General features: G+C 38.6%; 56 protein-coding genes and 1 tRNA gene (1 of these 57 running past the window's edge). 26 read left to right on the forward strand and 31 right to left on the reverse strand.

What is annotated here, in order from left to right; translation table 11 throughout:
- The first annotated feature begins 12 nt into the window (after positions 1-12).
- The 8 genes from mdtG (at position 13) to PR767_RS17150 (ending at position 8,492) form a co-directional block, all read left to right on the forward strand.
- Positions 13-1,239, forward strand: coding sequence for a multidrug efflux MFS transporter MdtG (gene mdtG / locus PR767_RS17115; protein ID WP_004909760.1), 1,227 nt, complete (start codon positions 13-15; stop codon positions 1,237-1,239).
- Between the two features lie 383 nt (positions 1,240-1,622).
- Positions 1,623-3,152, forward strand: coding sequence for a peptide MFS transporter (locus PR767_RS17120; protein ID WP_004909757.1), 1,530 nt, complete (start codon positions 1,623-1,625; stop codon positions 3,150-3,152).
- A gap of 157 nt (positions 3,153-3,309) precedes the next feature.
- A complete protein-coding gene (locus PR767_RS17125) occupies positions 3,310-4,098 on the forward strand; it encodes a PhzF family phenazine biosynthesis protein (protein ID WP_272520661.1) in 789 nt (262 codons plus the stop codon).
- A 272-nt stretch (positions 4,099-4,370) separates the two neighbouring features.
- Positions 4,371-5,789, forward strand: a complete 1,419-nt coding sequence (locus PR767_RS17130) for an NAD(P)/FAD-dependent oxidoreductase (protein WP_004909751.1) — start codon at positions 4,371-4,373, stop codon at positions 5,787-5,789.
- A gap of 111 nt (positions 5,790-5,900) precedes the next feature.
- Positions 5,901-6,089, forward strand: coding sequence for a hypothetical protein (locus PR767_RS17135; protein ID WP_004909749.1), 189 nt, complete (start codon positions 5,901-5,903; stop codon positions 6,087-6,089).
- Between the two features lie 224 nt (positions 6,090-6,313).
- The gene (locus tag PR767_RS17140; RefSeq protein ID WP_272520662.1) at positions 6,314-6,721 is read left to right on the forward strand and encodes an acyl-CoA thioesterase; all 408 of its coding nucleotides are present in this window, start codon (positions 6,314-6,316) and stop codon (positions 6,719-6,721) included.
- A gap of 564 nt (positions 6,722-7,285) precedes the next feature.
- Positions 7,286-7,855, forward strand: a complete 570-nt coding sequence (locus tag PR767_RS17145) for a tetratricopeptide repeat protein (protein WP_004255883.1) — start codon at positions 7,286-7,288, stop codon at positions 7,853-7,855.
- 199 nt (positions 7,856-8,054) lie between these two features.
- Entirely contained in the window at positions 8,055-8,492 is a 438-nt protein-coding gene (locus PR767_RS17150) for a universal stress protein (protein WP_004909739.1), read from the forward strand.
- A gap of 195 nt (positions 8,493-8,687) precedes the next feature.
- Here PR767_RS17150 and PR767_RS17155 read toward each other — a convergent pair whose 3' ends face one another.
- On the reverse strand, positions 8,688-9,164 hold the full coding sequence (locus tag PR767_RS17155) for a GNAT family N-acetyltransferase (protein ID WP_109911082.1): 477 nt from the start codon (positions 9,162-9,164) through the stop codon (positions 8,688-8,690).
- A gap of 108 nt (positions 9,165-9,272) precedes the next feature.
- Positions 9,273-10,526: a bifunctional glucose-1-phosphatase/inositol phosphatase gene (gene agp / locus PR767_RS17160; protein WP_272520663.1), complete on the reverse strand. Its 1,254-nt coding sequence runs from the start codon at positions 10,524-10,526 to the stop codon at positions 9,273-9,275.
- Between the two features lie 220 nt (positions 10,527-10,746).
- Here agp and PR767_RS17165 point away from each other — a divergent pair, with 220 nt between their 5' ends.
- Positions 10,747-11,187, forward strand: a complete 441-nt coding sequence (locus PR767_RS17165) for a GNAT family N-acetyltransferase (protein ID WP_272520664.1) — start codon at positions 10,747-10,749, stop codon at positions 11,185-11,187.
- 2 nt (positions 11,188-11,189) lie between these two features.
- Positions 11,190-11,756 carry a GNAT family N-acetyltransferase gene (locus PR767_RS17170; RefSeq protein ID WP_272520665.1) on the forward strand — a complete coding sequence of 189 codons (567 nt, stop codon included), beginning with the start codon at positions 11,190-11,192 and terminating at the stop codon, positions 11,754-11,756.
- An 80-nt stretch (positions 11,757-11,836) separates the two neighbouring features.
- Here PR767_RS17170 and fdnI read toward each other — a convergent pair whose 3' ends face one another.
- From fdnI to PR767_RS17190, 4 genes are all read right to left on the reverse strand, one after another.
- On the reverse strand, positions 11,837-12,493 hold the full coding sequence (gene fdnI / locus PR767_RS17175; RefSeq protein ID WP_110732274.1) for a formate dehydrogenase-N subunit gamma: 657 nt from the start codon (positions 12,491-12,493) through the stop codon (positions 11,837-11,839).
- Positions 12,486-13,373, reverse strand: a complete 888-nt coding sequence (fdxH, locus tag PR767_RS17180; RefSeq protein ID WP_272520666.1) for a formate dehydrogenase subunit beta — start codon at positions 13,371-13,373, stop codon at positions 12,486-12,488. The genes fdnI and fdxH overlap by 8 nt, the downstream gene beginning before the upstream one ends.
- Positions 13,374-13,383: 10 nt before the next feature.
- Positions 13,384-16,431, reverse strand: a complete 3,048-nt coding sequence (fdnG, locus tag PR767_RS17185) for a formate dehydrogenase-N subunit alpha (protein ID WP_117162065.1) — start codon at positions 16,429-16,431, stop codon at positions 13,384-13,386.
- Between the two features lie 405 nt (positions 16,432-16,836).
- On the reverse strand, positions 16,837-17,160 hold the full coding sequence (locus tag PR767_RS17190; RefSeq protein ID WP_004909715.1) for a YnfA family protein: 324 nt from the start codon (positions 17,158-17,160) through the stop codon (positions 16,837-16,839).
- 420 nt (positions 17,161-17,580) lie between these two features.
- Here PR767_RS17190 and yafC point away from each other — a divergent pair, with 420 nt between their 5' ends.
- Positions 17,581-18,480 (forward strand): DNA-binding transcriptional regulator YafC, encoded by a 900-nt coding sequence (gene yafC, locus PR767_RS17195; RefSeq protein WP_004909711.1) that lies wholly within the window; start codon positions 17,581-17,583, stop codon positions 18,478-18,480.
- A gap of 34 nt (positions 18,481-18,514) precedes the next feature.
- Here the strand turns inward: yafC and dkgB are convergent, their stop codons facing one another.
- On the reverse strand, positions 18,515-19,318 hold the full coding sequence (gene dkgB, locus PR767_RS17200; protein WP_109911079.1) for a 2,5-didehydrogluconate reductase DkgB: 804 nt from the start codon (positions 19,316-19,318) through the stop codon (positions 18,515-18,517).
- 378 nt (positions 19,319-19,696) lie between these two features.
- Between dkgB and PR767_RS17205 the strand changes: the two genes are divergently transcribed.
- The gene (locus tag PR767_RS17205; protein WP_272520667.1) at positions 19,697-20,275 is read left to right on the forward strand and encodes an NAD(P)H-dependent oxidoreductase; all 579 of its coding nucleotides are present in this window, start codon (positions 19,697-19,699) and stop codon (positions 20,273-20,275) included.
- A 60-nt stretch (positions 20,276-20,335) separates the two neighbouring features.
- Here the strand turns inward: PR767_RS17205 and PR767_RS17210 are convergent, their stop codons facing one another.
- Positions 20,336-20,626 carry a putative quinol monooxygenase gene (locus PR767_RS17210; protein ID WP_004909705.1) on the reverse strand — a complete coding sequence of 97 codons (291 nt, stop codon included), beginning with the start codon at positions 20,624-20,626 and terminating at the stop codon, positions 20,336-20,338.
- A 364-nt stretch (positions 20,627-20,990) separates the two neighbouring features.
- Between PR767_RS17210 and PR767_RS17215 the strand changes: the two genes are divergently transcribed.
- Positions 20,991-21,434: a hypothetical protein gene (locus PR767_RS17215; protein WP_123382100.1), complete on the forward strand. Its 444-nt coding sequence runs from the start codon at positions 20,991-20,993 to the stop codon at positions 21,432-21,434.
- A 50-nt stretch (positions 21,435-21,484) separates the two neighbouring features.
- Here PR767_RS17215 and add read toward each other — a convergent pair whose 3' ends face one another.
- Entirely contained in the window at positions 21,485-22,510 is a 1,026-nt protein-coding gene (gene add, locus PR767_RS17220; protein WP_196719717.1) for an adenosine deaminase, read from the reverse strand.
- 133 nt (positions 22,511-22,643) lie between these two features.
- Between add and PR767_RS17225 the strand changes: the two genes are divergently transcribed.
- A complete protein-coding gene (locus tag PR767_RS17225) occupies positions 22,644-23,324 on the forward strand; it encodes a helix-turn-helix domain-containing protein (RefSeq protein ID WP_272520668.1) in 681 nt (226 codons plus the stop codon).
- A gap of 53 nt (positions 23,325-23,377) precedes the next feature.
- Here PR767_RS17225 and PR767_RS17230 read toward each other — a convergent pair whose 3' ends face one another.
- The 7 genes from PR767_RS17230 to PR767_RS17260 all read right to left on the reverse strand — a co-directional run bounded on the left by PR767_RS17230 (position 23,378) and on the right by PR767_RS17260 (position 28,110).
- The gene (locus PR767_RS17230; protein ID WP_109911076.1) at positions 23,378-23,806 is read right to left on the reverse strand and encodes a TOBE domain-containing protein; all 429 of its coding nucleotides are present in this window, start codon (positions 23,804-23,806) and stop codon (positions 23,378-23,380) included.
- 16 nt (positions 23,807-23,822) lie between these two features.
- Complete coding sequence (locus PR767_RS17235) at positions 23,823-24,353, reverse strand: hypothetical protein (protein WP_272520669.1); 531 nt, start codon at positions 24,351-24,353, stop codon at positions 23,823-23,825.
- A gap of 9 nt (positions 24,354-24,362) precedes the next feature.
- A complete protein-coding gene (locus tag PR767_RS17240) occupies positions 24,363-24,581 on the reverse strand; it encodes a hypothetical protein (protein WP_272520671.1) in 219 nt (72 codons plus the stop codon).
- Between the two features lie 246 nt (positions 24,582-24,827).
- The gene (locus PR767_RS17245; RefSeq protein WP_272520672.1) at positions 24,828-25,721 is read right to left on the reverse strand and encodes a pirin family protein; all 894 of its coding nucleotides are present in this window, start codon (positions 25,719-25,721) and stop codon (positions 24,828-24,830) included.
- A 27-nt stretch (positions 25,722-25,748) separates the two neighbouring features.
- Positions 25,749-26,024, reverse strand: coding sequence for a GNAT family N-acetyltransferase (locus PR767_RS17250; RefSeq protein WP_272520687.1), 276 nt, complete (start codon positions 26,022-26,024; stop codon positions 25,749-25,751).
- Positions 26,025-26,231: 207 nt separating this feature from the next.
- Positions 26,232-26,915, reverse strand: a complete 684-nt coding sequence (locus PR767_RS17255) for a hypothetical protein (protein ID WP_272520673.1) — start codon at positions 26,913-26,915, stop codon at positions 26,232-26,234.
- Between the two features lie 412 nt (positions 26,916-27,327).
- Positions 27,328-28,110, reverse strand: coding sequence for an SDR family NAD(P)-dependent oxidoreductase (locus tag PR767_RS17260; protein WP_272520674.1), 783 nt, complete (start codon positions 28,108-28,110; stop codon positions 27,328-27,330).
- A gap of 78 nt (positions 28,111-28,188) precedes the next feature.
- Here PR767_RS17260 and PR767_RS17265 point away from each other — a divergent pair, with 78 nt between their 5' ends.
- Entirely contained in the window at positions 28,189-28,557 is a 369-nt protein-coding gene (locus PR767_RS17265; RefSeq protein ID WP_004909678.1) for a MerR family transcriptional regulator, read from the forward strand.
- A 336-nt stretch (positions 28,558-28,893) separates the two neighbouring features.
- On the opposite strand, the gene PR767_RS17270 is transcribed toward PR767_RS17265, so the two are convergent.
- Positions 28,894-28,981 (reverse strand) — tRNA-Ser (locus PR767_RS17270).
- Positions 28,982-29,164: 183 nt separating this feature from the next.
- On the opposite strand from PR767_RS17270, the gene PR767_RS17275 reads away from it, so the two are divergent.
- Positions 29,165-29,494, forward strand: a complete 330-nt coding sequence (locus PR767_RS17275) for a TusE/DsrC/DsvC family sulfur relay protein (RefSeq protein ID WP_004256090.1) — start codon at positions 29,165-29,167, stop codon at positions 29,492-29,494.
- Between the two features lie 7 nt (positions 29,495-29,501).
- On the opposite strand, the gene PR767_RS17280 is transcribed toward PR767_RS17275, so the two are convergent.
- Positions 29,502-29,780: an acylphosphatase gene (locus PR767_RS17280; RefSeq protein WP_228367069.1), complete on the reverse strand. Its 279-nt coding sequence runs from the start codon at positions 29,778-29,780 to the stop codon at positions 29,502-29,504.
- Between the two features lie 219 nt (positions 29,781-29,999).
- Here PR767_RS17280 and hspQ point away from each other — a divergent pair, with 219 nt between their 5' ends.
- Positions 30,000-30,320: a heat shock protein HspQ gene (gene hspQ, locus PR767_RS17285; RefSeq protein ID WP_181937016.1), complete on the forward strand. Its 321-nt coding sequence runs from the start codon at positions 30,000-30,002 to the stop codon at positions 30,318-30,320.
- A gap of 84 nt (positions 30,321-30,404) precedes the next feature.
- On the opposite strand, the gene PR767_RS17290 is transcribed toward hspQ, so the two are convergent.
- Positions 30,405-30,818 carry a CoA-binding protein gene (locus PR767_RS17290; RefSeq protein WP_109911070.1) on the reverse strand — a complete coding sequence of 138 codons (414 nt, stop codon included), beginning with the start codon at positions 30,816-30,818 and terminating at the stop codon, positions 30,405-30,407.
- A 114-nt stretch (positions 30,819-30,932) separates the two neighbouring features.
- Between PR767_RS17290 and PR767_RS17295 the strand changes: the two genes are divergently transcribed.
- A complete protein-coding gene (locus PR767_RS17295) occupies positions 30,933-31,391 on the forward strand; it encodes a methylglyoxal synthase (RefSeq protein ID WP_004909663.1) in 459 nt (152 codons plus the stop codon).
- Between the two features lie 55 nt (positions 31,392-31,446).
- Here the strand turns inward: PR767_RS17295 and helD are convergent, their stop codons facing one another.
- Positions 31,447-33,498 carry a DNA helicase IV gene (helD, locus tag PR767_RS17300; protein WP_272520675.1) on the reverse strand — a complete coding sequence of 684 codons (2,052 nt, stop codon included), beginning with the start codon at positions 33,496-33,498 and terminating at the stop codon, positions 31,447-31,449.
- Between the two features lie 123 nt (positions 33,499-33,621).
- On the opposite strand from helD, the gene yccS reads away from it, so the two are divergent.
- Positions 33,622-35,772, forward strand: a complete 2,151-nt coding sequence (gene yccS / locus PR767_RS17305) for a YccS family putative transporter (protein WP_004909659.1) — start codon at positions 33,622-33,624, stop codon at positions 35,770-35,772.
- A 102-nt stretch (positions 35,773-35,874) separates the two neighbouring features.
- Here the strand turns inward: yccS and PR767_RS17310 are convergent, their stop codons facing one another.
- Complete coding sequence (locus PR767_RS17310; RefSeq protein ID WP_272520676.1) at positions 35,875-36,489, reverse strand: TfoX/Sxy family DNA transformation protein; 615 nt, start codon at positions 36,487-36,489, stop codon at positions 35,875-35,877.
- Positions 36,490-36,720: 231 nt separating this feature from the next.
- On the opposite strand from PR767_RS17310, the gene sulA reads away from it, so the two are divergent.
- Positions 36,721-37,242, forward strand: a complete 522-nt coding sequence (gene sulA, locus PR767_RS17315; protein WP_109911066.1) for an SOS-induced cell division inhibitor SulA — start codon at positions 36,721-36,723, stop codon at positions 37,240-37,242.
- A gap of 355 nt (positions 37,243-37,597) precedes the next feature.
- Positions 37,598-38,686, forward strand: a complete 1,089-nt coding sequence (ompA, locus tag PR767_RS17320; protein ID WP_109911065.1) for a porin OmpA — start codon at positions 37,598-37,600, stop codon at positions 38,684-38,686.
- A 173-nt stretch (positions 38,687-38,859) separates the two neighbouring features.
- Here the strand turns inward: ompA and matP are convergent, their stop codons facing one another.
- A complete protein-coding gene (gene matP / locus PR767_RS17325; protein WP_004909648.1) occupies positions 38,860-39,327 on the reverse strand; it encodes a macrodomain Ter protein MatP in 468 nt (155 codons plus the stop codon).
- Positions 39,328-39,554: 227 nt separating this feature from the next.
- Between matP and PR767_RS17330 the strand changes: the two genes are divergently transcribed.
- The 3 genes from PR767_RS17330 to fabA all read left to right on the forward strand — a co-directional run bounded on the left by PR767_RS17330 (position 39,555) and on the right by fabA (position 42,237).
- Positions 39,555-39,677, forward strand: coding sequence for a GhoT/OrtT family toxin (locus PR767_RS17330; protein ID WP_235148212.1), 123 nt, complete (start codon positions 39,555-39,557; stop codon positions 39,675-39,677).
- A 208-nt stretch (positions 39,678-39,885) separates the two neighbouring features.
- The gene (locus PR767_RS17335; protein ID WP_272520677.1) at positions 39,886-41,622 is read left to right on the forward strand and encodes a Lon protease family protein; all 1,737 of its coding nucleotides are present in this window, start codon (positions 39,886-39,888) and stop codon (positions 41,620-41,622) included.
- A gap of 96 nt (positions 41,623-41,718) precedes the next feature.
- On the forward strand, positions 41,719-42,237 hold the full coding sequence (gene fabA / locus PR767_RS17340) for a bifunctional 3-hydroxydecanoyl-ACP dehydratase/trans-2-decenoyl-ACP isomerase (RefSeq protein WP_004909641.1): 519 nt from the start codon (positions 41,719-41,721) through the stop codon (positions 42,235-42,237).
- A 129-nt stretch (positions 42,238-42,366) separates the two neighbouring features.
- Here fabA and rmf read toward each other — a convergent pair whose 3' ends face one another.
- The 6 genes from rmf to rlmKL all read right to left on the reverse strand — a co-directional run bounded on the left by rmf (position 42,367) and on the right by rlmKL (position 50,428).
- A complete protein-coding gene (rmf, locus tag PR767_RS17345; RefSeq protein ID WP_109911062.1) occupies positions 42,367-42,537 on the reverse strand; it encodes a ribosome modulation factor in 171 nt (56 codons plus the stop codon).
- Between the two features lie 358 nt (positions 42,538-42,895).
- Positions 42,896-43,450 (reverse strand): membrane integrity-associated transporter subunit PqiC, encoded by a 555-nt coding sequence (pqiC, locus tag PR767_RS17350; RefSeq protein ID WP_109911061.1) that lies wholly within the window; start codon positions 43,448-43,450, stop codon positions 42,896-42,898.
- A complete protein-coding gene (pqiB, locus tag PR767_RS17355) occupies positions 43,450-45,099 on the reverse strand; it encodes an intermembrane transport protein PqiB (RefSeq protein ID WP_004909634.1) in 1,650 nt (549 codons plus the stop codon). Before pqiB ends, pqiC begins: the two co-directional genes overlap by 1 nt.
- Complete coding sequence (gene pqiA, locus PR767_RS17360; RefSeq protein ID WP_004909631.1) at positions 45,096-46,370, reverse strand: membrane integrity-associated transporter subunit PqiA; 1,275 nt, start codon at positions 46,368-46,370, stop codon at positions 45,096-45,098. Before pqiA ends, pqiB begins: the two co-directional genes overlap by 4 nt.
- Positions 46,371-46,400: 30 nt before the next feature.
- The gene (locus tag PR767_RS17365; RefSeq protein WP_272520678.1) at positions 46,401-48,308 is read right to left on the reverse strand and encodes an ABC transporter ATP-binding protein; all 1,908 of its coding nucleotides are present in this window, start codon (positions 48,306-48,308) and stop codon (positions 46,401-46,403) included.
- A gap of 11 nt (positions 48,309-48,319) precedes the next feature.
- Positions 48,320-50,428, reverse strand: a complete 2,109-nt coding sequence (gene rlmKL, locus PR767_RS17370) for a bifunctional 23S rRNA (guanine(2069)-N(7))-methyltransferase RlmK/23S rRNA (guanine(2445)-N(2))-methyltransferase RlmL (RefSeq protein ID WP_117162072.1) — start codon at positions 50,426-50,428, stop codon at positions 48,320-48,322.
- A gap of 98 nt (positions 50,429-50,526) precedes the next feature.
- Here rlmKL and PR767_RS17375 point away from each other — a divergent pair, with 98 nt between their 5' ends.
- Complete coding sequence (locus PR767_RS17375; protein WP_004909625.1) at positions 50,527-51,642, forward strand: YcbX family protein; 1,116 nt, start codon at positions 50,527-50,529, stop codon at positions 51,640-51,642.
- A gap of 132 nt (positions 51,643-51,774) precedes the next feature.
- Here the strand turns inward: PR767_RS17375 and PR767_RS17380 are convergent, their stop codons facing one another.
- From PR767_RS17380 to pepN, 3 genes are all read right to left on the reverse strand, one after another.
- The gene (locus tag PR767_RS17380; RefSeq protein WP_004909622.1) at positions 51,775-52,320 is read right to left on the reverse strand and encodes a cell division protein ZapC; all 546 of its coding nucleotides are present in this window, start codon (positions 52,318-52,320) and stop codon (positions 51,775-51,777) included.
- Positions 52,321-52,589: 269 nt separating this feature from the next.
- Entirely contained in the window at positions 52,590-53,600 is a 1,011-nt protein-coding gene (pyrD, locus tag PR767_RS17385) for a quinone-dependent dihydroorotate dehydrogenase (RefSeq protein WP_109911326.1), read from the reverse strand.
- Positions 53,601-53,924: 324 nt separating this feature from the next.
- Positions 53,925-56,543 (reverse strand): aminopeptidase N, encoded by a 2,619-nt coding sequence (gene pepN, locus PR767_RS17390; protein WP_272520679.1) that lies wholly within the window; start codon positions 56,541-56,543, stop codon positions 53,925-53,927.
- Between the two features lie 521 nt (positions 56,544-57,064).
- Between pepN and pncB the strand changes: the two genes are divergently transcribed.
- Positions 57,065-57,671, forward strand: partial view of a nicotinate phosphoribosyltransferase gene (pncB, locus tag PR767_RS17395; RefSeq protein ID WP_004909615.1) — the 5' portion only. It continues 608 nt past the right edge of the window; the window shows 607 of its 1,215 coding nt (coding positions 1-607); it begins with the start codon at positions 57,065-57,067; the stop codon falls past the right edge of the window.

A 57,671-nucleotide genomic window follows, 5' to 3' on the forward strand; every position in this document is an offset into this window, starting at 1 on the left:
AACGGGAAAATTATGACGGGAAAAACAGAGTATTGGAAACGTAACCTATACGTCGTGTGGTTCGGCTGTTTTTTAACAGGTGCCGCCTTTAGCCTGATCATGCCTTTTCTCCCGTTATATATTGAAGAACTTGGTGTCAAAGACCATGCTTCGTTGAATTTATGGACTGGTGCCGTTTTTAGTATCACCTTTTTATTTTCTGCCATTGCCGCTCCATTTTGGGGGAGATTATCCGATCGCAAAGGGCGAAAATTAATGCTATTGCGATCCGCGCTGGGCATGGCGATTGTCATGGTGTTAATCGGCTTTGCGCAGAATATTTGGCAATTATTAGCCTTAAGAGCCATATTAGGTTTATTGGGTGGCTTTGTTCCTAATGCTAACGCGTTGATTGCAACTCAAATTCCCGTGAAAAAAAGCGGCTGGGCTATGGGCGTCCTTGCGACTGGTGCGGTCAGTGGCGCACTTATTGGCCCATTAATCGGCGGTTTTCTTGCTGACCAATATGGCTTACGCCCCGTCTTTTTTATTACAGCAACGGTGCTGTTTATTTGCTTTTTTGTCACGCTCTTTTATGTTAGAGAACGCTTCACGCCGGTTTCGCGCAAAGATGCATTGTCCAGCAAGCAAGTATTTGCCTCACTACGCAATAAGAATTTAGTCATTAGCTTGTTTTTCACCACGATGATCATTCAAGCTGCGATGGGGTCAATCAACCCCGTGATCACCCTCTATGTTCGGGATCTATCTGATTCTTTAGAAAACCTCGCCTTTGTCAGTGGTGTAATAGCCTCCATTCCCGGTGTTGCGGCTTTAATCAGTGCGCCCATGTTAGGTAAACTCAGTGACCGAATAGGCCCTGAAAAAGTTTTACTCGCCGTGCTGGGCGCATCTATTTTTGTATTATTCCCAATGGGGTTGGTAAGTAGTTATTGGGAGTTAGGCTTTCTCCGATTTATGCTTGGGGCACTAAATGCTGCACTATTACCTGCGGTACAAACGTTAATTATCTATAATATTTCTCACCAAGTGACTGGGCGTATTTTCAGCTATAACCAAGCATTACGCGATGTTGGAAACGTGACAGGGCCTTTAATGGGCTCCTTTGTCGCTGCCACCTATGGTTTCAGAGCCGTATTCTTTTTCACTGCGGCGTTAGTTCTCTTCAACTTAATTTATTCATGGTTAGTTATCCGGCGCCAATCCGATGGTCTACGCGCTTCCCCGTCCGACCAATAACCCCCTTGCTATTTTTTGTACAAAAACCTGATGATTTATACGCTTTATTGTCTCACTTTGCTTAAAATTAAAATTTTACAACCTCAAGTAATTGATTTTAAACAATTTAATCGATTCAAAATTCTTTCTTTTATTGTCAACTAAAATCCTGTATCTTCCCCTAGCTTATCGTGAGAAATGAGAGTTATATCGACTTTTCACCTTAAAAGCACACCTTTTACAATAAATTCATTCTGTATATAGGTGATTCTATAATAATGTATGTTAAAAATATGTTTCACACGCTTGTGTTAACATATCAATAACAATTGACATTCAAGCGCACGGCTTGGTGTTTTATATCATGCACAACCTCTCAAGAGAGTATTTATGGGAGTTCACAGATGAACAATTCTGCGACTAAAACAAAAACTTTTTTTGGGCATCCATACCCATTGAGTTCGCTTTTCCTCACAGAAATGTGGGAACGCTTCTCTTTTTACGGAGTTAGACCGTTACTTATTCTATTTATGAGTGCGGCATTATTACAAGGTGGAATGGAATTACCTATTGAACAAGCTTCCGCTATTGTCGGTATTTTCGCTGGTGGGGTTTATATCACCTCGTTGCCGGGTGGTTGGTTAGCCGATAACTGGTTAGGCCAGCGCCGCGCGGTTTGGTACGGCTCATTAATTATTGCGTTTGGCCATTTATCCATCGCAATGTCTGCCTTTTTATCAAATACCTTCTTTTTCGTTGGTTTATTACTCATCGTATTAGGTACAGGGTTATTTAAAACCTGTATTACTGTGATGGTAGGAACGCTGTATAAGAAAGAAGATACACGTCGTGATGGCGGTTTCTCTCTGTTCTATATGGGTATTAACATGGGTTCATTTATTGCCCCGTTAATTATTGGTCCACTTCATGAAAAATATGGCTGGCATTTAGGTTTTGGCCTTGGTGGCTTAGGAATGCTAATTGCCCTGTTAATTTTCCGTTTTTACGCCATTCCTCAAATGCGCCGCTATGATAAAGAAGTTGGCCTTGATTCCACATGGAACCGCCCAACAGTTGAGCGCAAAAACGTGGGGAAATGGGTAACCTTTGCCATGGTATTATTGGCCATACTGGTTGTCTTGATTGATAATGGTACGATTCCATTTAATGCCTCAATCATCGCGAAAAGCTCTGCTTATGTTATCTCGACCTGTGTGGGCATCTATTTCTTATTTATGTTCTTCCTTGGCGGTTTAAACAGTAGCGAGCGTTCTCGCTTACTGGCTTGCTTAATTTTACTGATTGCAGCCGCATTCTTCTGGTCCGCTTTTGAGCAAAAACCGACTTCATTTAATATCTTTGCTCGCGACTATACTGACCGCCAAATGGGCAGTTTTGAAATCCCAACCATTTGGTTCCAATCAATTAATGCGTTGTTCATTATATTGTTAGCCCCAGTATTTAGCTGGTTCTGGCCTTCTCTGGCTAAACGTAATATGAACCCAAGCAGCATGACCAAGTTCGTGATTGGTATCTTATTTGCTGCAGGTGGCTTTGCTATCATGATGGTGGCAGCAAACCAAGTGCTTGCAACACAAAGTGGCGTTTCCCCTTTCTGGCTAGTTGGCAGTATCTTATTACTGACATTAGGAGAACTGTGCTTGAGCCCTATCGGCTTGGCAACAATGACTTTGCTCGCACCACAAAAAATGCGTGGTCAAGTGATGGGGTTATGGTTCTGTGCGAGTGCGTTGGGTAACCTTGCCGCAGGTATCATGGGTGGTAACATCCGTAAAGACCAATTGGATTCAATGCCTGAGCTATTCTCCCATGTCTCTATTGCGCTGGTCATCTGTGCGGTCGTATTGGCAGCGTTGATTATCCCTGTCAGGAAAATGCTCAAAAATGCAGACAAAAATGAAGCAAATGCTTAATAACACGGATTAATTGTCTTTTATCCGGTAGCAACCCACGCGCTACCGGATCTCCCCCCAGCTTCATTAGCCTATTAATAATTTGCCTATTATATTTCATAAAATAGGCGTTATACTGGCCTTTCATCATCCCATAATGACTCTTGGAAACCCTATAATGAGCCTTTCTGCTCCCATTTACTATGTTGATGCTTTTACAGATACCCTTTTTCACGGTAATCCCGCAGCGGTTGTATTACTCGATAATTGGTTATCAGATGAACAGCTAATTGCAATTGCCGCAGAAATTAACTTGTCAGAAACCGCATTTTTAGTCGGCCGCCATATTCGATGGTTCACCCCTAAAGTCGAAGTAAAATTATGTGGTCATGCAACACTTGCCGCAGCCTTTGTGTTAAACCATGTGCTCCAACAAAACATTCATCCTTTAACATTTAGCTCTTTATCAGGTGAGTTGGTTGTGACACAAAATGCCCAAGGATTTACACTCGATTTTCCAATTATTGAATCTGTACAAAGTCATCCAGACCAATACCCACACCTCGCTGACATCCTTGGAATCAAAATCAAAGAGCTTTGGATAGCGAAAGACCGTTACCTGTGTTTTCTTGAAGGTGCAGAACTCGTTCAAAACTGCCAGCCGGATATGCTAAAGCTTTCACAGCTTTCTCTACCTGGATTAACAATTACAGCAGAAAGTGCTAATAGCGATTATGACTTTGTTTCTCGTTATTTTGCCCCTGCAAAAGGGGTTGATGAAGATCCTGTAACAGGCACTTCACATTGTGCTATTACACCAATATGGGCAAATCGGCTAAATAAAGTGCAGTTAGTTGGCCATCAAATATCATCACGCGGAGGAGTAGTTCATTGCGAGCTAGCCTCTGGTCGAGTAAAACTAACAGGTAACGCCGTTTTGTTTCTAACAGGCCAAATCCTAATTTAAGTTTTATAAATCAATAAACTAGAATAAAAGCCATTTTTTCCTGCCTGTTTCTCCTACTTCAATTCCGCCAGCGCCATTATTTTTCTTGAAATATTGGCGCCCATTTCATATTAGAAAAAAATTTTTTTAACATTTAACTAAAAATTTTAATTCCAACTCAATTTAGTTTACAATCATAATCATTATTAAAGATATAATTACAATTATAAATATTTCTAATTGAAGCTTTGGTCAATAGTGAAAAACTCATTCGATATAAGGAACTTTATAAGATGGCTATTACTAGAAGAAAATTTTTGATTGGTGGTGGCGTTGTTGCCGTTGCTGCAGGGGCCGGAATTTTAACTCCAATGTTAACTCGTGAAGGTCGATTTGTTCCTGGTAAACCGCGACATGGTTTTGTCGCAGGAACAGAAGGTCCTCTACCACAGCAAGCTGACGTCGTTGTTATTGGTGCTGGAATTCTAGGAATTATGACAGCAATTGAGCTGGTTGGGCGCGGTTTAGATGTTGTTATTGTTGAAAAAGGTAATATTGCAGGCGAACAATCATCCCGCTTCTATGGCCAAGTCATCACTTATAAAATGCCAGATGAAACCTTCTTACTCCACCACTTAGGCAAACAACGTTGGAGAGAGATGAACGCGAAAGTCGGTGCAGATACAAGCTATCGTACTCAAGGGCGCGTTGAAGTACCGTTCGATGAAGAAGATCTTGTTAATGTTAGAGAATGGATTGATACTCGCAGTAAAAACGTCGGTTCAGATATTCCATTCAAAACACGCATCATTGAAGGCGCAGAACTCAACCAGCGCTTAAATGGTGCACAATCTAAATGGACTATCGCAGGTTTTGAAGAAGACTCCGGTAGCTTAGATGCTGAAATTGCGACCTTCGTCATGGCAGATTACGCGAAAAAATTAGGTATCAAAATTTACACTAACTGTGCTGCTAGAGGCTTAGAAACACAAGCAGGCGTTATTTCTGATGTCGTCACCGAGAAAGGGCCTATTAAAACCTCGCGTGTTGTTGTTGCAGGTGGAGTCTGGTCAAGACTGTTTATGCAAAACTTAGGCGTTGATGTCCCAACATTACCAGCTTATCAATCTCAGCAACTGATCACCGGTTCACCAACTGCACCAGGTGGTAACGTTGCTTTACCAGGCAATATTTTCTTCCGTGAACAAGCGGATGGTACCTACGCAACATCTCCTCGCGTGATTGTTGCTCCGGTTGTTAAAGATTCCTTCGTCTATGGCTACAAATACATTCCACTGCTGTCGATGCCAGATTTCCCTGTCCATATTTCATTAAATGAACAGTTAATTAATTCATTTACTGAACCAACAAGCTGGAAAATGGATGAAGTTTCACCATTCGAAAAACACAGAAATATGACTGCATTACCTGACTTGCCTGAGCTGAATGCATCATTTGAAAAATTAAAAACAGAATTCCCTGCATTTAAGGATTCTAAATTGATTGACCAATGGAGTGGTGCTATGGCCATCGCACCAGATGAGCACCCAATCATTTCTCAAGTCAATGAATACCCAGGTCTAGTTATCAATACTGCGACAGGCTGGGGAATGACAGAAAGTCCTGTTTCTTCCGAGCTCACCGCTGACTTGTTATTAGGCAAAGAACCCTCACTGAATGTGAAACCATTTAGTCTATACAGATTTAGTTAATACTTGTTTGTAAAATTTGCTCACAAAAAACCCTTCAATATGAAGGGTTTTTTTATTACCTATTGTGGCTCTATTGCTTAGTATTCGAAACTTAAATCAAATGGAGTGATTATGAATAAATCACTATTGGCAATAGCAATTTCACTGTTAAGTGCCACAGCTTTCGCTGAAAAAAGTTACACCGTAGGGCAATTAGAGGACATGATTGCTGATAACAACAAACCACAAATTGCAGCCCCTGTTTTAGATGGTTCTATCGCAAAAGCTGTTCGTATGAGTGCAGAGTATTTAGATAATTAATTCCATGCCTCATTAGAATTTAAAAGCTCATAATTTGAACTCTGGGCCTTTAATATTCCCTCTTCTGATTTTATCTACAGCTGACATTCTCAAAAATTTCCCTGCCGGAACGATTCACTTCACATTTATTGCTGAATTAGTTTGAAATGAGTATTACACTTAGCTTTTAACATTATTGCTTTTAACAATTACTAGCATACTAAGTAACAATTGTAAGGTAGACCATGAGTTCCATCGCTGACGATGTCATCACACAAAAAATTGAGCAATCCATTTCTCGCGTCTCTAAAGTGGTATTTCCAACAACAACTAACCACCACAGCACCCTATTTGGCGGTACTGCTCTCGCTTGGATGGATGAAGTTTCTTTTATTACCGCAACACGTTTTAGCCGTAAGCGCCTTATTACGGTCTCCACTGAAAAAATTAATTTTACTCATCCAATCCCTTCAGGAACCATTGTTGAGTTGGTGGGTAAAGTCATTCGAGTTGGAAGAACCAGTTTGACGGTCAATGTATCGATTTTTTTAGAAGATATGTATTCAGAAGGTCGTGAAGAAGTGATACATGGCCAGTTTAATTTTGTTGCAATTGATGACAATGGCAAACCTACCCCACTATTTGAGTCATAAACTTTTTTAAGCCATCAACATAAAGGTTTTTTTTATATTGCTAAAGGTGCGAATTCTGTAAATTTTAATTCACACCTTTCTAATAACACATCAGCCCGCCCTTATTTAATTCACTTTTCTCACTTCTGATGTGTTTTATATCGAAAATTTATTCGTATTAAATGTTTTTATAAAATAATCACCCTAACGCCTTAAACCACACTTAAAATATCAATTAATATTCCATTCCCTTATCTTTTCATCTTCCTGGTATGACTTCTTAATCATTTTTCTTATTAATATCTTGTTACAACAAACACATAACGTGGCTAAAAGATAGGAAATCCCATACCCTAATATATTGTATATTTTTATTATATATTGATATTTTTAAATTAAAATCGTAGAGTATAGATGATACCAATAACTCTAAAAATGCGTAAAACCCTCAGGCTTATAGCTTATTTTATATTACGTATTTTGATGTAAACTTTTCTTTATGTAATATACTTTGTTGGTAATAAATCTCATTGAGACATTTTATTAAAAATAGAAATAAACAACGCTAAAATAAGATATCAAATTATGCTTAGAATTCTTTCATTTATTATTTTATGTGCCTTTTCAATTAACCTAAGTGTCGCTGCAGTTCCCAAAGAAACTATCAAACGTATCGAGCAAGAAGCGCAAAAAGGCGATATAAAAGCGCAAGTTATGTTAGGAATTGGCTATTACCTTGGGAACGAGCTTAAACAGGACTATGGTAAAGCAAAAAAATGGTTAACGATGGCATCGAATAAGGGCAATTCTGATGCTCAGTTGTTTTTAGGGGACATGTATTTAAATGGTAATGGGGTTGAGGCCAACCTTGAAACAGCCATGGATCTATTCGAAAAATCAGCCAATAAAGGCAATGTTGAAGCCCAAAATTATATGGGCCAGTTTTACTATCAAGGTATTGGTGTAAAACAAAATTATATTACGGCTTTTGAGTGGTTCAAAAAATCTGCTGATAAAAAATTTCCACCCGCACAATACCAAGTCGGTAAAATGCTAGAAAGTGGTGAAGGAATTGAAATCAATGAAAAATCTGCAGCTGAATATCTAGCTCAAGCCTGCAAAGCTGGCTTAAAAGAAGCTTGCGTAAAAAAATAAATCTACCCCAATATTTCCTGCATTTTACCTGATGTTATTCATTATAATGGCATCAGGCTCCCCTCTTTTTTTGATGAAAAATCTTATTACGGCTACTTGCTCACACCCTTCCACCAATAAATTCATTACTATTAATAATCAATTTCACAATGTATGATATTGTTCTAAACTTATAATATAAAAGAGAAAGGGAGATATTATGTACAATACAATCTTAGTTCCGATCGATGTAACCGAAGATGCTCTCACTAACTTATTAGTTCCTCATGTTAATTCGCTACAAAAATTGAATGATGCAACAGTGCACTTTCTTGCCGTAACCGCACCAATTTCAAACTATTTACGCTATGGTGGCACCATCTTACCAGGAGACTTCCCTGACGACGAAAAACAAGCTGAAATTATCCTTACAGAATTAAAAGAAAAAATTAAACTATTTGATATCCCTGCAGATAAAATAAAGGCGAAAGCAACCGTTGGTTCTGTTAAAGACGAAATTTTGGCAACCGCAGAAGATATCAACGCCGATATTATTCTATTAGGTTCACGCCGCCCGAGTATGTCAACCTATTTGCTGGGTTCTAATGCCGCCTCAGTAGTTCGTTATGCAAAAACTAGTGTATTAGTGGTTAGATAATAAAGACTAAAGTGCTATTTGGAGCTTAAGCAAACACATTTTACAAACAAAAGGTTTAGCCTTAATGATTGTTACAAAAAACAGCAAAGACATACACTTTATAGGGCTATTTATGTGTTCATTTAGGGTAAATTAAAGGCTCATAAACATTTTCGTGATTTTCACGCCCTGCTTTTTTAGCGGGGTTTTTTTATGCTATAAAACTGATGAATGGCTTAATCTAAAGCGTTTAAAAGGAATACCATCAAAATCAACAATGCGTTCTTCAGTAAAACCATAACGTAAAATCGCGGATACTTTCTTGCGTGTTAACGGTAAATGTATTGTAACTGACTCAACCTTCAGTGATGTAAAAGCTTTATTAATAATATTCTTAACAATAGATTTTCCCTTTCCCCAAAACTTAGGATGTAACACTAAAGCTAAATCTGCATCACCCGCTTCATTTTGTAACCCTCCCCAGCCAGCAAATTGGTCATCAATCATAATGGCCCATACTCCATAGCCATGTTGCTCCCAATGCAGCTCTTTTCCTGAGACCCACTGCTGGCAGGCCTGTTCATCGAAATGGCTGCTGCCTAGAGGCATATGTTCAAGTACAGCTGGATGAGTATTTAATGCGATAAGATCTGCGGTAGCAATTTGATTTAGCTGAAAAAACTGAATAGGCATAGTGACTATTTTGTCCACATAAGATATTAATAAACCCAATATATAATTTGGCTATCTTCCCAAAAAATGATGCCCCGCTCAAGTTTGTAGGGCATCAATATACCGTGATTACTGTTCTAAGGCTGTCGCCATGACTTTTTGAAAATCTTCCCAAGAACAATAGCCGCTTTTATCAATTGGACACCCTTTTAGCTCTAATGTGACATGTTTAGGCGGTGTTTGTAATGATAAATACGTATTATCCCTAAGCTGATCTGCAGTTTGGTAAACATATTCGACTTTCATAAAATCTTTATTCGCTTGCTTATCTGTCCAGCGTTGGAACACTAATTTACCTCCAATCGGGGTATGTTCATACTGCTCTGGTAATTGATACGGTTTAAAATCCATTGCTGACATGAGTGACGCAATATTCGAGTCATGACCGACTAAGAATATAAATTTTGCTGTTTCTCCTTTATCGACCGAAACAAAGCCTTTATCGATATAATTGAGTATTGGATGTGCGACATTTTTTGCAATGATTTTTGGCGTAAATAACGTTTCTTGGTAAGCATTTTTTAGCGTATTCAGTTTTTTCCATTTTTCAGGGGTATTCACAAGCCCCCAAGCCACTTCATTTGCAGGAAAACCTTCATAATATTGAAGGTCTATCGCATCCACCGCTGAATTCGCAATTTTTAATGGGCCACTGACGCCCGGTTCTTTTTCGGCTTCAATAATAAAGCTGTTTTTTTGGCTATTTAAATTACATAATTTGTCTGTTTTACATTTCTGAGAATCTTTAATATTCAGAACACTATCTAATTCGTCATAACCCGCAGTCAGTGATAACCCTTTAAAATATTGTTCCATCTCAGCGAGTGCCTGCTGTTTAAATTCAGGGGAGGCATTGGTAATAATTGGGTTAAAAACAGGGTCCATTTTACCAATTTCAGGCTGATGATGAATACTTACCTTGCATCCTGGAAATGCGCCTGCAGCAAAGAATTGGGCAGTTGCTATCGTTCTTTGGAGACTATTTGTATAAAGATATACATCCTCATTACTTGTTGGACACAGTTCATCTGCAAGTAATTTATTTTGGTCGATCCACTCCCTAAAATAATGCCCCATGTAGACTTCAAGTGCGCCGCCTTTAGTGGTGAGATAACCACTTTGTGCATCCCATGCAGGCCATTTTTTATCAGTTACTTCAGTAAGAATACCGGTATTTACGATAGGTGTACGTAAATTATGGCGGCTAAGGACTAAAACTTGATCTAAAGCCATATCTGTTTTGCTATCTGTACTCGCTAATACAGGTGCAATAGGTGTTAATAATGCCGTAGACAAACAGAGAGTTAGCAATTTATATTTCATTAATATACCCCTACAATTAAAGCAACAAAGAAAAATACGTTCATCGCTATATAAAGAACTTAGCGAAAAATCACACCGCAACTTATCTAATAATGACGAAGTTGACTTTTTTTTCTGCGATAAATATCTCAAAAATAATCTTAAGGTAAATTTAAAGCAAGCGGTTGACATAAGAAAACCAGCAGTTAAGATTTTCCAGTCAATACACGGAGATAATATAATGATAGTCCAAAGCGCAACACGTGCACACGATGATGATATTATTCGTGTTTGGGAGTCTTCAGTGAGAGCAACTCACTATTTTTTAACTGAAGAAAAAATTGCTGAACTAAAAATTGCAATCAAAGAGATTTATTTACCGCATTTAGCTGTTTTTGTCACATTCAATAGCGCAGGCAATATGACTGGTTTTCTAGGGTGCGATAAACACCGTCTTGAAATGTTGTTTATTTCCCAAGAAAGTAGAGGCCAAGGTACAGGGAAAAAACTGCTTCAATATGCCATTGATACCTTAGGCATTACTGAGTTGGATGTTAACGAACAAAATCCTCAAGCTATCGGGTTCTATCAACATATGGGTTTTACACAATATGCACGTTCTGAATTAGACGGCGAAGGTAATCCATTCCCTATTCTTCATATGCGTCTTGATAAGAAGTAGTTATGAAAATCATTGAATTAGAAACAACGCGTTTACGGCTACGTGGGTGGCAAGAAGAAGATAAACAGTCATTTTACCAAATGAATAGCCATCCCGATGTCATGCATTATTTTCCTTCTGTGCTTAATGAGCAGCAAAATGCACAATTTATGCAAGCCATCATAGATAAATTTGCTCAACAAGGAGGATGGGGATTATGGGCTGTTGAATTAAAATCCAATAGACAATTCATTGGGTTTATTGGTTTAAATATTCCCGCCTCTAATTTACCTTTTTCCCCTTGTATCGAATTAAGTTGGCGTCTGTTACCGGAATATTGGCACCACGGCTATGCCACTGAAGGAGCGAGTCGTGTCATCGAATACGCTTTTGATAAACTAAATCTGCCCGAACTGGTTGCATTTACGGCAGTGGTTAATTCACCATCAGAATCCGTAATGAAAAGACTAGGAATGATAAAACAACTAAATAACTTTTATCACCCAGCACTCCCTGATGGCCATTGGTTGCAAGAGCATGTGTTGTATCGCATCAAGGCCAGTGACTTTTTAAACAAATCTCATCAATAAGAAACCATATAAGCCCAAATACCCACAAAAAAGCCATCACAATGTGATGGCTTAATGTTATTTAGCACCTACTGCGTAAATTATTTTTTACTTTCAGCTTCGGCTTTGGCTTCTTTCGCTTCTACGTCACGGTACCAACGAGGGTGATGTTTTCGCGCCCAACGGCGGCTAACTTTCCCTTCGATCATTCCGTTGATTGAACCTTTAACCCAGAATGCCATGTACATATGAATTAAAATGGCATGGATCAATACAATCGCAGCAACGGCATGAATCAACAACCCCCACCGCACAACCCACATTGGGAATAAATGTGCAAAATAAGGGCGCCAAATGATAATACCAGTTATCAAGAGCACAAAAATCAGGCTCATGATGCTCCAGAACATCATTTTTTGACCGGCGTTATATTTACCTACATCAGCCACTTCATGTTCATTACCCTTCAATACTTCGACAATATTTTTAATCCAAGGTAAGTCTTTCTTATCTGGAATATTGTGTTTCACAAAGCGAACAAACATAAACATCAGCACAACGAAAATCAACACACCAAAGAAGGGATGTAAAATCCGTCCCATTTGCGGCGTACCAAAGGTTTCCGTCAACCATTTCAATGTTGGGAAAAATAATGCGATCCCCGACAAAGCAACCAAGAAGAAGCTGATGACAACCGTCCAGTGACACGCGCGGTCAATAAACTTTGTCCGCACAATCATTTTGCTTTTCTTACTCATGGTCATCTTTCTCCTCTTCATCACTCACTTCTTTGTTTGGACCAATTCCCACATAGTGGAAAATCAACCCTGCAAAGGTCGCGATAAATCCAACGACAGAAAGTGGTTTCAAGATGCCCTGCCACAGATTAATTGGCGTATCAATTTGTGGGTCTTTAGGCAGGCCATGATACAGTTCAGGTTTGTCAGCATGGTGAAGCACATAAACAACATGCGTACCACCCACACCTTCAGGATCATAAATTCCCGCTTGCACATACCCCCGATTTTGCAATTTAGTTACGCGCTCTGCACCGTATTCCAACATCTCTTTTTTCGTGCCGAAACGGATAGCCCCCGTTGGACAAGTTTTCACACATGCTGGCTCTTGACCAACACTCACCCTATCAACGCACAAGGTACACTTGTACACTCGATTGTCTTTCGGGTTTAATCGAGGAATGTTGAATGGGCAACCCGCGATACAATAACCACAACCAATACAGTGCTCTGATTGGAAATCCACAATACCATTTGCGTACTGAATGATTGCTCCAGCTGATGGGCAAGATTTCAAACATCCAGGGTCGGTACAGTGCATACAGCCATCTTTACGGATCAACCATTCTAGCTTACCCATTTCAGTGGTTTCGCTAAAACGCATCACCGTCCACGATTTTGCGCTTAAATCCGTTGGGTTATCATAAACCCCAACGCAATGACCAACTTCGTCACGGATATCGTTCCACTCAGAACATGCCACTTGACAAGCTTTACAGCCGATACAAGATGACACATCAATGAGCTTACAGACTTCAAGCTTATCATCACGCGCTTGTGGCGGAGGCGTAATGCTATTGGTCGCGGAACGTTTAATAATGTCTTGAGATTGCATGGACATGTTCCCTCCCTTACGCCTTCTCAATGTTAACTAAGAATGCCTTATACTCAGGTGTCTGAGAGTTAGCATCGCCGACAGACGGCGTTAACGTATTGGTGATAAACCCTTTTTGAGTCGCGCCTTCAAAGCCCCAGTGAATAGGTAGTCCAACTGTTTCAATTGGTTTGCCATCCACCATCAGCGTTTGTAATCTAGGAGTGACAACTGCAACAGCCTTGATAAACCCACGTTTACTGCTGACTTTGACCTTATCGCCTAACGCAATTCCTTTGGCTTTTGCTAATGTTTCGCTGATCTCAACAAATTGCTCAGGCTGAGCAATTGCGTTCAAGCGAGCATGCTTAGTCCACGTATGGAAATGCTCTGTTAAACGGTATGTGGTTCCGACATAAGGGAAATCTTTGTGGTCGCCAAGACGTTTCTTGTCTTCATCAAAAATCCGCGCCGCTGGGTTAGAAACCACATTCGGGTGCAACGGGTTAGTGCCAAGTGGTGTTTCAAATGGCTCATAGTGCTCAGGGAATGGCCCTTCAGCCATCTTATCGATAGCAAATAAACGACCTAAACCTTCTGGTTGCATGATGAATGGCCCAGTTCCGACTTCAGGAGCAGAAGCATTGAAGTCAGGAATATCATTACCGACCCATTTTTTACCATTCCACTCGATAAGCACGCGGTCTTTATTCCACGGTTTACCTTGGGTGTCACAAGAAGCACGGTTATAAATCACACGGCGGTTCAGAGGCCATGCCCATGCCCAACCAAGTGTATTACCGATACCGGATGGGTCGCTATTATCACGATTTGCCATCTGGTTGCCTTTCTCAGTCCAGCTACCAGTGTAAATCCAGCAAGAAGATGCCGTTGAACCATCTGCACGCAATAAAGCAAATGAGCTGAGTAGTTCGCCTTTTTTCGCTTGTAAATTGCCATCGGCATCATAAAGATCAACCAGTGCAACACCGTTGTTTTCTTTCGCCACTTCTTCTGATTCCGGATGGAATTGTTGTTTATAATTCCATTTCATTTGCATCAGAGGATCTTGGCCTTGGCCGCCTTCTTTCTCATACAGTTCACGGATTTTATACAGAATACCGGTCAATATTTGGCCATCATTACGCGCTTCACCTGGAGCATCTGCCGCTTGCCAGTGCCATTGTAACCAACGGCCTGAGTTGGCTATCGAACCATCTTCTTCCGCAAAACAAGTGGATGGTAAACGGAACACTTCGGTTTGAATCGAAGCTGTATCAACGTCATTCATCTCACCATGATTTTGCCAGAAATTAGCCGTTTCAGTGACTAACGGGTCGACAACAATCAGGTATTTCAACTTACTAAGGCAGCTAACCACTTTATTTTTATCAGGGAATGACGCTACTGGGTTAAACCCTTGACAGATATAGCCAGTCACTTGGTCTTTGCTCATCATGTCAAAATACTTCATCACATCATAAGCTTGGTCCCATTTAGGTAACCAGTCATAACCCCATTGGTTCTCAGCTTGAGCGGAATCCCCATAGAAAGACTTCATCAAACTCACAAAGAACTTAGGATAGTTGCTCCAGAAATTTACCTGATTTGGCAATGTCGCTTTTGGCGTATTCGCAGTAAGGTAGCTATCAATGTTCTGATGTTTTTCAGAAGGTAGTGTCAAGTAACCCGGTAAACTGGTTGATAGTAACCCTAAATCTGTTAAGCCTTGAATATTCGAGTGCCCACGTAACGCGTTCACGCCACCACCAGCAACCCCCATGTTACCTAGCAGTAACTGGATCATGGCCATGGTACGAATATTTTGTGCACCAACAGTATGTTGTGTCCAACCTAACGCATACAGGAAAGTCCCGGCTTTATCTGCCGCGCTTGTTGTGGCTAAAATTTCACAAACCTTCAAGAAGTCTGCTTTTGGTGTTCCACAAATTTGCTCAACAATATCAGGCGTATAGCGTGATACGTGTTTGTGAAGTAAATTCCACACGCAACGTGGGTCTTGTAAAGTGTCATCGCGTAATGCGTGACCATTTTCATCAAACTTATAGTTCCAACTGGTTTTGTCATAACTACGCTTATCAGCGTCATAGCCACTAAATAAGCCATCGTTAAAGTCAAAATCATCTCTAACAATCAATGATGCATTGGTATAGTTCTGAACATATTCAGCATTGATTTTTTGATTTTCAATCAGGTACAGTAAAACGCCCGATAAAAAGGTAATATCGGTACCTGAACGAATTGGGACATAATGGTCAGCAACTGATGCGGTACGCGTAAAACGCGGGTCTATGACAATCAGTGTGGCATCATTATTATTTTTCGCTTCAATTGCCCAACGGAACCCAACAGGGTGTGCTTCCGCAGCATTACCGCCCATAACGACGACAACATCGGCATTTTTGATATCAACCCAGTGGTTGGTCATCGCACCGCGACCAAATGTTGGAGCAAGACTTGCTACCGTTGGTCCGTGTCAGACACGCGCTTGGTTGTCAACCGCTAGCATTCCTAGCGATCTGGCGAATTTTTGTGTCAACATTCCCGTTTCGTTACTGGCAGCTGATGCGCAAAGCATCCCTGTTGATAACCAACGGTTTACTGTTGTTCCTTCAGCATTTTTTTCGATGAAATTCGCATCGCGGTCATCTTTCATTAAGCGTGCAATGCGTGTGAAGGCATCATCCCAACTAATGCGCTCCCATTTATCAGAGCCTGGTGCTCTATATTCAGGATAACGTAAACGATTTTCGCTTTGGATATAATCGAGCAGACCAGCCCCTTTAGGGCATAAAGCACCACGGTTTACCGGGTGGTCTGAGTCACCTTCGACATGGAATATCGCGGATTTAGCATTCATGGCGCCATCGCCCATGCTATATATTAGTAATCCACAACCGACAGAACAGTAGGTACAAGTATTACGCGTCTCTTTAGAGCGAAGTAATTTATATTCACGTACATTAGCTATTGCCATTCCAGGCATAAAACCTAACGCAGCTACAGTTGTACCTGCCATCCCGCCAGCGCAGATTTTAAAAAACTTTCTGCGACTAACGTTCATTGCTACCTCTTTATATTTTTTGTATAAATCGGTGAGAGAATAGCAGCCTAATATGATTAGATATTGCCTAAAATCAATGAAAGTGAAAATAAAAGTTTAATTAATATTAACTGAGTAGTTAAACATCAATTAAAATTACTACCAATAGAGTATTTATTGTTAAATTGATTTAGATCAAATGTTACATTTAAACTATTTTAGTTAAATTCCATTTCAATTAACATTTCGTAAAAGAGAATACGTCTATTTCTTAGAAAAAATAAATTTTAAATTTAATTTAAATATAGATTTAGTATTTATCTGATGAAATAAACATAAAGGAATCATTTTGTGATCGCCTTAAATGCCACGTCACCTTAAAATAAACAAATATTTTTTTTCAAGGTGACGTGATAACACTATCGTCTATTTCCAACCACTAATTATGATCCCTGCTCCAAGGAGCACAACTAGAGCACCTACCCAGTCAGTCACGGTAAGAGACACACCATCAACCACTTTCAGCCAAACTAATGCGGTGGCAATATATATCCCGCCATAAGTAGCATAAATTCGGCCACTTGCTTCCGGATGCAATGTCAATAACCAGACAAATAGCATTAAACTTAACGCCGCAGGGATCAATAGCCAAGCCCCACCTTGCTTTTTCATCCAAAGATAAGGAAAGTAACAGCCTGCAATTTCAGCCAACGCAGTGATAAAGAATAAAGCAATAATTTTTATCGACATAAAAACCCATTCAAAATAGTCCCCATAAATTTCACCTTGATATTAGCAAATTTCATCAACACTGTTATGTGGTTTTCACTAATATCAGTGAAATACGTCTTGCAATCGGTAAGACAAAAAATACATTCTGCAGCGCAATCATCCAAGGAAGCATCCACTAACTCAATCAAGGAGAAAACACGTCCCTAGTAAAGGCTAAGGCTTTTATCGTGCTAATTAGCGAAACATGCAATTCACAAGGAAAATTACACTGAAGCACTAAAAATTCTTTTAAGAAAAGCGATAGGTTATGATTCAATATGATTAGCTTTTAAGCTAATAAAACTCCATTCTCTTAAACTTTTAGTTTAAATTTTAAGACCTATTGCTGTTACTATAATAGTCACCTTTTCTATCATCTTATTGGCTAATAAAATTATTATGAGAGCAACATCTGAAGAAGCCCGTGTATTTATAGAAGTGGTAGAACAAAAAAGCTTTAGTAAAGCGGCTGATAAACTTAATTTAGCAAATTCAGCAGTGAGCCGAATCGTCAAAAAATTGGAAGAAAAACTGGGGGTCAATTTACTTAACCGTACCACCAGGCAAATTGACCTAACTGCAGAGGGCGAAATTTATTTTCAACGCATGAAAATTATCTTGCAAGAAATGCAAGCGGCAGAAGATGAATTATATGACACACAAAGCTCTCCAAAAGGCCTATTACGAATTGATGCAGCAACGCCGATTGTATTGCATATATTAATTCCTTTTGTTGCTATTTTTCGCAAACAATATCCAGACATTCACTTGTCGTTAGTTTCATCGGAAACCTTTGTTAATTTAATTGAACGGAAAGTTGATGTTGCTATTCGGGCAGGGCATCTCACCGACTCCAGCTTACGTGCTCGCCCATTATTTAAGAGTTATCGCAAGATTATTGCGTCGCCAAATTATCTGGAACAACATGATGAGCCTAAATCTCCTCAAGATCTTTTGCATCATACATGCCTGACCTTTACTGAACCTGCATCATTAAATATGTGGCCAGTTAAAGGCATTGATGGGCAACTAATGGAAGTTACTGCAGGGATATCATCAAATAGCGGGGAGACACTAAGACAGCTTTGTTTAGCTGGAAATGGGATTGCATGTTTGTCTGACTTTATGGTGAATAAATATATTCAAAATGGCCAATTTGTCGAAGTATTAAAGGATGAATTGCAGCCTGTTCCTTTACCGTTCCATGCCGTATATTACAGTGACCGCGTTGTCAGCCAGCGTATTCGGGTTTTTATTGATAGCTTAACTCAATATCTTGCAGAAATTCAGAGGCCATAACAAATCCTAGCCTCTGAGCATATAGAATAATCAATTAGTCCCAGTTTGGCGCTAAACCTTCTGGGCTAACTAAGCGGTCATTACAATCTAATGCTGCAATCGCCGCTTTATCGTCACTATCTAACTGTAATTGAGTTGCTTGCAAGTTACTTAATAAATTTTCACGTTTTGTTGATGATGGAATAACAGAATACCCTTCACCAATCGCCCACGCTAAAATAACCTGAGCGGATGTTGCATTGTGTTTCTGTGCAATACTCGCAATAACCTCATCCTTTAATGCTTTGCCATACGCTAATGTCATATAAGAGGTAATATGGATATTATGTTGTTTTGCCCACTCTACAACTTTTTTGTTTTGCAGATAAGGTGAAAGCTCTATTTGGTTTGTCGCAATATTTTCAACACCGACTGCCGCGATTGCTTTTTCCATTAATGGAATAGTGAAATTAGAAATACCAATTTCACGTGTTAACCCTTGTTTTTTGGCTTCCAATAATGCTTGCATGAACTCTTCAACAGAAACCGCATCATTTGGAGATGGCCAATGCACTAGTGTTAAGTCCACATAATCCATTTGCAAATCACTTAAACTTTGTTTAAGACTTGGGATAAGTTTATCTTTACTTAAATTCTCAATCCAAATTTTTGTTGTGATATAAAGCTCGCTGCGCTCAACGCCACTTTCTGCAATAGCCTGCCCAACCGCAGCTTCATTCTCATAAATTTGTGCTGTATCAACAGCGCGGTACCCAACATCTAATGCATTTTTTACTGAAGCAATCACGACATCATCTTTTAAACGGAATGTACCCACACCAATTACAGGAATCGTCATTATGTTACCTTTCTTAAATTTTTTACATTAAGCTTCACGGGTAATTATCTGGATAGTCCATGTTCATTCGCTACGAACTAACCCATAATTACTGCGACAATTTGAATACGACAAAGAATACGATGGGATAATGCAGAGAAAAATAGCCGTAAGCTCAATAGACTTTTGCTAAAAAATCAATAATCTCTATTATTAATAGTTTTAACTATAAAAATAGTCTTTATAGTGATATTTGACTAAACTTCACCTAATCAAATCATAAATATAGACAATAAATCCATTAAAGTAACAAACTCTGTTTTATTACTCTACTTTTTATCTTTATTTTAGTTTGTTAGCCTAAATATAACTTAGCAATTAACGAATAAGGCAATACAAATGAAAATTCTTCTTCTCAATGGCGGACAAACATTTGCTCACTCGGTAGGCCAGCTTAATCGTACATTACATGATGTAGCCAAAACCACGCTAAATGAGTTAGGGCACACTATGCAAGAAACCCATATCGAGTCGGGCTACGATATCGATAATGAAGTTAAAAAATTTCTTTGGGCCGATACGATTATTTACCAAATGCCTGGTTGGTGGATGATGATGCCTTGGATGGTAAAAAAATATATGGACGAGGTTTATACCCTCGGTCATGGTCATTTATATACAAGCGATGGTCGTACTCGCCAAGATCCAAGCAAACAATATGGTACTGGAGGCCTACTTCATGGAAGAAAATATATGCTTTCGGTGACTTGGAATGCCCCTCTTGATGCATTTGATGAGTTTGATAATTTTTTTGATGGTCGAGGTGTCGATGGTGTCTATTTTGCCTTTCATAAATCACAACAATTTCTCGGATTGAAAAAATTCCCAACCTTTATGGTAAACGACGTGATCAAAGAACCCAATATTAAAAAATATATTAACGATTACAAAACACATCTCACCGAAATTTTCGGGTAATCAAATTAAAAAGGAATACATTTGTATTCCTTTTTGTTATTTAGCCATTATTAATTAATATTATGCAATTTTGCTTATTAATTTCACATCTAATGAATCAATTTTATCTTCTATCTTCTCAATGAAATCTTTCAAATGTTGTGTTCCATTATGTTTATCTAATGATTTTTGGTCCTTCCAAATCTCAAAGAAAATAAAAATGTTTGGATTAGCATTGTCTTGATGTAATTCATACTGAAGACAACCTTCATCCTTATTGCTTGGCTCAACAATTGATTTAGTTGCTGCTTTCACAAAATCAACTTCATTATCTTTTGCAATTACTGTTGCAACAATTCTTATTTCTGACATAAGCTCACCCTGTTATAAATAGATAATTTTAACTCATCTATTTATATCATAACTCGAAGTTAGAATTTAACTTTTATTATTCTATAAATTAGAAAACACTTTTCTAACTTTAATCATGTTGTTATATTGCAAAAATAGTGTAACTTCAAAATATAATACAATCAATTTTATCGTTTCATTACATCTTATTTTCCCTGACGAGAAAAGGCTGAATTTTAGCACGTCATGAGATGGGAATTTTCAATTTATACTCATTACCATGTTGTGCAACATATTAACAATTCATTCACATTAATGGATTTACTATACAGATAATACTAACCAGCGTAGCATGATGAAATCATCATATATGAATGAGGCCACAATGAAAAATCATATTCAATTGGATATTCAAGACAATGAAGCCATTTTATCTTACCTATCGGATAAAATAATTTTACCTATTGGCATTAAGAATTTTAATGGCTTTACGTTTCAGCATTCCCCTATTACAGCTTATGAAGCTGAAATGGCAATTGAACATATCGAAAATGCAATTATTCCGATAAAAAAACAGCTCCCTACAGGAGAAATATTGCTTTTTAGTCATGATAACAAATTAAATTTACTGATAGAAAGTAGGCATATTAATGGTAACTTTATCACGACATCGCAGATTGAAGACGCTTTTAATGAATTGGTCGATGTGATTAATGGCAGCCCCATTCATTCAACACAATTGCCGACAAATAGCGAATTCAGTGCTTTTTTATTAATCATTAGAGAGATTACTCATCATTGGAGTTTGCATGGTATTACATATAATTAACCACAATAGCGAAGGAGGATAAAGACCTCCTTCTTTTTCTATCAACTCTATTAATTTAGTAGCTTTTTCATTAACAATGCTCTTTTTTCTTCTGCAATAAAACTCGCCAGTAATGCATTTACATTACACTCAGTAAAGTCAGCAATACTCCAACCAAATATATCATGCAATAATTGGTACTCTTTATTTAATGTTACATCCGCAACTGTTCGCGCATCTGTATTTATGCTTAATTTAACGCCCTGCTGTTTCAACTTATTAATAGGGTGGTTTTCGATACTATCAAAGACATTGCACACCAAATTGCAACTTGGGCAAACTTCAAGTAATACATTTAACGCTTTGAGCTTTTCAATCGTATTTGAATTTTCAATACTTCTAACCCCATGTCCTATACGAGAAACTTTTAATTTATCTAATGTTTCAATCACACTTTCATAGCCTAAAGCCTCTCCAGCATGTGCGATAACATTGCCGCCATGCTCTCTGACATAGTTAAATGCAATTTCATGATTGTCTAATGAAAAGCGAGCCTCATCGGCAGCTAAATCTAGTGCTACAACACCACGAGATTGATATTCTACAACTAATTTTGCCGTTTCAAGACTTTGAGAGGCAGTAAAATGCCTCAAAGTACACAAAATCAAGCCAGCTTCTATTTCGTACTTTACAACTGCCGAATTCATCGCATCTAATGTTATATCGACAACCTCTCGGCTTGAAAGACCATGTTGAGTATGTAATAAAGGAGCAAACCGAATTTCTGTATAAATTACATTATCCATTTTTAATTGCTCAAACAAATCATCAACTGCTAGCCCAATAGCAGATTTTGTCTGTAATATATTAAGTTGCGGTTCAATGCAACGTAGAAAATCGCCAAGATCTTCGCATCTTTCTGGTGCAATAAAGCCTTGTTTAAACTCATTAAACGTTAGTATTGGAATGGTTTGTTTAACATAAGAAAAACTTAAACATGTATCTAAATGTACGTGTAGTTCAACTTTTGGCATTATGTTAATTGCTGCTTTTATGCTTTTAGTAAATACGCTTGACGGTTTTAAAGGGACTTTCATGTTAATATCCTGCGAGTTATTTTTTAATAAGCTAGCAAGGTTATTACCATTTAAAAAAGGACATATGTCCTTTTTTAAATGAAAAAAACGAGTATGATTTAAGTATAATTTCAAGCGAAAAATGGTTATAACAATGAAAGCAATAAACTCTACAATAAAGCGTGCAGAATTTATTACTCATCATCAACTTGATAAAATCATTTCTGACGAAACTCTCAAAAATACAAAACTTATCCACATAAAGGCCAAAGAATATTTAATATTTCAAGATAGCCAAATCAGTCACCTTTACTTCCTTGTTAACGGGAAACTGCAAATTGAACGTTATGAAACTAACGGTTGCAAAGTCATTTTTTCATTTGAAAATACATTTTCTATAATTGGTGATTTAGAACTTCTTCAAAGCAATCTTGAAAATGACTGTATCTATAATACGATCCAAGCAGTTACAGATGCAGACTTACTTGCGCTACCTTTATCTATGATCCGAAAAAAAGAAATTTACTCACCATTATTTTTGCAATTTATCTGTCAGCACCTTAGTAAAAAGCTTTATAACACATCACAGTTACACTCCAGTGCATCATATTCAGTTGAATATAAATTAAGACGCTATCTTACTTTTGCTGAAAAGCAGAATGGAGAAAGTTTTCAATTAGAAAAGCGTGACTCTTTAGCCGCAATGCTAGGAGTCTCCGTTAGGCAATTAAATCGAACACTATCTAAACTTGTCAGTGATAAATTGATTGAAAAAAAAGGCAAGAAAATTAAGATATTAGATACTAGTCAGCTCTTAATTTCATGTCGGAAATAGAAAAGGCGGCCACTTCATTTACAATGGCCGCTTTTTATAAAATAAGAACACCATTACTTTTTGGTTGCTAAAATAACCGAAGAGGCTTTAACTATGGCAGTTACTTTACTGTTCACTGCTAACCCCATTTCAATTGTACTGTTATTCGTTACTACTGCTGATAATAATGTTCCTGCATCCGTTTTTACATTAACGACTGAGTTTACACTGCCTTTTTCAATAGACTCTACTTTGCCATCGAATTGGTTACGTGCTGAAAATTGGTACTCTTGTGCATCAGAAACAAGAACAACCCAAGGTGCTTTAATCACCGCAACTACTTGTTTACCTTTTTCTAACCCTAACTGTTTAGTGCTGTTTTTAGTGATGATTGCAGCAATGCTTTCTCCATTACCTAAATTTAAAATAATTTCATCATTTACTGAGCCGATAACAACCGACTCAACAACACCTGTAAGTTGATTTCTTGCAGAAATAGCCATTAAACATCTCCTATATTTAATAAAAATCGACTTCAGTAATGCTATTTTTTAGTAATTTAATATTATTACCATTCGAATTAAGATTTAAAGTAAAGTTGCATTTATAGGCAATATTTTTAGTATTATAATCGCACTTAGAATTGACTAATAATATCGTTTGTCCCAATGCACGGATATCCATTGTATGATCAAACGGCTTACTCATATCTTTCCCATAAGTGACTATAGTCTCTGAGATGAGTGCATTATCTTTAAAATATTTTATCGTTGTTGGAAGTTTAAATTCATTATAATCATTTTTGCTATATTGTTTTTTCGTGTCAGCAAGCAATGAGCCAGCAATAATGCCATCTTTGTTATATTGGTAGATTAATTCACCATTTGAATCTTTTTTAGATATTATTTGACAGTTATCACCTATCACCATTTCGACAGGACCACTAACATCCCTACCAATCAATTTATTTTTAACTCGTTTTACAAAAAGATAGTTATGAGCACCATTTAAATACTCATCTTTCTTTTGATCAAAAGTAAAACTTTCCACACAGCCATCCTAGCCAATTTTTAACATTGATTCATAATTAATTGATTTATCTTCATTATAAACAACTGATTTTATTTGCTTAACAGCACCTCTAACAGGATTGAAATCATAAAGTTGAGCCAGATTAAACACGACTGGGTTATATTGCTGTTCTTGAAACGCTAATGATACAAAAGAAATAGGGAATAAACTTAAAAAAACGATTCCCAATGGGTATTTTTTACTCATTTCTATCGTCCACCTCTAACAGCTACGGCTTGCTTTGACTTAAAAATAGCCTTTTGTATACATATTATCAGTTTTTCGATAAAAGTCAGGTTATGAACCCATAATATGAGTATAAAAATGAGTCTTAAATTAAATCCAAAGCCATTTTCGGCTAAAGACAAATATAAATATGAAAAAATAATAGAGAATAGCAATGGCTGTAACTCCTTTTTTATAAAATAATAACAAAGGAGTTACTTAAATTGATTATGGCATAATTGGAGCTGGTGTTGGCTCGCGCTCATCGTTAAAAACACGACCAAAACGTGGGTTTCCTTGGTTCCATTCCTCAACTGCGGCATGAATATCGGCTTTAGTTCGACCAATAAAATTCCACCACATTAGTACTGACTCATTTAAAGGCTCACCACCAAGTAATAAAATGTGGCTATCTGAAGCTAGCTCTATAGAAGTTTCTGTTATATTTTTGCCTAAATAAACTAATTCATTACTCTTAATTTGCTGTCCTTCAATAGTAGCACTTCCACTTATGGCAAAAATACCGTATTCAAATTCAGGTCGTAAAGTTAAAACTTGTCGGGCTGTTTTCTTCGCAATAATATCAAGCCCGATCAACGGTGAAAATGTCAATGTTGGTGCTTTATAAGTGCCATATTCCCCAACTAATAAATGGAAATGGATCTCGCCTTCAGCCCAACGAGGTAATGTAGGATAATGGTCAAAGCGTGGGGAAATATCTTTAACTGCTTCGGGTAAAGCAATCCACAGTTGCACAGCATGTAACTGGCGGCTCTCTCCATAGGTATCTTCAGAATGACTGATCCCATAACCTGCTGTCATTAAATTAACCTGCCCTGGTCGAATAACCTGTTCATAGCCAAGGCTATCTCGATGCAATACTTCACCTTCAATCATCCAAGTGAATGTTTGTAAAGCAGTATGAGGATGAGGTGATACCTTCATTCCCTCTGAGTCGCCTTTAAAAACCGTCGGGCCCGCGTGGTCAAGAAAACACCAAGCTCCTATTAACCTACGCTCCCTTGTAGGCAAAACTCGTGCAACAGGAAGCCCACCAACATCCTTCGAACGTGCGGTAATCAACTGTAAATCAGGTATTTTATCATTAAATTGAATACTCATACTTACCTCATCAGTAATTAGCAAATGTTATTGGCGGATATCACTGTATTCAGGTGTTCTATCGAATATTGCTTTTGCAAAAGGGCATAATGGAATAATTTTTCGGCCTTCATTTCTCATTCGATCAACAACCTTAGCAACTAATAACTTTGCAATGCCCTGTCCTTTTAAGCTTTCATCAACCACAGTGTGGTCAATAATCACCAGTTCATCGCCAGTATAAACAAAGGTTATCTCGGCAAGACGAGTTTGCTTGTCATCGGATAAAATAAAAAAGCTATTGTGGTCAGATTGGATATTCATCATAAATAACACCCTCTAAGTTAAATCAATTTAACTTAGAGTATGTGACGTATACTAAAAAGACAATATTATACAATTGTCGATGTGATCCAAATATTTTGAAGTTAGCAAGATAACAACACGAGAAAAGATGCCGAGACAGCGCTTAACTAGAGATTAAATTTAGTTTAACGCTGTTTTTCAATTGGTTAATTAATGCGACATACATTAATTGTCAGAAAAATTGCTTATCACTGTATAGGTTAATGAATTTTCTGAGCTATCAATAACTTTTAATTTTACATTTCGATAAGAAATAATGTCGCTGTTTTTAAGATTATACTGAATCGTATCGCCAAATCCTTGGTTCTCAATATTCGAACCTATTTTCTGATAACTAATATCGACAACCTGGTCATTTATCCCATTGAAAATTAAGGCTTGTTCAAATGAATTACCATCAGAATTATTTAATTTTACCTGTTCGATTTGTGCTTTATCGCTACAAACAGCAACATTGACATCCGTTACGATACAAATGTCATTAGGACTAGACCCTTTTTTAATTAAAAGTGAATTCCAAGGTTGCCCTAAAACCTCAACAACGACCGAACCAGAGTCAATTATTTGGTCTGGCATATAAAAATCGCCTTTATCACTTGAGCCCACTTTTTTGAATACACCCGGAATAATTTTGTATGCCAAATCTATCTGCACAGGGTTTAATACTTTAATTCCGTCTATTTCACTAATATTGCCTTCTCTTACTAAGGGTTGCCCTACTGTAATATGGTTGACCTGACCTATTTTAGGCTCACTGATTTTTTGTGAGTCAGGAACATAATTATACTCAGTCACCGCACATCCTGATAAAGAAGCAATACAAAAAATTGGAACTAATAATTTATTCATCTTGATAAAATCCATGGCATTAAGATATTAAATATTATATTTATAAAACAATTTCAACAAGTTACTATCTTTCTATCCACTGAAATTTTTTGATGAAACTAACCTTGATGATTTACTTATAACCCATGGTATTAATCATTATTTAGTTATGTGGGATGGTAACTCAAAACTGCATGCTATTTACTCTCATGTCTGATTAAGCCAAAAAATACAAATAAAAACGCCATTAGATCAACAAAAAACACCTTATATTATTAACGTTTCGTTAACGTATATTCTGCCTAGCAACCATCATATAAGCATTAGTACAACTGGCTTTATTACCATGATTTTTTCATTTGGTGAGCCCTTTAGTTGATAAAGCCAATTATACATAACCGCCTCGGCTTATGCTTTGGCGGTTTTTTCGTATTTATATTTTTTGATTAAATTTATTGTTATTTGCGTAAGGCATTTTATTATCTAGTAATTTAAAGCTAAAGCTCTCTCTATCTATATATCCAACAACATTGTTTGAGTCATATAGCTGAATGAAGAAATCAGCTAGTTCCTCGCTAGAATGATATGTACCAAAAACTTTATCGTAATCATAATATTCTACTCCGTTAGCAATTCGACCAAAATCTGTTTTGGTCGCTGCAGGAGCCAGTAATTTTACTTTAATCTTAGCATCCAAGTTCAATAATTCATGAGCCAATCCCTCAGTAAAAGAGCTAACAAAGAATTTCGAAGCACAATAGGTAACGGCTGTAGGTACGATAGTATATCCTCCTGCAGAACTTACATTGATCAACTGTGAATCATCAATATTCTGATTATCACGCACGAACATTAACGATAGAACTGCGAGTGTATTGATATTCAAATTTAATAAAGTTTGTGCATCTTTTATTGGCTGAGAGAATGCTTCCCCATAATATCCAACACCGGCGTTATTTACCCATACCCGAATATCAAAAGCTTTCAGTTCCTCATAAAGTGAAATAGCATCATCTGTAATAGATAAATCACATGATTTTGTTACGACCTCAATGTATTGATTAATCTTACGCAATTCGATTTTCAATTGGTTCAACAAGGAATCTCGCCTTGCTACAGCAATAATATTAAATCCACGCTCAGCTAATTTTATTGAAATTGCACGACCAATACCTGAACTCGCACCTGTAATAACCGCATAATGTTTATTTCTCATGACATACCCTCTTTGACAAAAGTTTCAAAAGGGTAAAGGATAGAGTTAACTCTAGGTCAAGAAACTTCTAGGTAATACATGAATTATTCAATCAGTCAGTTTGCACAACTAACCGGATTCACCATATACACCCTTAGATACTATGAAAAAGAAGGAATATTGAAATCATCCAGACAAGCAAACAATCATAGGTACTATTCTGAAGATGATATTGAATGGGTTAAGTTTATCACTCGTTTAAAAGAAACTGGCATGCCTTTAAAAAAGATTAAAGAATACGCAGCACTAAGAAATATAGGAACATCAACTTCATTTGAGAGAATGAATTTGCTTACTGAACACTACGCTAATCTTGAAAAGCAAATTTTATCTCTAAATGAACACTTAAGTAACTTAAAGCTTAAAATTCAGCATTATCAAGAACAATTAAAAATGAATACCAATTAACTTACACGGCTAATTCACAAGCACCATATCTTATGGTGAATTATGGTGCTTAATAAATTCCCCTGCTATTTTTTAGCCCATTCCACCAGCTTTTGTTCTTTGGGTTGTTGGTTTGGGTCAATTCCCTCCACCAGTAATCTCTTTGCATCATCACGCTTTCTTCTGGCATCAGCTAGTATAATGATTAGCTTCATTTGGGGGTACTCAAATCATGGGGTATAAATGTACCACCTAAGGGGGGTAGTTTTTAATAGACGTTAGTAGACATTGGAATAATGGGATTTAGTTGGAATGCTTGATTTACTTGGGATTGGAAGACTTTACTAGAATTGAAGATGGCGGAGGAGGAGAGATTCGAACTCTCGGATGGTTTCCCATCGGCGGTTTTCAAGACCGCTGCCTTCAGCCGCTCGGCCACCCCTCCGTAATGACGTGCACTATAAACATCCTCTCATTGGATGTAAACCCCTAATTTGATCATTCGCTTTAAAAATATACGTCTTTCATACTGTTAGATGAAAATATCGACATTCTAACGACTTTACTTGGGTTATATCCCAATTTTTGCTAAATTTACGTTCTAATTTTATTTGAGTTGAATAAGAGTATGTTGGTTTTTAATAATCAAGAAATAGAAACAGATGCGCAAGGTTACCTGCTTGATAGCCAACAATGGAGTGAAGAATTAATCCCTTTACTCGCGCAGCAAGAAGATATTGAAATTACTAATGAACACCTAGAAATTATCCGTTTCGTCAGGAATTTCTACTTGGAATTTAATACCTCACCGGCTATCCGTATGTTGGTTAAAGCCGTTTCTCAACAATTTGGGGAAGAAAAAGGCAATAGCCGCTATTTATACCGGCTATTTCCAAAAGGCCCAGCTAAGCAAGCCACTAAACTTGCTGGCCTGCCAAAACCGGTGAAATGTATTTAATTTCTTACTAATAGCGGACACTAAAGTCCGCTATTGGCTCAGCTTTCCAATTTTCGGTGAAAAAATGGTCTATCTTGGCGCCTGGGGGGCCCCCCGCTTTCAACCACTCATCAACAAACTCAATATCTTGCTCTGAGCCATAAACAGCTAACTTAACGCTGCCGTCATCCCGGTTACATACAAAACCTTTTATGCCATTCTGATTAGCCCAATGATAGGTTTGGTAACGAAACCCAACCCCTTGAACACGACCATAAATATAAAAATAACGACCTGATGCAGTCATGTGAGCCTCCATTGTCAGAGCATATTGTATTGATACCTTCTTTTAACAGTTGTTTTTTATTCATTGAACAGATAATCTGCTAAATGAGGCACTGCTTTTGATAGTTACGTATAAAGACAGTGTATTGCGTTATTGATAATTGTCCATATCTTAGCTTGAAAACGCGTAGCACTGCCCATATATAGTTTGAAGTATAAGCAAGGCTTTTAGGAGGTCGCTATGATGATCACCAGTAAATATGGAATCGGGCAACAAGTTAGACACAAACTTCTCGGCTACTTAGGCGTCGTTGTAGATGTAGACGCTGAGTATTCGCTCGAACAACCACATGATGATGATATTGCCGCTAACAGCACACTACGCGATCTACCTTGGTATCATGTTGTTATGGAAGATGACAATGGGGATGCTGTTCATACTTATTTGGCCGAAGCTCAAATTACCTATGAAACCGCAGAAGACCATCCAGAACAACCATCAATGGATGAACTAGCGGAATCAATAAGGTCTCAGTTGCAAGCACCTCGCCTTCGCAACTAACCTGCAAATATAGATATTGTTATTTATGAACGCAACCGTAAAGCAGCTAACTAGCTGCTTTACTTTTTAACGCTAAAATGTAGTTTATTTTTCAAGGCCTAATGCAGGGATTTCTTGTTTTGGGCATTTATCCATAACAAACTGTAAACCTGCCTGCAAAGCGATTTTTTGCGCTTCTTCGCTAATCACGCCTTTTTGTAACCACAAAACTTTAGCTTTTACTTCTACCGCTTCCCTGGCTACTCCTATTGCAGCTTCTGCATTACGAAATACATCGACCATATCAATAGGCTCTGGTATATCACTAAGCTTTTCGTATACAAGTTGCCCTAATAAAGTTTGCCCTGCCAATTTTGGGCTCACTGGAATAACGGTATAGCCTTGATGCAAAAGATATTCCATAACTTCATAACTCGGCCTATTTGCTTTATCACTCGCCCCAACTAAAGCGATAGTCCGAACACTCTTTAAAATTTCAGCAATTTCTTGATCTCTCATCAAAATATCTCCCAAAATCTATAAACTATTCATTAGCATTATGATATATGTTGTATATCTTTGCTCATTCAATTTTTAAAGATGTCTATCTCGCATCTTATTTAAGGGAATATCATGGAATCAACTACCCGTAAAATTACAGCCTCAAAAAATATTGCTTTGGTTGCCCATGACCACTGTAAACCCTCATTATTATCTTGGACTAAGAAAAACAATGAACGGCTTCAAACTCACAATTTATATGCAACAGGAACAACCGGTAATTTAATTAACCAGCACACTGGATTGCCAGTTACCAGTATGTTAAGTGGCCCAATGGGGGGAGACCAACAAATTGGTTCAATGATTGCGGAACAAAAAATCGACCTATTGATTTTCTTCTGGGACCCTCTTAATGCAGTACCTCATGACCCAGATGTTAAAGCTTTGCTGCGCTTAGCCACAGTATGGAATATTCCTGTCGCAACCAACCCTGCAACCGCAGATTTTTTAATTACCTCCCCCTATTTTGATAATGCGATAGACATTGTTATTCCTGATTACCAAAGCTACTTAACTAAACGGACTAACTAATCTATCAATATTAAGCGCCACAACATTCTGGCGCTTAATACAAAATAAGATTACCTTAAGGTTTCTTTTGCTTTGGAACACCCAATTGCTTGAGTTCATCAACAAATTCTGACGGCTTTTCTGGGTGATAAAGCAACCAAACTTGCTGCTTAGCCCGTGTTAATGCGACATATAGCAAACGTCTTTCTTCTGCATGGTCAAAATCTTCTGGCTTAGGCAGTAATGCTTGCTCAATAATTGATTCGCGGGCAGGAGCAGGGAAACCATCCTTTCCACTATTCAAGCCACAAATTATCACATGGTCTGCTTGCTGCCCTTTTGAGGCATGGATAGTCATAAACTGAATATTTAATTTTGGCCAACGAGTCTTGGCTTTATCTAATATATTAGGTTTTAAATAATGATAGCGAGCGAGCACTAATATCGTTTCATCATCAAGGACATAACCACTCATTTTATCCAACAAACGTTCCAGTGCATCTTCATACAGAAGAATAACGGATTTTTTATTTCCTTTAGTTAAGCTATTCAATGGCTTATCTAACTGCATAGGGTTTTGTAAAATAAACTGATTAGCAACCTCACCAATACGCTCATTAAAACGATAAGTCGTGTCTAAAGCGCAAAGTTCTCCAATGCCAAAGTTATGTTCAAATGATGTGGTTAAGTCTAATTCTGCACCACTAAACCGGTAGATAGCTTGCCAATCATCTCCAACAGCAAATAACGTCGTTTGCTTATTCTGCTTGCGTAGTACTTGCAATAACTTAGCGCGAAGAGGAGAAATATCTTGAAACTCATCAACTAAAATATGTTTCCATGGGCTAATAAAACGCCCTTTTTCTAGAATATTGATGGCCTGATGAATTAATCCTGAAAAATCAATTGCACCTTCATCTTTCAATGCGCTTTTCCACGCTTTCAATAACGGCGCCATTAAACGAATACGTTTTTGAAAAAGATCTCTTATTTCTTCCGCCGTATTCTCAATCATGTCCTTTTGGCTACCACCATGCATACGCATTAAGCTTAGCCAACGGTCTAACCGAGTAGCGACTTTAGTGCTAATTTTTTCGTCTTTCCAGAATTCACCGTCTGGAATTTCCCATTGTAACTCTTCAGAAAGCCATTCTCGCCACCCTTTTGCTTGCGCTTTCTTAGCCGAACATTGTTCCCGCCATTCATTTAATAATAATGTATGCCGTTTTTGAGTATCTGTTTCTAACTCACTAATCACGGGCGATTTTTTGCTACCTTCACGAATAATGTGTAAAGCAAGAGCATGAAAAGTTTTTGCTTCAATATCTTGTTGTAGGCGTGAGTGAATACGCTCGTTCATTTCATCCGCAGCTTTACGACCAAAAGCCAGCAAGAGAATTTGTTTTGTTTTTGCCAAACCTCGCAAGATAAGCCAACCCGCTCTAGCGACTAAGACTGATGTTTTACCACTTCCAGCCCCCGCCAGCACTAATACATTATCCTCACCATTGATCACAGATAAGGACTGTGAATAATTTAGTGGCGACGTTTCTACTTGCTGGAAAAAATCGTGATAACGAACTAAAACAGACTCACACCAGTGATCATTAATTTGTTTTCGACATTCTTGACTGTTACGTAGCCAATTCTGGCATTCTTGATACTGTGCAGCACAATTTTCAAACAATGAAATACGTGCTAAAGGCATAGGCAATGACGAGAACTTTTGTGATATTTTATCTTTTATTTCAGCCAATTGGTGTAATGTCAACCAATGATCTTGCTGAGTCAATTGTTCAATCGTATTAACTAACTCAGTCAATACATGAGCACTGATTTGACTCATTTCAGTGCTCCATTGCTGCCATTTTTCATTTAAATAATGGTAAAAGCGCTGAGTTTGTTTCCATTCCGTGCCATGTAAACGAACAACCTGTTCATTCACAATTTCAAATTCTAACTCCCCCCAAACAATCCCTCTCTTACAACGAAGATCAATGAGTTCATTAAATGGGATAAGATATTGGTGGTTTTCACCACTGACTTCAATACCTGCGTTGAGTAAGCGAACCCGATTGTAGGGATGCTGAGCCAGACGCTGTCCAATCTGTGTTGATTTCAGTTCCATACGTCCTGCACCTGAGAAAATCAATGACAAAAATACGGTTGGCTTGATTCCAAACGGTTTTTTATTCCTTGCAAACAAGCTATCCTATATAGATTAAGGCTTGTCTTACCTTTGAGGTACTTTGTGTTAACACTGCTTACCAGTTATCGTCGTGTGCTATATAACAGCCATATTTTATATTATATCCGAATATTTATAGCCCTGACAGGCGCAACCTTAGTGCCATGGTTGTTAGGTCAAGAGCCTAAAATCACCATCCCACTCACATTGGGTGTCGTTGCTGCAGCACTAACTGACTTAGATGATAGGCTAACTGGTAGAATAAAAAATTTAATTATTACACTTTTTTGTTTTTTTATTGCATCCGTTTCTATTGAACTCCTTTTTCCCTATCCTTTATTTTTCTTTTTTGGCCTCGCATTTTCTACGTGTGGCTTTATTCTTCTTGGTGCTTTAGGACAGCGATACGCTACCATCGCATTTGGTGCACTATTAATTGCCATTTATACCATGCTCGGCGTACCCATTTTTGATACTTGGTACCAACAACCCGCATTATTACTGACAGGGGCAATTTGGTATAATATTTTAACCTTGATTGGGCATATTTTATTTCCTGTAAGGCCATTGCAAGATGCAATAACCCAATGTTATCAGCAACTTTCAGCTTATTTAGACGCAAAAGCTAACTTATTTGATCCTGATTTAGAAGATGACTACCAACGCTCTGTTTATGATTTAGCATTAGTAAACAGCCACTTGGTTAGCACCATGAACCAAGCAAAAATTGCATTATTGAGTCGATTAAAAGGGGATCGGGGACAAAAAGGTACACGAAATTCGCTACAATATTATTTTGTTGCTCAAGACATTCACGAACGAGCAAGTTCATCCCACATACAATATCAACAGCTTAGCCGCACTTTACGTCACTGTGATATTTTATTTCGTTTCCAACGCCTATTAACCATGCAAGCGAGAGCCTGCCAACAAGTTGCTCAATCTGTTTTATGGCGTAAACAATACCAACATAATCCTCGTTTTGAACGTACCTTCGCTTACATTGAAAAATCGCTACAGCTACTAAAACAGCAATCGCCTGAGCTTCATGAAATTAAAGCCCTGTATAACCTACTTAAAAACTTAAAAGGAATTGATGTTCAACTTAAAGGTCTGAGCCTTGAGCAAAGTGCATGGCAGCAAAATAATAAACAGGTAGAGCAGTTATCTGATGAATCGTTATCCGGTATTAGTGATATTATTTCGCGGGTTAAGCACCATTTAACGCCAAAATCATCTTTATTTCGCCATGCAGTAAGAATGTCAATTCTCCTTTGTACTGGCTATATTATTATCCAACTATTTGATATGGAAAGAGGATATTGGATATTACTCACTAGCTTATTTGTATGCCAACCTAACTACAGCGCCACTAAACGCCGCTTAGCCCTTCGCATAATAGGAACTATTGTTGGTATTCTCATTGGTTTACCTTTGCTGAATTTAATCCCCTCAATGGAAGGGCAACTTACGCTAATCGTTATTTCTGGCTTACTGTTTTTTATGTTTCGCAGTAGCCAATATGCCCAAGCAACATTATTCATCACACTTCTCGTTTTGTTTTGTTTTAACCTATTGGGCGAAGGGTTTGATGTTGCACTTCCACGGATCATTGACACATTAATTGGTTGTTTTATTGCATTACTTGCCGTTAGCTTTATTTGGCCAGATTGGAAATTCCGCCAACTCCCCCAAGTCATTCAAAAAACCATGGATAGCAACTGCCGTTATTTAGATGCTATTTTGCAGCAGTACTACCAAGGTAAAGACAACCGCCTTGAGTACCGAGTTGCACGTAGAGACGCACACAATAATGATGCAGAGTTTGCATCGATTGTTTCCAATATGGCTTCTGACCCTAAGTCTTATCGAATCACCCAAGAACAAGCTTTTCGCCTTCTTTGCTTAAACCATACTTTACTCAGTTATATTTCAGCATTAGGTGCGCACCGTGAAAAAATGCAAAATGAAAGTAATCTTTCATTACTCAACGATGCTATTTGCTATGTTGAATCATCCTTGCAAATCACAACCATTGACCCACTAGTTATCGATGAAAAATCAGATAAACTTCGCCATAGTCTATTACACCGCATAGATTATATTTCAACCAGTGATGACGAAAAAACGTTGCTTATCATGGAGCAAACTAAGTTATTGCTTGAACTAATACCTGAGATACGGCAAATCATTCGCACTATCAGTGCAACATAAATATACCGATGAGCGGGTATAAAATTCTAAATACCCACTCATCTTCATATAGCGTATATGTAATATTGATTATATTAATAGTAAAAGTCGTTTTCAGTGAGTTTAGGCTGACGTCAACTCAAAACTATTATACCAAGCAATTAGCTCTTGTTTGATATCCTTAGGCAAAACAGCACTATGACACCCTTCTATTGCAGCTGCTAAGCCAATCAGTAGCTTGATACTGGGGTTATTCCTACCATGTTTTTTTAGCTTCATAAAACAAGCCTTTGCGCCCATCATGCGCAAATCATCAACATGAGCCACACCAATTTTCCCTAGAGCACGCTCAACTGACATATTCATATTGGGTAAATCCTTTATACGCATGGTCATTGATTGCTTTTGTTTTAATTCCTCGATAGCTGAACGGTAAGCCAACTCAATATATTGGAGAAACAAAACTTCGTCATGCCAAACTTGTTCCGAAAGTTGATAGTACCGCATTTCCAATGGAATACCTTTTTTACTATAAACTAACCGATTAAACCCTAACGCTTCAAAGTGGCTCCTCGCTACTAAACAACCTCGTAAATAAAAACATTCATCAAGTACCAGCCCAACAATTGCATCATCGACTAGTAAACAAAATCCACCAAAATGATTTTTACGTTTTAATTCGCCAAATTGACTTAACAAACCGGATAAATAAAAAAATTTTTCTTCTTCTAACAACATTACCAAACTCCTTTTTGGGTATGCTCAATTTTCATCCTTTAGAAAATTAATTTTATAATTTCTTTTTTTACAGATAATTACGCGTAACCAATTTTGAGAGTTTCCATAAAAAATGCCAAGAAGAATGCGGAGAAAAACAACAAAGTTGCGAAGCGCTTTGAAAAAATAGTCTTGATATTGGATGGATATACAGTTACTGTATGTTCATACAGCATTGTAACGAGGTAAATTATGAGCATCTATTCTTGGAAGAACTCAACAGAACATTCTCTTAATAATTACGCACAATCAATCCCTGCTACAGGGCTTACCAATAGCTCTATACAACAAGGTATGGTGAGCGAACTTGTTTACGATGAAAAACACCCTATTATGGATTATATTTTATTACCAATGCTTCGTCAGTTTGGGGTTCAATCACGCTGGTTACTTTGGCTAACTCCAAATAAAAGGCTAAGTAAACACTGGTTAGAACAATCAGGTATACCTACTCATAAAGTTATGCAATTAAATCATATGGAAGATATCACTACGATTGATGCTATGGAAAAAGCACTAAGAAGTGGTAATTATAGTGTAGTTCTAGGGTGGCTACCGGAAATAAGCGAGCAAGATTTTGTTCGCTTACAATATGCAGCTCAAGAAGGTCGTTCTATCGGTTTAATTATGCGCCCACAAGAAACATATAATATGGTTAGCACACATGCAGGACAGCCAAACCACTTAAAAATTCACTCAAATCATTATCACTAGCTAAGATTAAGAATTTTCTTACTAAATTTAACCTTTAGAAATATTTATCTCTAAAGTTAAATTAAAAGTATTGTAGATCAATCAGATAGATAAAAAATAATCATTACGAAAAATATACATATCTCTCTGATTTATACACTAAAAAAATACTTTTTTTAACGATTATTGCTCACTCTACTTGTATCTTTTTAAGTTCGTTGTAGACTTTAGCTTGTTCGGCTTATGGCATTATTTTTTTACTTTTATTATTTTTTTGTAGATAATGTCTGCGAAACCTAGCAAGTAAATTAAACCAATGGCATATAATAAGGCTCAGCGAAGCCAAGCCAATATTGGATGATAACGAGGCGTAAAAATGAAAAAAACAGCTATCGCAGTAGCAGTGGCAGTAGCAGCTTTTGCAACCGTTGCACAAGCAGCTCCAAAAGATAACACTTGGTATACCGGTGCTAAATTAGGTTGGTCTCACTATGAAGACACTAGCCTGAACCCAGCAAAAACTGGTACAGACTATGCAGGTTGGGGCACTGTTGGTAACAGCACTGACCGTGACACAATCGGTGCAGGTGCCTACGCTGGTTACCAATATAACCAATACTTAGGCTTTGAGCTAGGCTACGATTGGTTCGGTAAAATGAAATACAAAGGCGCTGGTAACAGCGGTGACCTGAAATCTATGGGTGTTTCATTAACTACCAAATTAAGCTATCCAATCATTGATGACTTAGACGTTTACACTCGTTTAGGTGGTATGGTTTACCGTACTGAAGCTAAAGCTCACCAAAATGGCGAACGTTTCAAAGAAACTGACACTGGCGTTGCACCTGTATACGCATTGGGTCTTGAGTACGCAATCACTCCAGAGTGGGCGACTCGTTTAGACTACCAATGGGTTAGCAACTTAGGTGACAAAGACAATATCGGTACTCGTCCAGACAACGGCATGCTGAGTGTTGGTGTTGCTTACCGTTTCGGTCAAGCTGATGCTCCAGTTGTTGCTCCAGCTCCAGTTGTAGCTCCTGCTCCAGTTGTTGAAAACAAACGTTTTACTCTGCGTTCAGACGTTCTGTTTAACTTCAACAAAGCAAGCCTGAAACCAGAAGGTCAAGAAGCTCTGAATGAGCTGTACAATGAACTTAGCAGCATCGACCCAACTCAAGGTCGCGTACTGGTAGTTGGTTTCACTGACCGTATCGGTTCACAAAACTACAACCTGCCACTGTCACAAAAACGTGCTCAGTCTGTAGTTGACTACTTAGTTGCTAAAGGCGTTCCAGCTAGCGCAATCGCTGCAGAAGGCCGTGGTAAAGAAGATCCAGTAACTGGTAACAAATGTGACGATGTTAAAGGCCGTGCTGCTCTGATCGAGTGTTTAGCACCAGACCGTCGCGTTGAAATCGAAATCCAAGGTACAACTGAAGTTGTAACTCAACCAGGTGCTTAATTCTTAGCCCTAGTTTAAATTTCGAACTGAACATAAAAACCCCAATTAATATTGGGGTTTTTTTTTACTATTAGAATAATAGGAACGATATAAAAATTCACTTTAAAATAAATATCTCGTAATAAAAGCATACTACTTGAATACATACAACAGTAATGAGCCGCGGACCTTTGTTAATTATCCTTTTCCTTTGACGTCCCGAGGATCGCTTGTAAATCTTGCTTTAATGAGCTCATCTGGCTTTCGTATTTATCTTTATGTTCCGCATCTTCAATCAACTGAATAATAGTTTCAGACAACGTTTTATTACGCTTCACTGCAAGATTAGACAAACGCTGCCACACCGAAAAATTTAAATCTATTGATTTCTTACGTGTATGGGGATGCTCTGCATTAAAATGACGTTTACGCCTCGCTCGAATACTCTGTTTCATTCGATTATCAAGCTCAGGATTCATATGCAAAGTGATCCACTTTAGTACATCAATCGGTCTATTTTCCATTTTTAGCAGCAAGTCTATCGCTTCTTTTTCTGCGCTTCTTTCTATATAACGGGTAATAGCTTCACCACCTCTTGCTTTATTGACGAGGTATTCCCATTTCCAGCCACATTCAAGATTTTCAAGCTGCTGATATTTCATAATTTTTCCTGAAGAAAATTGAACCTATCTTTATATTAGCAAGATTATAAACAAAATACTCAAGCAGATATTCGATTTAGTAGAATATTCACTTTTTCAGTAAAGAAGACAACCTACCCTTGTGAAAATAGTGTACAATCTGCCCCTATCTGTTAACAAATTAATAAAACTGCATGTCCACATTTGAATACATACTCGTCATCTATGGGATTGGCGGAGTATGCGCAATGCTATTTACCTTACTCGTTACAAAAGACCCGAACTGTTTTATGCGTTTATTGAGCGCCATACTTATTGGCTTAACTTGGCCAATGACACTACCTATTGTGTTCATGTTTTCGTTATTCTAGTCGATAATTCAACAATTATTGCTGCAAGATTGCCTATCAAAGGCTAATATAACAGGCTTGCCCATTGGGTAATGAATTAGCCTGAATTTTGTTTATAAAACAAACAATGTTATTTAGCAAATTTATTAAATAAACCTTGTTCAGGCATATACGCCCAGCTTATTGGCAGGCATTTTATTTATAACCCTATTAATAGCAGATAATTATAGTGATCAGTCAAGAACTAACATGGCAAGGCCTAATTCCTAACTTATCGTCATTTCAGACGAAATTTGTATCTTCAGAAACGTTGCCCCCTGCAATTTTGTCAGACATTCAGCCTAGGCTGTCTGATGGCATACAACATTTTGTTGATGAATTTGCCCAAACGCGCTTTATGTTTATCAAGTCTGATGAAAGTGAGGCATATCTTAGCCTTTATGCTAATGCAATTGCCCCCCTGCTAGCAGAGATCAACGCCATTGATGGTGATTATCAGTTATCTGAAGATAACCGACTTTTTCAGTGGAAAAATGGTGTTAAAAGCCGTTTTTCTTCTCGTGAAAAAATCGCTTACCGTAATTGGATAGAACCTGAACAATTATTCGGCTATGTCACCCCGTCCTTGAATTTAGTGCCTGGCTTACTTCATCAAATCAATGGCGGCATATTAGTTATCGCAGCTAGTGCATTAATTAGCCAGCCTTTAATGTGGGCTCGCCTAAAAAATATGGTTAACCGTCAACAACTTGAATGGTTACCTTATTCTGAAAATCAACCTTTACCAATTGAAATTGAGCCACAGCCCTTAGAACTTAAAATTATTATTGTTGGTGACCGACTCGCTTTAGAAGAATTTGAATTTACAGCACCGGAGTTATTTAGCTGCGCTATTTATGGCGAATATGAGCCTGTTATGTTCTTCGAGGATGAAGAGCAATTGGCCTTATGGATGCGTTACATAAAATCCATTATTGATTCGAATAAATTACCGAATATTTCGCCTGATGGTTGGCTTCCCTTTATCCAACAAGCTGTACGTTACTGTGAAGATAAATTTAATCTTCCTCTTGATATTCTTTGGTTAGTTCGATCTCTTGTCGATGCCAGCCATTACCATGTTAACCATTTGCTTACTCAAGAGTCATTTAATCAAGCAAATGAAAATCGCCAATGGCGCCACAGTTTTCTTGCTGAACGTACTCAAGATGATATTTTACAAGAACAAATCTTTGTTAAAACCGAAGGCGAAGTCATCGGGCAAGTTAATGGTTTGTCTGTTTTGCAATACCCGGGGCACCCAGATGCCATTGGCGAACCTTCGCGAATCACCTGTGTTGCGCATTTAGGTGATGGTGAATTTACAGATGTAGAACGTAAAGCCGAACTAGGCGGTAATATTCATGCCAAAGGTATGATGATCATGCAAGCCTATTTAAATTACGAGCTTAAATTAGAACAACCTCAGCCTTTTTCCGCCTCTATCGTCTTTGAGCAATCCTATGGTGAAGTTGATGGTGATAGCGCATCGCTCGCAGAGCTGTGTGCTTTAATTAGTGCATTAGCTCTACAACCTATTGATCAGCAAATTGCCATCACCGGTGCTGTTGACCAATTTGGTTATGTCCAACCTATTGGTGGGGTAAATGAGAAAATTGAAGGCTTCTTCGATATCTGTGAAAAACGAGGATTAACTGGTAGTCAAGGTGTCATCATCCCAATGGCAAATGTGCGCCATTTATGCACCAAGTCGGCTGTCGTTGAAGCGGTACAAAAAGGTCAATTCCATATTTGGCCTGTTGAACATGTTGCCCAAGCCATTACTTTACTCACTAAGCAGCCTTACTTTGAACAACAAGCTGAAGAGGAAAATGTACACCTGTTAGCTTTAATTCAAGAACGAATCAACCAAGCAAACTCACCTGATAAAGCTAGACTCCCTTGGTTCTTAAAATGGATGAGTTGAGTAAAGATTGCGTAAAAAATAGCAGATCGGAGTTGTTCAGCGTACAAGTGTACGCTATCCTGTAGCCCTACACATAATAAAGGCTATCTTAAGAACATGGTTGAGAAACGCGGATCCTACACAAAAGATGATTTAATTGCTTCTGGTAAAGGCGAGTTATTTGGAGAAAATGGTCCTCCATTGCCATCAGGAAACATGTTGATGATGGATCGTATCGTCAGTATGACTGAAGATGGCGGTACATTTAACAAAGGTTATGTGGAAGCTGAACTGGATATTAATCCGGACCTTTGGTTCTTTGGCTGCCACTTTACAAACGACCCTGTCATGCCAGGCTGTTTAGGCCTTGATGCAATGTGGCAGTTAGTTGGCTTCTACCTTGGCTGGCTCGGTGGTGAAGGTAAAGGGCGTGCGTTAGGCGTTGGCGAAGTTAAATTTACTGGCCAAGTTCTCCCTACCGCGAAAAAAGTCACTTATCGCATCAGCTTTAAACGCGTGATCAACCGTAAACTGATTATGGGTTTAGCAGACGGTGAAGTATTAGTTGATGGTAAATTAATTTATACTGCAACAGACTTAAAAGTGGGTCTTTTTAAAGACACGAGCGCATTCTAAGCTTTGAAATGCAAACCTCCGCAATGGCGGAGGTTCTTAAATTGATTGATCTCTTTAACTTGAAAACCCAAAGATACGCAAGAAAATCAGTACAGGCTATTTAACCTAAAGGATCAAAGAATATGGGGATTATACTACCGCTACGGTTCGGTCCTCCATCGCCTTTCGCCAACCACCTAGCCAATGCGACCGAGCATCTACTGCTTGATATGGGCACATCTCTTTAGAACGCCCCGCTAAACCAGCTTGATAACCTCTTGATAAAGCTCTTTCTAAACGGTCTCGCTTCTGTCTTTTCATGCCTTACTTCCCTCATCATTTAAATGGAAAAGAAAACAGCACCTACTATTTTTTAATAGGTACTCTATAGAAATAGCGCCCGTTGATAAAAAAATCAAGTAAAGATTTTCATATATTTGTCATAAATAGCATAAGTGTGACTTGTATGTGACAATTAGCATAACTCATTGATTTAAATTAAAAATAAAAACATTCTTTTATTTATCATAATATTAGCGAATAAAAGAAGTTATTGTTCACTAATATATAAATTAAAAGAATATCTATATTTGATAAAAATAATAATGCACCTGAAATATATAAAACTACATATATTCAAGGTGCATTTAATATAATTTACTTAAATAGTTGCCAATAACTAGTATTTATCTATTTCTTTCGCAATACTCTCAGCCACTTGCTGCCACCCCATCGATAACGTACGGACTAACTCTGGATAGCCATCTTCATTTTGATCTAACTGTACATCAAAATTACGGCGGATCACGTTGTTATCATGAGAGTAAGTCCAGAAACCTTGCACTAATACTTTCCCGTCATACCGCCCATTAAAGGCCGTTAAAGTGATATCAAGTGTATCCGGTGAGTTCTGTAATGGCTGCAACGATACCAATTTTTCAGGTAATGCTGCAGATAATTCACTCACCATCGACTGCCCAAGTTGTTGCTCTAATGGGCTAGCCCATAAGTGGGTACTTGCATTGGTATAACTGACATCTGTCGTTTGGTAGGTAATACCATTTGACGTCAGTACATCCGATAACATAATACGCTGCAACCATACTTGGCCTTTATCCATCACCTCGGCAGATTGTATCTGAGGAGTTTTCATTGGCAATTGGTAGTACTTTTTCTCTGGGGTACTACTACAAGCCGCCAATAACAAAACAAATATCGATAATAAATATCTCATTATTTTTTCACTCCTTTAGGCTCAACATCCTTCGTGGGTTCAGCTTCAAAAACTAGTGCATTACTCTTATTATTCAAGGTACGTAAAAGTGGCTGAACTTCTCTCAATACTTGGTCTAAACGCTGCATGTTATCCACCATTTTATTATAAGCTGGTGAACCAGGTTGGAAACCTTGCATTGCTCGGTTCATTTCTTGCAGTGTTTTTTGCAAGTCATGAGGTAAATTCTGGAACTCTTTACTCGCCATCACTTTGTTAAGCTGTGCTAACATAGCATTAGCCTCTTTAACAACTTTCTGCCCTTCTGCCAATGTTTGTGTGGTTTGATTAAGCATCGGTTCAATTGGCATATTGTTAATTTTATCTAACACTGCAATGACTTTTTGTTGAATTTGCGCTAACCCTGCACTGGTTGTTGGGATAATTTTATAGCCAGCAACCACCATTGGGCCTTTATAAGGCTCTGCATTTTGCACAAAATCCAAGTCAACAAATAATGCGCCAGTTAGTAAATTTCCTGATTTTAATGATGCTCTCAAGCCATCTTTCAATGCTAAATTTAATTCATTTTTTAAATTAAAATTCTTGCCAACATCTTTAGAGAAACGTTCTGGCTCAATATGAATCAAAACAGGAATTCTAAAGTCATTATCCAGAGATTGGTCTAAACCTTCCGTATAAAAAGGCACTTGTGCAACAGTACCTAAACGAATACCCCGGAACTCGACCGGCGCGCCTGGTTGCAAGCCTCGCACTGAGTCGGAGAAAAATAAGACAAAATCTTGATACTGTGTATACAAAGAGTTTTGAATACTGCTTTGGTTGTCAAACAGTTGAAATTCCGTATTTTCCTTCACATTTGCACCTGGAACCCATCCCGTTGGAACATCAAAACTCACACCACCAGTAAGCAGTGTAGCAATTGAGCCCATTTCAACGTGAACACCTTGGGATGACATATCAAAAGCAATACCACTGTCTTTCCAGAAACGTACATTTGAACTAATTAATTTATCATACGGCGCATTGATAAATAATTGGTAGCGCATATCACGCTTATCCATATCAAAGTTGCTAGTTTCAACAGAACCGACTCGGTAACCACGGAATAATACAGGGTCACCTGGGTTTAATTGCCCTGCTTTATCACTCACCAGTACCACACGAATGCCCTTAGCATCTGGTGATGCAAGAGGAGGGGTATCCAACAGAGTGAACTCGAAATGCTCTTTTGCCGCTAACCCCGGTTGAAGCTCAATATAAGCACCTGAAAGTAATGTGCCCAGCCCAGTGACACCATCACGACCGATTGTCGGTTTTACAATCCAAAACGCGGAATCGGTACGTAGCAATTCTTTCATTTCATTGTTCAAGCGCGCTTTAATGATCACTCGACTAAAATTATCATCGAGTGTCACGCTTTCCACAACGCCAATATCAACGCTGCGACTTTTAATTTTCGTTTTACCCGCTTCTATTCCTTCAGCATTGTAAGTGATTAATGTCACTTCTGGGCCTTGGTTGCTAAAGTGGTAAAATAAGACCCAAGCACCAAGCAAGAGCGTCACTATTGGGATCACCCATACAGGCGACCAACTTTTTAGCTTGCTAATTTTGGCATTGGCCTGTGGTGTTTCTTTATCAGTCACCCGATGACTCCTTCTTGTTCAACAGTATTTACTGCATTTTTTCTTTCACAGCGATCCCATGTTAATCTAGGGTCAAAGGTCATCGCTGCAAACATTGTGAGAATAACAACCACACCAAAGAAAATAATCCCCATCGCAGGGACAATATTCATCAATTGCCCCATTTGAACCAAAGAGGCTAAAATAGTGATAACAAACACATCTATCATTGACCAACGGCCGACATACTCCACCAGCTCATAAATAAAGTGCATACGATGCGGGTCGCGATTACCGTACCCTTTAGAATCTAGGCAAAGCCACGCAATTCCTATCATTTTCAATGTAGGTACCATGATACTGGCCACAAAAATCACCATGGCAACAGGATATGACCCGTCTTCCCACAACAAAATCACACCATCAATAATCGTCGAATTTAGTGCCGTTCCCAATGTATTAGTAGTCATCATTGGCAACACATTAGCAGGGATATACAACATAATTGATGTGACTAAAAGCGCCAAAGTCCATTGTAAACTTTGGTTTTTTCGTACACTACCATGGGAGTGACAACGTGGACATTTTGATTGTTCGGCAGGTAAAATCGCCGTACACACTAGGCATAAACGTACATCTTGCTTAATACCTGTCTGGCCCACGATTAACCGCCTATCTAGCTTCGGAGCCGCTTCAATTCGGTTCCACAGCCAATGGCGATCTAAGCATTGAAAAGCCCTTACTTGTAGCATGCAATACGCGCAATAAGGTAAAAAGCTTAACCCGATGCCAATATCACCGTAAGCTATCAATTTAACAAAACTGACTAAGACCCCCGCTAAAAAAATCTCAGCCATACACCACGCTTTCATTTGGAACAAAATGCGGGTTATCACCACTTTGATACTTTTAGGAATATGAACTTGTAACCCTAAAAGAATAATTGTGATCATGCAAAATGCAGGAATAATCAATGAAAAAAATAGAAAAAAGAGTGCCAGACCGCTATAACGTGTGGTTGCTATAATTTCAATTATTTGAAATAACGAAATTTCATTTTCAATCCCCGCGGCCCCCATCTTAACAAAGGGGAATAAGCAGGCAACAAACAGCATAATTAATGCACTGAAGGCATATGCTGCTGGCTGCTTATACGGATATCGCCACTTTGAGACCAATGTGGTCTCGCAGCGTGGACACGTTGCCTTGCTCCCTTGCTCCAATTCAGGGACTGCAACCAACATGTCACACTGAGGACAAAGTACATGTTCATGAGACTCATGGTTGCACAAAGTGTATTTGCTCCTTTAATTAAAACGTAATTAGCCGTTTTTCAGCAATTCAAGCTCTTGCCAACGGTCAAACGCTTGCTCTAACTCAGCTTCTTTTGCCGCTAACTGACTCAGCGTTTTTTCTGTTACATCATGTGGTTGGTTGAAAAAATCAGCATCACCAACTTGAGCTTGCAGCGCTTCAATTTCACTTTCAAGTTGTTCCAATTTTGCTGGTAATTGTTCCAATTCACGTAATAAATTGTAACTGAGCTTATTTGAACGTTTTACCGTTTCTTTCGATTTCGTCTGCTTATCTTGGCTAGCCACTTTACCCGTTTGTTCTGCTTTCAAACTCACGGTTTGTGCTTTTTGCTGTTGAGCATCGTAATACCCACCAGCAAAACGGCTAATAACCCCATTACCTTCGAAGATCCAGCACTCTGTCACGCTGTTATCGACAAATTCTCGGTCATGGCTAACCAGTAAAACCGTTCCTTGGTAACCATCAACTAATTCTTCAAGTAACTCTAAAGTTTCGACATCAAGGTCGTTAGTCGGTTCATCGAGGATCAATAAGTTACTTGGTTTTAGGAATAAACGCGCGAGCAGTAACCGGTTACGCTCACCGCCTGAAAGTGCTCGAACAGGTGTCATCGCACGTTTTGGTGGGAACATAAAATCTTGCAAATAGCCTAGAACATGGCGTGGCTTACCATTTACCATGACTTCTTGTTTGCCTTCTGCCAAGTTATCCATCACGGTTTTATCTGGGTCTAATGCCGCACGATGCTGGTCGAAATAAGCAACTTCCAACTTAGTACCACAATGCACTCGTCCGCTGTCTGCTTGTAAATCCCCTAGCATTAAGCGCAACAATGTTGTTTTACCACAACCATTTGGCCCAACTAAAGCGATTTTATCACCACGTAATACTTGAGCTGAAAAATCTTTTACCAGTACTTTATTATCAATCTGGTAATTCACATTTTCCATTTCAAATACAATTTTGCCAGAACGAGCTGCTTCACCGACTTGCATTTTCGCTGTGCCCATCACCTCACGACGCTCTGAACGCTCTACGCGTAGCGCTTTCAGTGCACGAACACGCCCTTCATTACGAGTACGACGCGCTTTAATACCTTGGCGGATCCACGTCTCTTCTTGGGCTAATTTACGGTCGAATTCTGCATTTTGCATCTCTTCAACACGCAAAGCTTCTTCTTTGTTCACCAAGTAGTCATCATAATTACCCGGCCAAGAAGACAATTGCCCACGGTCTAAATCAATAATACGGGTTGCCATATTGCGGATAAATGAACGGTCATGGGAAATAAATACGATACTACCTTGGAAATCTTTTAAGAAATTTTCCAGCCAAAGAATTGTTTCAATATCTAAGTGGTTGGTTGGCTCATCTAAAAATAATACTCTCGGGTTACTCACTAACGCACGGCCCAAAGCCGCTTTACGTAACCAACCACCTGATAATGAAGACAGTTCTGCATCCGCAGGTAAACCGAGTTTTTTCAGGACATCACTGATACGAGAGTCTAATAACCATAAATTACGGTTATCCAACACCTCTTGCAATTCAGCTAATTTATTTAAATTTTTCTCGCTCGGGTCAGTTTCGACCTCTTTCGCAACATGGTGATAATCTTTGAGGTACTGAGCTTGTTCTGCAACGCCTTCAGCCACAAAATCAAAAATAGTGCCTTCAATATTACGCGGTGGATCTTGCTGTAAGCGAGCAACAATCAAGTCTTGCTCGTAAATTAACTGGCCATCATCCAACGGCTGCTCTTTCGTTAACACTCGCATTAATGTCGATTTACCCGCACCATTGCGACCAACTAAACACACACGTTCGTTATCTTCGATATGAATTTCGGTATTATCCAGTAATGGGGCATCACTAAAGGAAAGGTATGCACCCGACAAATTAATTAAAGCCATTGATTCTATCCTTACTCTGCGTGGCTAATTAACCAGCAGTTATGTATTTGACGGTTACGAGCAAAATCTTCTGACAGTGTTTTAGCTGTGATTTCTTGTGCTTGTAATCCTAATTCTTTAATTGCTTCAAGATCCATTTTGAAACCGCGTTTGTTATTAGAAAACATCACGGTTCCACCACGGCGCAATAACCGTTTTAGATGGGTAATCAATTGGATATGATCCCGTTGTACATCAAATGTACCATCCATGCGTTTTGAATTTGAAAATGTTGGCGGATCAATAAAGATCAAATCAAATTGCTCCCGGCTATTTGCCAGCCAACTCAAGCAATCCGCTTGAATTAAACGATGCTGACGACCTGTTAGCCCATTCGCTTGTAGGTTTTTTTCAGCCCACTCAAGATAAGTACGTGACATATCGACGGAAGTGGTGCTTTTCGCGCCACCAAGCCCTGCATGCACAGTGGCAGTACCGGTATAACAGAACAAGTTTAGGAAATCCGCATCTTTACTCATTTGGCCTAACATTTTACGGGCAATACGATGGTCAAGGAATAACCCCGTATCTAGATAGTCCGTCAAATTCACCAACATTTTTGCATTGTATTCTTGTACTAAAAAGAAATCGTCTTTTTGGGCTAATTTCTCATATTGCTGCTTACCTTTTTGGCGCTGGCGTGTTTTTAACACTAGCTGATTCGATGTTAGTTCTAGCACATTCATTGTTGCAGTGATCACATCAAATAAGCGTTGACGCGCTTTGCGTTCATCAACGGTTTTTGGTGGTGCATATTCTTGAATCACCACTTTATCGCCATAAATATCAACCGCAACATTGTATTCAGGTAAATCCGCATCATAAACACGGTAACTATCAATACCTTGTTGTTTTGCCCATTTATTTAATTTCTTGATATTTTTACGTAAACGATTTGCAAAATCAGGTGAAATTTCCGCGATAGTTTCTGACGGTGTAGCCGCTAATTGATAATTCTTTTGAATGCAATCTAAAGGACCATTCTTGGCCTTAAATTCACGCTCTGAACGCAGTTGCAAACAGCTAAGTAACTCAGGAGAAGCACTAAAAATCGATAAACGCCACCCAGGGAAGCGAGCCTTCACGATACGCCCTAATTGGCTATGTAGCGCAATTAAAGCAGGCTCACTTTCTAAACGCTCACCATAAGGCGGGTTACTGATAATTGTTCCTATCGTATCGGTGTTAACTGGGTTTTCCAATGCTGCGGCATCACCTTGCTTAAAGGTGATTAAGTCTTGTAACCCTGCACGGCGCGCGTTCGCACGAGCCATTTCAAGTACACGCTTATCAATATCAAAACCATAAAAACGTGATGTCGTCTCTTTCAAACCTTGGCGGAAACGAACTTGCGCTTCTGTGGTTAATTCACGCCAAAGTTCCGCGTTAAATTTCGACCATGCATAAAAGCCCCAATGAGTACGGTGTAATCCCGGGGCTTTATCTGTTGCCATCATTGCAGCTTCAATTAACAGTGTTCCTGAACCGCACATCGGATCGACCAATGGTGTACCTTGTTGCCAACCAGAACGGTTAATAATTGCTGCTGCCAGTGTCTCTTTTAAGGGCGCTTGGCCTGCCAAATCACGGTAGCCACGTATATGTAGCGAGTCACCACTTAAATCGAGTGCCACACTGGCTCTTTCTTTATTAAGGTAGACGTTGATACGAATATCTGCTTGCTGGCGAGCGACATCAGGGCGCTGATCAAGCTTACGTACGAAGCTGTCTACGATAGCATCTTTAACTTTCAATGCACCGTATTGGCTGTTGCGAATTTCTTCGTTAGTCCCTGTAAAATGAACAACAAAGGTATCATTGACGGAGAAAATCTCACTCCAGTCGATAGCTTGCACACCAAGATACAAATCTAAGTCACTGTAGACGTCAAAATCATTCAGTGGCAATAAAATACGCGATGCCAGCCGACTCCACAGTAGGCTTTGGTACATAACACGTTCGTCGGCCTGAAAATAGACACCCCCCTGGGCCACTTTGCATTGGCTAGCGCCAAGCGATTCTAATTCCGTTTTCAGTAGTTCTTCAAGGCCGCGAGCTGTGCTGGCAAACAGAGAATTCATAGTATTTATTACCAATTTGGATGAAAAATTGTTGCGCATTATAGCTAATCTTATGCAGTTGTCATAAAGTTGCTACGCACAATTATAAGGATTAAAAAATGATAACGCTTTCGCGCCTTTATACACACCCAGTTAAATCTATGCGAGGAGTTCGTTTATCCCACGCCTTCGCTGATATTAGCGGTTTGACTTTTGATCGTAATTTTATGGTAACCACGCTGGAAGGTAAATTTATTACGGCGAGAAAATATCCACAAATGTTACTTTTTACACCGGTAATGCTCAATAATGGTCTTCACTTGCGAGCACCAAATGGCGAAAGTGCAACAGTATTGTATCAGGACTTTGATGAGAAACAGAGCCCTACTGAAGTTTGGGGCAATCATTTTCACGCACTTATTGCCCCTGAAGCGATAAATAGTTGGTTAACTAGCTTTTTTGACGAACCTGTACAACTACGCTGGCTTAGTCCTCAGCTTTCTCGCCGCGTCAAAGAATACCAAGATGTGCCAATGTCTTTTGCTGACGGCTATCCCTTTTTACTGATCAACGAAGCTTCTGTCCAAGAACTGCAACGTCGATGCCCTGCCAGTATTAAATTAGAACAGTTTCGTGGCAACTTAATTATTACTGGCGCCAAGCCGTTTGAAGAAGATACATGGAAAACTATTCAAATTGGTGATGTCGTCTTTACATTAGATAGGCCATGTAGCCGATGCATTTTAACGACTGTTAGCCCAGAAAAAGGGATTAAACACCCCCACAGTGAACCACTTGCAACACTACAAACCTTCCGTTCAGATGAAACCGGCGATGTCGATTTTGGCCAAAATGTGATTATCAAAAATACAGGTGTTATTCGTGTTGGTGATACCCTGACGGTATTAGAAACTAAACCTGCAAAACAATATTTAGTTCAAGAGCGGGAAAATGACCTAGCAGCTAATAAATTAAATACTCAAGCCAATAATGTCAGTTTAGTTTTTGAGGAAACAGAATATACAGGTGATAACCAAAATGTGATCCTTGAACAATTAGAATCCCATGGTTTAACTATCCCTTATTCGTGTCGAGCAGGTATTTGTGGTCGCTGTAAAATTAAGCTTATTTCTGGGGAAGTCACTCCATTAAAACAAAGTGCCATCAAAGAAAACGGTTACATACTCGCCTGCAGCTGTATCCCAAAAACAGCGGTTAAATTAGCGTTTAACTAAATGTTGGTTTTGCTTTTTAACACCATCAGGGGAGTAATTCTCAGATGGTGTTAAACACTCATAACTAGATTAATTAAATTAGCAAAGAAATCCATTTATTTAACTATTTTTCACTAGATCCTTGCCGATCATTTAAATAGCATTACCATATAATTGACGTTTAACTTTAGATGAATATTCAAGCATGCGATCGTTCATGATCTTAATTGGATCGCAAAACCGTAAAGTTCGATCGGGTAATTCTAAGATTGGTTCTGCTAATAAACATAAACTCGCAGATGGGCCAGCTTCAGCAATAATAAATGTGAAGTACTGGTTTGTATTTTCTAAACACACTTGAATTATTTGCCCCTGCTTAGGTTCATTAATATAGTGAAATGAAGAAAAATACCAACTCTTTGGCATCTGTGGTTTTAAAAAACGAAAAGCAACTAAGCTATTTAAGACTAATTCAGCTCTTTCTTCTTGAGTAATATTTAATCTTTTAGCCTGCTCATCGAATAAATAATATTCACCTGCATCTTCGATACTAAATGGCATCTCATTACGAGCAAAAACCGTTAGCATCTTAGCAGGAAAACATGAACGAAATATCATGCCGTTGGCGAGATCTAACATCACTCTATTATGGTCATGATCAAAATACCAACGCCAATGATCATCAGGTTTAATATTCATAAACGACCCTTTAGCGATTTACCGGTAAATATAGCAGAAATGATCTCTATAGTGATCCTTTCTAAATTTACTCTAGGGCTTATTTTTATATGCTAAAAATTGGATCTACTAAATAAGATACGTTAGAAATATCCGGATAATATTGTTATCTAAATAGCAAATCTACTAAAAATTGAGTTCAATTTGATACAAAAATAGCAACTATTAGCAATATAGTTTAAAAGGGGGAATAAATAAACCCCCTTGATAGGTAAATTTACAATTTATTACTAGATATGATTAACAATATCTTTAATTAATTTTGGCCCATGGTAAATAAAACCAGAATAAATTTGAATTAAAGAGGCACCCGCTTCCATTTTTTCACGTGCTGCAGTAAGGGAATCTATTCCACCCACTCCAATTATTGGCAGTTTGCCATTTAATTCACGCGAAATAATCTTAATAACTTGTGTGCTTTTTAATTGTACAGGACGACCGCTTAATCCACCCGCTTCATTGCAATGATTTATCCCTTGAACCAAAGAACGATCTAACGTGGTATTCGTTGCAATAACGCCATCGATATTATGTCTGACTAGGCTATCTGAAACTTGGATAATTTCCTCTTCAGATAAATCAGGCGCAACCTTTACAGCAACAGGCACATATTTTTGGTACTGTAATTGTAATTCCAGTTGTTTTGCTTTTATGCTACTTAATAAATCATCCAGCGCTTCGCCATATTGTAATGTACGTAACCCTGGCGTATTTGGTGAGGAGATATTAATAGCAATATAACCTGCATGAGCATAGACCTTATCCATGCAAATTAAATAATCATCTTTACCTTGTTCAACAGGCGTATCTTTATTTTTACCTATATTGATTCCAATGACCCCACCGTAATTCGATTTCTTGACGTTCTCGACAAGGTTATCGACACCTTTATTATTAAAGCCCATCCGGTTAATTAAACCTTCAGCTTCTACAAGTCGAAATAACCGCGGTTTATCATTACCAGATTGGGGACGAGGAGTTACTGTACCAATTTCTATAAACCCAAAACCCATTGCGCCAAATGCATCAATACATTCACCATCTTTATCTAAACCCGCAGCAAGCCCTAGTGGGTTTTTGAAGGAAAGCCCCATACATTGAACGGGCTTAGTGGCAACTGATTGGCGAATAAGACATTGGAAAGGGGAATGATTTAAACGTTGAAGCTGGCGAAAAGTCAATTCATGCGCTTTTTCGGGGTCGAACTGGAATAGTGCCTTGCGGGCAAGGTGATATAGCATATCCAATAACCTATTTTTACTAGTACGTTTCAATAGAGTAGACATCATATCGCACGCTAAAACCCCGCCAAATACAATTTGCCGAGCTTTCATTCATGCGATTTTTTCGTCGGATAAAACGCGCTACAGATTACCCTATCTTATTGCCCTTTTACCACGAAAAAATCAATAAAAATGCATTTGTCTGGGGTTTCGGGAGAAAAACAACCATTTTATGAGAGTTATCTCTCATTTAATATTCCACTTTTGTCATAAACAATAATAAGCCGCTAAATTAAATTTTAGCGGCTTATTAAAACCAATAATTGGCTAGCTATATATAAACTAGCTTTCTAACGCTTTGGTTATTTTTTCAAATAGATCACCAGAAAGGTTATCAAGCGCTTTTAACTGTTCAAGCACTTTGCGCATCTGTGCTTGGCGCTTTGCATCATAACGTTTTAAACGGATCAACGGCTCAATCAGTCTTGATGCTACCTGTGGATTACGCGTATTTAGATCGACTAAAATTTCATACAAGAATTGGTAACCACTGCTATCTTCTGCATGGAAATTAACTGGATTCCCTGCAGTGAAGGCACCAACAAGTGAGCGAACACGGTTAGGATTGCTCATACTAAATGAACGGTGATTCAATAATTCACGTACATTGGTAAGGGCTTCTTTCGCTGGATTTGCGCCTTGTAATGTAAACCACTTATCCATAACTAACCCGTCATGGTGCCAACGCTCATCAAAGTCTGCCATTAACTGCTCTTTACAAGCTAACTGTGATTCGTTTGCTGCGGTCAATGCAGCCAGCGAATCCGTCATGTTATCGGCAGATTGGTATTGTTCCAGCACTAATTTGTTCGCCAGCTCGCTATCGTCACCCGCGGCTAAGTATTGCAGGCAAATGTTACGCAATGAGCGTTTAGCAATATCTTGGTGATCAACACGATAGCCATCAATATTAATGGAACGATAAACAGAGAGAAGTTCATCATGCATTTCTACCGCTAATTGATGATGGATAAAGTTCACCACTTCATGGATTGCGACAGGGTCGATAACCGTAAATAATTCGGCAAGCTCATTTTCGGAAGGTAATGTTAAGATCAATGCGACTAACGCAGGATCAATCGAATCACTTAATAATACTCCACGGAAAGCATCAACCACCGACTCAGGCAAAACTAATGCCTCGCGGTTTTGATAATGAGCCACGTTAATTTTTACATAATTATTAATTAGTTGCTGCGCGGCATCCCAACGAGCAAATTCATTGCTCGCATGCTGCATCAAGAAAGCTAATTGCTCATCCGTGTAGTTGTAATCTAATTTTACAGGGGCTGAAAACTCACGTAATAAGGATGGAACTGGACGACTTGTCACCTCATCAAATACAAACGTTTGAGTTTCTTGCGTAATGTTTAGCACTGAATTTACAACACTGCCATCACGTTTTAGCCTAATAATTCCACCGTGCTCATCATAGAGCTCAATATCCAATGGGATATGCAATGGTTTCTTTTCAGCTTGATCTGCTGTAGGTGGCGTCATTTGGCTAACATGTAGGGTATATTGCTGTTTTTCTGGTGAATATTCATCACATACAGTTAAAACTGGTGTCCCTGATTGGCTATACCAACGACGAAATAGTGATAAATCAACATTTGATGCATCTTCCATCGCCTGCACAAAATCGTCACAGGTTGCCGCACTGCCATCATGGCGATGAACATAAAGTTGTATTCCCGCTTGGAACATTTCCTCACCGAGCAGTGTATGGATCATGCGAATAACTTCAGAACCTTTTTCATACACCGTTAAGGTATAGAAATTGTTCATTTCAATGACTTTGTCAGGACGGATCGGGTGCGCCATTGGGCTTGCATCCTCAGCAAACTGGGCTGAACGCATCACTTTGACATTGTTAATACGGTTAACTGAGCGGGAGCCTAAATCAGAGCTAAATTCTTGATCGCGAAAAACGGTTAACCCTTCTTTTAGGCTTAATTGAAACCAGTCACGACAAGTAATGCGGTTTCCTGTCCAATTATGGAAATATTCATGGCCAATCACAGATTCGATATTCAGATAATCTTTATCCGTCGCGGTTTCGCTTTTAGCTAAAACATATTTAGAGTTAAAGACATTCAGCCCTTTATTTTCCATTGCTCCCATGTTGAAGAAATCAACGGCAACAATCATATAGATATCAAGGTCATACTCTAAACCAAAGCGTTCTTCATCCCATTTCATGGCATTTTTCAGGGACTGCATTGCCCAAGGAGCACGGTCTAAATTGCCTTTATCGACAAAAAGTTCTAACGCAACTTCACGGCCACTACGAGTCACAAAGCTGTCTTTTAAAACGTCAAAATCGCCTGCTACTAAGGCAAATAAATAACTTGGTTTCGGGAATGGGTCTTCCCACTTAACCCAATGGCGACCATCTTCTAACTCACCTTCTGCGATACGGTTACCATTTGACAGTAAATAAGGATAACGTGATTTATCTGCTGTAATTGTGGTGGTATAACGAGCCAGCACATCTGGTCGGTCTTGGTAATAGGTAATATGGCGAAAACCTTCCGCTTCACATTGTGTGCATAGCGCCTCACCTGAAACATATAGCCCTTCTAGCGCTGTATTTTTTTCAGGACTAATTTCATTCACAATCCGTAGTGTGAATGATTCAGGTAATGACTCAATAATCAATTTACCTTCAGATTCTTTATAGTCCTGCCATGCTTTGCCATCGACTTCGAGGCTGACTAACGATAAATCTTCGCCATTGAGTTCAAGCGTTGAAGATTGCGGATTAAGGCGTTTTACCTTGCTTACTGCGGTAACCACTGTCTTCACTGGGTCAAGATTAAAATCGAGGTCAATTTCTGTAATTGTGTAATCAGGTGCTTGATAATCCTGACGATATTTCGCTTGTCTTAACTGGGTCATAAGTAACCTTTTAATTCGTTATATTCAATATCGTACTGCTTTAATACTTATACAATACTATAAGCCACAATAATGTGAATGGATTTGAGAAACATTTTCATCAAAAAATGTTATCTATTTTTATGGCTATGTTAGCTTTGTATGTCTCACCCTACTTAACTTTGTTAAAAATTCGTTTGTTTGTTGGTGCTATAGCACTATTAAATATTTTATGGCGTGTTAGTATCTTTTCGTGATTAATGCTTTTGTCTGTTTCTATGGGCAGAATATACATAAAACGTATTTATTTGATTTCATAGTAATACAGAAAGGCAATACGCGAATTTAGGTTGCCGTGCTCCTTGAAAACAAGAGATAGAATAACACTTCTATCTTTTGCTAAAGTGGGTATACTTTTGCAACTTTAACGATTTAGCTAACGACTATTGCTGCTTTTATCTCATTGTGACTTTTTGGAAAACAAGAGTAAAAATGAATAGCATTAGTGGTAAAGATAAGCTCCGCGAGGATGTCTGCGTGCCATGAATTTAGACGCTACACCAATTATTACATCACTGCTTGATACCGATGCTTACAAGCTTCATATGCAGCAGGCCGTTTTCCACCGTTACCACCAGGTACCGGTTGTCGCTGAGTTCCGCTGTCGTAGCAGTGAGATCTTAGGTGCTTACGCCGATGAAATTAGGCAACAAATTCAGTTAATGGCTAAATTGTCACTTTCTGATGATGAGCTGAATTTTCTCCGCCGCTTACCTTTCTTCCAAGAAGACTATCTTATGTGGTTAAAGTCATTCCGCTTTAACCCAGAACAAGTCGTTGTCAGTACCACAAATGAAGGTCAGTTAGCGATCCGCATCAGTGGGCCTTGGCGTGAAGTGATTATGTGGGAGGTACCGCTCCTTGCATTGGTCAGTGAAATCATCCAAAAAGATAGGCACCCAAACATTCATCCTGATGATGCTGTTCAGCAACTCAAAAAGCTGCTAAATGTTTTCTATCAACAAGCCGATGAACACCAACTTGATTTGTCTAACTTTAAGCTCATGGACTTTGGCACGCGCCGCCGTTTCTCCTACGACGTACAATCCGCCATTGTTTCAATGCTTAAACAAGAGTTTCCTTATCTTG

Source organism: Providencia sp. PROV223, from assembly GCF_028479245.1.
GTDB classification, from domain to species: Bacteria; Pseudomonadota; Gammaproteobacteria; order Enterobacterales; family Enterobacteriaceae; genus Providencia; species Providencia rettgeri.

Excerpts from the sequence above, each read along its gene's own strand:
- PR767_RS17135 (WP_004909749.1), top strand. The coding sequence starts at position 5,901 with ATGAATAAATCACTATTGGCAATAGCAATTTCACTGTTAAGTGCCACA.
- PR767_RS17375 (WP_004909625.1), top strand. The coding sequence starts at position 50,527 with ATGATAACGCTTTCGCGCCTTTATACACACCCAGTTAAATCTATGCGA.
- PR767_RS17130 (WP_004909751.1), top strand. The coding sequence starts at position 4,371 with ATGGCTATTACTAGAAGAAAATTTTTGATTGGTGGTGGCGTTGTTGCC.
- fdnI (WP_110732274.1), bottom strand. The coding sequence starts at position 12,493 with ATGAGTAAGAAAAGCAAAATGATTGTGCGGACAAAGTTTATTGACCGC.
- PR767_RS17150 (WP_004909739.1), top strand. The coding sequence starts at position 8,055 with ATGTACAATACAATCTTAGTTCCGATCGATGTAACCGAAGATGCTCTC.
- yafC (WP_004909711.1), top strand. The coding sequence starts at position 17,581 with ATGAGAGCAACATCTGAAGAAGCCCGTGTATTTATAGAAGTGGTAGAA.
- PR767_RS17255 (WP_272520673.1), bottom strand. The coding sequence starts at position 26,915 with ATGAATAAATTATTAGTTCCAATTTTTTGTATTGCTTCTTTATCAGGA.
- PR767_RS17290 (WP_109911070.1), bottom strand. The coding sequence starts at position 30,818 with ATGAGAGATCAAGAAATTGCTGAAATTTTAAAGAGTGTTCGGACTATC.
- PR767_RS17275 (WP_004256090.1), top strand. The coding sequence starts at position 29,165 with ATGTTGGTTTTTAATAATCAAGAAATAGAAACAGATGCGCAAGGTTAC.
- PR767_RS17120 (WP_004909757.1), top strand. The coding sequence starts at position 1,623 with ATGAACAATTCTGCGACTAAAACAAAAACTTTTTTTGGGCATCCATAC.
- PR767_RS17165 (WP_272520664.1), top strand. The coding sequence starts at position 10,747 with ATGATAGTCCAAAGCGCAACACGTGCACACGATGATGATATTATTCGT.
- PR767_RS17265 (WP_004909678.1), top strand. The coding sequence starts at position 28,189 with ATGAATTATTCAATCAGTCAGTTTGCACAACTAACCGGATTCACCATA.
- PR767_RS17240 (WP_272520671.1), bottom strand. The coding sequence starts at position 24,581 with ATGAGTAAAAAATACCCATTGGGAATCGTTTTTTTAAGTTTATTCCCT.
- PR767_RS17210 (WP_004909705.1), bottom strand. The coding sequence starts at position 20,626 with ATGTCAGAAATAAGAATTGTTGCAACAGTAATTGCAAAAGATAATGAA.
- PR767_RS17250 (WP_272520687.1), bottom strand. The coding sequence starts at position 26,024 with ATGAATATCCAATCTGACCACAATAGCTTTTTTATTTTATCCGATGAC.
- agp (WP_272520663.1), bottom strand. The coding sequence starts at position 10,526 with ATGAAATATAAATTGCTAACTCTCTGTTTGTCTACGGCATTATTAACA.
- helD (WP_272520675.1), bottom strand. The coding sequence starts at position 33,498 with ATGGAACTGAAATCAACACAGATTGGACAGCGTCTGGCTCAGCATCCC.
- pepN (WP_272520679.1), bottom strand. The coding sequence starts at position 56,543 with ATGACCCAGTTAAGACAAGCGAAATATCGTCAGGATTATCAAGCACCT.
- fdxH (WP_272520666.1), bottom strand. The coding sequence starts at position 13,373 with ATGTCCATGCAATCTCAAGACATTATTAAACGTTCCGCGACCAATAGC.
- PR767_RS17190 (WP_004909715.1), bottom strand. The coding sequence starts at position 17,160 with ATGTCGATAAAAATTATTGCTTTATTCTTTATCACTGCGTTGGCTGAA.
- fabA (WP_004909641.1), top strand. The coding sequence starts at position 41,719 with ATGGTTGAGAAACGCGGATCCTACACAAAAGATGATTTAATTGCTTCT.
- PR767_RS17125 (WP_272520661.1), top strand. The coding sequence starts at position 3,310 with ATGAGCCTTTCTGCTCCCATTTACTATGTTGATGCTTTTACAGATACC.
- PR767_RS17380 (WP_004909622.1), bottom strand. The coding sequence starts at position 52,320 with ATGAATATTAAACCTGATGATCATTGGCGTTGGTATTTTGATCATGAC.
- PR767_RS17365 (WP_272520678.1), bottom strand. The coding sequence starts at position 48,308 with ATGGCTTTAATTAATTTGTCGGGTGCATACCTTTCCTTTAGTGATGCC.
- matP (WP_004909648.1), bottom strand. The coding sequence starts at position 39,327 with ATGAAATATCAGCAGCTTGAAAATCTTGAATGTGGCTGGAAATGGGAA.
- PR767_RS17205 (WP_272520667.1), top strand. The coding sequence starts at position 19,697 with ATGAAAATTCTTCTTCTCAATGGCGGACAAACATTTGCTCACTCGGTA.
- PR767_RS17295 (WP_004909663.1), top strand. The coding sequence starts at position 30,933 with ATGGAATCAACTACCCGTAAAATTACAGCCTCAAAAAATATTGCTTTG.
- PR767_RS17230 (WP_109911076.1), bottom strand. The coding sequence starts at position 23,806 with ATGGCTATTTCTGCAAGAAATCAACTTACAGGTGTTGTTGAGTCGGTT.
- pyrD (WP_109911326.1), bottom strand. The coding sequence starts at position 53,600 with ATGCTATATCACCTTGCCCGCAAGGCACTATTCCAGTTCGACCCCGAA.
- hspQ (WP_181937016.1), top strand. The coding sequence starts at position 30,000 with ATGATGATCACCAGTAAATATGGAATCGGGCAACAAGTTAGACACAAA.
- PR767_RS17280 (WP_228367069.1), bottom strand. The coding sequence starts at position 29,780 with ATGACTGCATCAGGTCGTTATTTTTATATTTATGGTCGTGTTCAAGGG.
- PR767_RS17245 (WP_272520672.1), bottom strand. The coding sequence starts at position 25,721 with ATGAGTATTCAATTTAATGATAAAATACCTGATTTACAGTTGATTACC.
- PR767_RS17140 (WP_272520662.1), top strand. The coding sequence starts at position 6,314 with ATGAGTTCCATCGCTGACGATGTCATCACACAAAAAATTGAGCAATCC.
- pqiC (WP_109911061.1), bottom strand. The coding sequence starts at position 43,450 with ATGAGATATTTATTATCGATATTTGTTTTGTTATTGGCGGCTTGTAGT.
- PR767_RS17310 (WP_272520676.1), bottom strand. The coding sequence starts at position 36,489 with ATGTTGTTAGAAGAAGAAAAATTTTTTTATTTATCCGGTTTGTTAAGT.
- PR767_RS17260 (WP_272520674.1), bottom strand. The coding sequence starts at position 28,110 with ATGAGAAATAAACATTATGCGGTTATTACAGGTGCGAGTTCAGGTATT.
- mdtG (WP_004909760.1), top strand. The coding sequence starts at position 13 with ATGACGGGAAAAACAGAGTATTGGAAACGTAACCTATACGTCGTGTGG.
- dkgB (WP_109911079.1), bottom strand. The coding sequence starts at position 19,318 with ATGACGATTCCTGTAATTGGTGTGGGTACATTCCGTTTAAAAGATGAT.
- PR767_RS17330 (WP_235148212.1), top strand. The coding sequence starts at position 39,555 with ATGCTATTTACCTTACTCGTTACAAAAGACCCGAACTGTTTTATGCGT.
- PR767_RS17170 (WP_272520665.1), top strand. The coding sequence starts at position 11,190 with ATGAAAATCATTGAATTAGAAACAACGCGTTTACGGCTACGTGGGTGG.
- PR767_RS17215 (WP_123382100.1), top strand. The coding sequence starts at position 20,991 with ATGAAAAATCATATTCAATTGGATATTCAAGACAATGAAGCCATTTTA.
- sulA (WP_109911066.1), top strand. The coding sequence starts at position 36,721 with ATGAGCATCTATTCTTGGAAGAACTCAACAGAACATTCTCTTAATAAT.
- PR767_RS17155 (WP_109911082.1), bottom strand. The coding sequence starts at position 9,164 with ATGCCTATTCAGTTTTTTCAGCTAAATCAAATTGCTACCGCAGATCTT.
- ompA (WP_109911065.1), top strand. The coding sequence starts at position 37,598 with ATGAAAAAAACAGCTATCGCAGTAGCAGTGGCAGTAGCAGCTTTTGCA.
- rlmKL (WP_117162072.1), bottom strand. The coding sequence starts at position 50,428 with ATGAATTCTCTGTTTGCCAGCACAGCTCGCGGCCTTGAAGAACTACTG.
- add (WP_196719717.1), bottom strand. The coding sequence starts at position 22,510 with ATGAAAGTCCCTTTAAAACCGTCAAGCGTATTTACTAAAAGCATAAAA.
- PR767_RS17145 (WP_004255883.1), top strand. The coding sequence starts at position 7,286 with ATGCTTAGAATTCTTTCATTTATTATTTTATGTGCCTTTTCAATTAAC.
- rmf (WP_109911062.1), bottom strand. The coding sequence starts at position 42,537 with ATGAAAAGACAGAAGCGAGACCGTTTAGAAAGAGCTTTATCAAGAGGT.
- PR767_RS17225 (WP_272520668.1), top strand. The coding sequence starts at position 22,644 with ATGAAAGCAATAAACTCTACAATAAAGCGTGCAGAATTTATTACTCAT.